Here is a 46,157-nt window from a genome sequence, read left to right on the forward strand (position 1 = left end):
TTGCCAGAGTTTGAGCCACCCATAGAGGGGTTTCCAGCTTTGTTTATGGTTTGTCCATTTGGGAGGGTTACAGATACGCCACCTGTGCCATCTTGATTGACTAGGTTAAACCCCACATCTAGCCTAACCCCTAGCGGATTTGTGAGATTTGAGGTTACATTTGTGATGGTTAGGCTACCAGAGACGGTGCGTAGCAAAGACAAAATAAGTGCCGCGCCATTGCTAGTGCCCCCGTTTCTAGCGATGATAAGATTGCCAATGGTATTGTTGCTACCTTGCGGGAAAGATAGCAAAAGTGAGCAATCCGCGTTTGGCTCTTGTGCGATTGTGAGGGAATCTGCATTCATACTTTGATTTAGCGTTAGCCAGCCTGTGCCCGTGATGATACAATGTCCCGTGTTGTTTGCACCTGTGCAAGTAAGTCTTGGCGTGCCACACGCTGCGCTTGCTAGAGAGAAAAACGCGCTTAAAATTATGCTTGCTAGAAATATATAAAAGATTTTCATTTTATCGCTTTTTTATTGTTATTTTTTGTATGCAAGGGGGATTATCGCTAAATAATCGTGCTAAAAATCATAAAAGTGCGATTATATCTAAAATACTAGATTTCAATGTAATTTTTGCATTTTTGCTTGGATTTGGTTATGTTGCTATCTTTTTATGTGCAAACTAGAATCCAATATTGAATCTTTTTGCCTATTTTATTTTAAGTTTTTATCTTTTATGGCATTACTATCTTTTATCATTATAGATTCTATTTTGGTAACTTATAAGAATCACACGCATTTTTGTTAAAATATTTACTTACTCGTTTTACAATTCGCCACTAAATCTATTTTTTAGGTTACTCCAAATATTAAAAAGGTAAAAAATGCGAAGTAATAAAATGCGATTTTTTTCGCTATTTTTAACAAAAATCAATTTACATAAAATCGCTTTGATTTTGGTATTTTTCGCTGGCATAAGTTTGGGCGTAAGTGCTGTAAATGCCAATACAACAAACACTAACACAAATGTAGATTCTATAAATGCTACTATGAATGTTAATACGGGGGGGGGGAAAAATAATAATATCGATGAATCTAGCAACATACCTCAACCATCTCAAACAACCCAACCCACGCAACCTTCACAATCCCAATATCTAAATCACTTTGATGAAACCCAAGACGAAATCACTTTTGATACCATTGATGTATCTGCCAATAAAATAGCACCCAGCAATAAGCCATTTTTAGAATCTAAGGCTAGTAGCCAAGCATACATAGATAGCACGCAAAGCATAGATTCTGTCGTGCACTCTATGGCAGGGACATATACCAACACTGACCAATCACAAGGCACGGTATCGGTAAATATTCGTGGCACAACAGGATTTGGGCGGGTAAATACAATGATTGATGGCGTCTCTCAAACTTTCTTTGGCACTTCGAGTGATAATGCAAGAGTTCATTATGGAGAGAATGGCACAAGCACAAGTTCATTTGGTGCGCCCATAGATTCTAGTTTTTTGATTAGCGTTGATGTGTCGCGTGGTAGCGTTAGCGGGGCTAGCGGTGGCAATTCACTAATGGGTAGCGCAAATTTTAAAACCATAGGCATAGAAGATGTAGCTGATGAGAAGCACACATATCGCAATATATCCGTTGGTGCGTTAAGCAAAATATCCTATGGTAGCAATGGCGTAGGACCAAGCATAATGATTGCAGGTGGGCTAAAAACCAAAAAACAATCCAATAACTTTGGTTTTTTACTAGGATATAGTTTTAAAAAAATCACGCAGAATTATCGCATCGGTGGCGGAGGCAAGATAGGCGACCAAAATGCAGATACAGATGGTGATGGCGAGATAGATAACCTAACACCATTTAACCCAAGCACTCTTACTCAAATGCCTCAAGGGATTTTGCTAAAATCAAGCTATGAGCCAAACCAAAATCATAAAATCCTATTTTCGTATCGCAAATATCTTAATTCATTAGCAGGTAGAAATATAGATAATGATAGCTACCAGCTAGACTACACATATACGCCACATAGCCCTTATATCAATTTTTCCGCGCTTTTTGCGTATAATTATGGTAGGCAAAAATATAATCCAAATGCAAGTTTTAATTCTTCAAGTGCCATTGCAGGCAAGACTTCTAAAAATAGCGCAATCACACTTCAAGTCCAAAATACTCTAGAATTTGCATTTACCCAAAATCTACATTATCAACTAACACTCGGCATAAATGACTTAATCAATCAATATTCACATAATCTAACCCTAAGCGATTATGTAGGTGCAGAATCTGTCCCCTTTCAGCCTAAGGGCTTGCAAAATCTATTTACCGTGTATGCGGACAATAATCTAAGCTATAAAATCCTTGGAATAGATTTTAACTTAAGTGGGTTAAGGTGGGATTTGATAGGACATAGAGGGGCTTGTGATGAAGTAAATATCACTTGTTTTCCAAAGAATGCTAGCACGATTAAAAAAGGCGGATTCAATTTTAACGCTAGTGGAACGATAAGTGCGAAAATCCACGATTATTTTATGCCATTTATAAGCGTGTCTGCTAGCTCTCGCGCACCAAATGTCCAAGAGATGTTTTTCTCAAATAACGCAGGAAATGCGGTAAATCCGTTCTTAAAACCAGAAAAAGCTATGACTTATCAATATGGCTTTAATGGATTCAAAGAGGGTGTAATTTTTAAAAATCAAAATCTAAAAGATAGCTTAGGATATAAGATTTTAGGTTATTACACGCGGGTAAAAGACTATATTTATAGCGAATCTTTTTTCACAACTGATAATATGATAATGTTTATAAATTCTACGGAATTAGCGACATTTTATGGTTTTGAGCTAGAGGCAAAATATGATAGCAAGTATTTTTTTACGCGTATGAGTTATTCGTGGCAAAAATCTAGCCAGCCTGTTAGCTATACGAGTATGGGGGAATTTCAAGGTTTTGGATATTCGCGTTATTCGGTGTTGCCGATAGATTATGCCACCATTGATTTTGGGGCTAGATTTTTTAATCAAAAATTTGTCATTGGTAGCATTATCAAATACACAGGCAAAGCAAGGCGTGTATTGCCAGATAGCACAAGCCATAGTGATTTAGTCGGGCCAGAGGGCAACCAAACCTACACTCAGCCACCATTACAAGATTTGCCAAAAATCCCTACCATTTGGGATTTATATATGACTTACACGCCTTTTGCATACATAAGCTTAAAATTTGAAGTGCAAAATCTGCTAGATAAAAACTACCTAGACGCGCTAAATGCGTATAATTCAAGCGGACAATACGGATATAATGCAAGTGGCGATACGATTTATTTGTTTAATAATTCTGCGCGAGGTAGGACATTTCTTGCAAGCGTGCAACTTAAATTTTAAGTCAAAAACTAGCCAAATAAGAGCGAACAAAAGCAGGGTAAAAAATGCCAAAACATAAAGCAATTTTAGGAAACTTTATAGGCTTTTTATTATCATCTAGCGCACATATTGGCTTGTTTGCATTATTTTTCTTAAATGAGGCTAGGCAAACTCGCTTGATTGAAAGTGGCACTGATGCGCCATTAGCCCAAAATAACACTTCTATGACAATGCTTTATACACTGCCTATTGGTAGATTTCAAGAAGTATCTATCAATGCGACAAAATCGATAGAATCTAACGACACACAAAAGCAAAAATCCGACAAAAATTTCCTAACAACCACTTATCCAAAAAACCATAAAGAGATGCCAAACAATGATAAAAATAGCAAGGAAAATACGCATAACGACAGCCAAGCAAGTGCGCAATCTATCCTCTCACAAGATTTGACTAACTCTACGCAAAAAGATTCCTATGCTAGCACGCCAAAGGAAGCACAAAATGACACAGTAACCACCACTGCTATGGGGGCTAGTTCTAATGATAAAATAAGCTATCAAGGTTTGCTTGCAGCCCATATCAATCGCTTTAAGCAATATCCTAGTTTAGCCTTTGCAAGAGGGCAAGAGGGCATTATTGTAGTTAGCATACAAGTTGATGAAAATGGCTTTGTGCTAACAAAAGCAATAAAGCAAAAATGTGCTTTTGATTCTCTAAATAGCGAAGTTTTAGCCCTCATAGATAGGGCAAATCCGCTTCCCAAACCTCCAAAAGAAATGCTTAAAGGCAATAAATTGACTTTTTCTCTCCCGCTTGCATATTCGCTTAAAGATTACAAAAAATAGGCATAATACGCGACAAATTATCATAATTAAGGAGTGATGATGGATAGACTATATAAAGCAAGACAAAGCCACCAAAAACTACCAACCCACAAACAAATATCATTTTGCCAACAAATATCAACCTGCCAAAAAATATCAATTTGCCCAAAAATACAACGCTATGTTGTCGCAAGTCTTTTTTGTCTATGTGTCTTATCGCAAGGCTGTCATAAGCCATTTGCCAAAAACGCATCTAACACACAGCGCATAATCTCGCCCTGCAATATAGAATCTAGCGCGGAAAATAATGTCGCACATAGTCAAAATGTCGTATCAAAAATCGCGGAAAGTAGCGCGCAAAGCCACCAAAATACACCACAGATTTTGGCTAGCCAAAACGATTTTGCTAGCTTGCAAGATTTGACAAAAAACATAGAATCAAATTTTGCAAATTTACGCGCTTCTATCATCTCTACGCAAAATCCAAATGAAAATCTCTCATTTGCAGATTTTATAAACGCTATCTCAAAAGCGGATATTCTACTGCTAGGCGAAAAGCACGATGAAAAATCCCACCACAAAGCCCAACTACTAATCATACAAGCATTAGAGGCGCGATTTTTAGGCTCAAGTGATTTGGGGCAAAATCCAAAATGTGCTAAGCGCGTATCTATCGTGCTAGAAATGCTAGGAAGTGATTCTGCCAAACACATAGATGAGGCTAGCGCACACAAAGAAAAAATCCAAAAAGAACATCTAAAAAGCGCGCTTGGCTGGGGGAAGTGGGACTATAAACAATATAAAGATATTTTAGAATATGTGTTTTATTCGCGTAGTTTTGAGATAGTCGCTGGCAATCTATCGCGCGAGGAAATAAGCACGATTTACAAAGGTGCACAAGAGCTAAAAGGACATCTATCCACCACCAAAGACGCAAAAGAAAACATAAGCAAAATCATCTCAAAATCCCACAAAACAAACGATGAAAACCTGCTAAAAAAGCTAACAGAAATCCAACAATATAAAGATAGACGAATGGCAGATAAGCTATTTCACTCGCCATATTTTGCGATTTTACTAGCGGGTAATTATCATATCACAAAGACATTTGGGGTTCCGCTTCATATCGCGGATTTTGAAGCGTCTAATAAGTCGCTAAACCCACAAAATACGCTACGGACAAAAAAGGTAATAAGCGTGGGAATGCAAAAGGAAAGACACCTAAAATCTAAAAAGCATAGGCAAAAGATTTTAAGCCATTATGATTATATTTTGGTGTTTAGGTAGATTTTGGTTTGATGTTTTTTAGATTTTGCTATGTTTGGCATTATACGCGCTATCAAGTGCTATGAGTTTTTCTAGTAGTTCTACTTGTGGCTCGCCATTTTTTTGGGATTTGGCATATAGTTTTTGGGCTATGTTTTGATATGCGTCTTGCAATGAGATTTCGCTTTGCCTCGCTTCGTTTTCTAAATCTTTTGTATATGTATCAAGTAGCTTTTTAGAATCTATATTTGCTTTGTCGCTTTGTGCTTGGCTTTTGTCCGCTTTATTTGATTCATTTAGCTCTTTTAGCTCATTTGCCTTATCTTTTTTGCCAAAGCGCGATTCAAAGCTCTCATATAGCTCGTTAAATTCGGCGTTTTCTAGCTGCAAAAATGCTGCAATATCCAAAATCACATCTTGTTCTTTTTCGTTTAATTCTTTGTCGCTCCACGCTAGCATTAGCGCAAATCCCACAAAATGTAGCCTTTTTTTATACTCGCCATAAGTATTGTCTAAAAACACTTGGGCTAGGTCGGAGATTGGCTTTTCATCTTGGGGGGAATCTATTTGTATAAAATAATCGCCCTCTTTTGAATCGCTAGTAACGATAGTAACGCTAGAATTTTGCGCCTTACTAGAATCTAAATTAGAATCTAAAGAATCTTGCGCTGTATTTGCTGTGCTTTTTGTGCTAGATTCTAGCGTGCTAAAATCTACGCCTTTTAGCATATTTCTTAGCATATTTTCTTGGGAATCTTGCAAATTTAGCTGTTTGATAAAGTTATGGATAAGAATAGTTTGCAAAAGGCTAGGGGATTTTGCACTTGGGTTGATACCTGCTTGCAAAAGAGCATTTAGCATACCGATGCTAGCACCCGCATACGAGTTTGCTAGCTTGTCCTTTGGCGTGGGAAGGGAGTAGGGATTGTCTTTTGGGGGTTCGTATTCTTGCTTTTCTTTTTGCTTTGTTGGGGGGTTGTGGGGATTTTTTAGGTATTCTTCAAAAGTATTGTAGAGGTAGTATATCACCACTCCAGCGATTATCAGTAGCAAAAAACTCATCATTTCTTTTTCCTTTAGTTTTGTTTGTAGTTGTTTGTGTGGTTGTTTTGGGTTTAGATTTTGTTTGTTAGCATTTAGCCCTAGCACATAGTCTAAAATCCTCTGTTGCTTTTGACTCTTTCTTTTAGCTCTTTTTTTTCTTGTTCTTCTCGCTCAAATTTTTCTTTTTTTAGTCGCGCTTTTTCCTCTTGCTGTTTGCGTGCTATGGCTAGCTTTTGTTCTTTTTTCTCGCGGAGTTTTTGGATATATTCCTCTCGTTTTTCAGGGGATTGAAACTTCACAGGATTCATCATCAGCACCGCTAGCACAAAGATAAAAAGCGTAACGGTTACATCGCCAGAATTTGGTGCTATCCAATTCCAACAAGCCGCGATAAATGATGCGATAAAGATTTTGATAAAAAGCTTCATTTTGCACTTTCCTTGACTGCGCTTTTGTGTGTTTTGTGAGTTATGAAAACTTTAGCAAATCACGCTATGTCAAAAGGCGTAAAGCAAGGCTAGGCAAAAACATAGCATTTGTGCTATCTATATCGCGATTGTATGCTTTGGCACTTTGACGCACTTTTGTATCAAATATATAACATTGCTCTACGCTATCTACAAGCAACGCATCAGCACCCAAATCGATTCCAAAAAATCGTATTCTAGCAGATTCTTCTAAATAAGAATGGCACTGCATATCTAGGACATCTAAATGCGAAAAATCCTGCGAGATAATATCTAGCAAATCTATCTTAGTGGCACTTTTTGCATTTAGCGTATTTATGGTGTGCGTTAGCTTTGTCAAATAGCTAGTGTTGCCTAGCCTAGATTCTAGCGTAGAGGTGGCATTTGGCGTGTATGCGACCATATTAAGCGTTTTTGGCAAGCTATTTTTTTTCGCGCTTGTGTCAAAATCTAAGCTATCTAAATGCCCCTCTAGCAAATCCCCGATATATGCGATAGGTTCTTGCTTTAGCCACGCTTGCAATGCGTCTTTTTTTTCGTGCTGATTGATTAGATTTTGCACCTCAAGCAAAGACTTGGCAAGTTTTTGTGCGTCAAGTATTTTTTCGCTTTTTGTGTCGCTAGATTTTGCATTTTTTAGCGCGTATAGTATAAGGTTCATCTCAAGGGCAAATTTTGCCTCACAAAAACTCGCATAATCCCCAAATAAGAGCGTATGTCCTTTTGCCATTGCTTGCAGGACATTGCAGACCGTGCGCTCTATAAACAAATGCAAATCATAAATCCTTGCAAAATGCCCGCCATTATACACAAAAGAAACGCCATCTTTTTTGCTAAGCGGGATAGATAGCCTCTCACATAGCTTTTCACAAGAGGCGATAAGCTGGCTAGATTGCTTTGTATAGCGCGTGTGGTAGCCATCAAAAAGCATATATTTTATCTCTTTTTTATCCACATTTTTAGATTCTAGCAAGACATTAGAATCTAAAAAATCTATAAAATCTTTTTGATGATTTATGTAGTTTTTACTTGTTTTGATTAGATTTTGAAGCATTGGAGCGTAAGATTTCTGCGATAAAAGCGCGCTTATTAGCCATTCTATATCCATATCGATTTGTGGATTTTGCTTGTAGAGTAGATTTTGGATACTTGAGTAGTTAAGCACGCCATTTTCTTTATCGCTGATTGTTTCTAGGATTTTGCCTAAATGCTCTTTATGATTTTTTGCGACATAATGCGTAAAAAGCAAAAATCCATCGCCTATGTATTTATCCCCGCGCTCATTTATCGCATTTAGCGGCAAAAACTCATAGATTTTGTCTTTCTCCTCATCGCTTAAAAAACACCATTTGCTTAAAATCTCATCATAGCAAGATTTCATCGCTTCTACATCAAGTCGCAAGTCTTTTTCCACAAAGCGCGTGCATAATGGCTCTATGCGCCACTCTAGCCCAAATCGCTCCAAAAGCTCGCCTATTTTTTCATCACCTAGCAGGGCTATGCCATTGATTTTTAGGGCGATATTTGGGGAGGTTTTTTTAGAGTCATTTGCTAGATTGTCAAAGATTTTGCCACCTTTTGGCAAGTGTTGATACACAGCGATATTGTGCGCGCTAGAGATAAAATCTAGCATTTCACTTAGATTTTGATTGGTTGATATTTGCCCCACACTTGGCTTTGCTTTTGTGCAAGTAATCTCGCATTTTTTGAAATAAAATTCATAATCCACTCTTGCATCAAAGCAAAAAATCTCTGCCCTCAAAGTGCCTATCGCAAATGTATCTAACGCCTTTGTGCTTTGTATTATGCTCATATTTTATTCCTTTTTCTAGCATTTTTGCCCTCTTAGATTTTAGCTTATAAAATCCCACACCAAAATCTAAGCTAAGATTCTAAAATGCAAAATCTAAATAACGCCTAAAAAAATCATTTTACCAAAAAACACTAAATCGTTGCTATTTTGAAAATATTGCTACTTTTGGGCTAGCCACCTCTAAAACCTCATCTAGGGACTCTAGCACCTTGCTTATATACTGCTTTTCTAGGGTTTGATTTTGGCATAGTGTAGCTAGATTTTGCTCTAAGACAATATAGCTAGCTTTTGTGTAGCTAGCGTTTATGTGTCCCCCCCCCCTAGTAACCAACGATTCATATCTTTTTTGCCATATAAAGCGATAGTAGGAATCCCTACATTTGCGGCTAGATGGGCAGTCCCTGTGCTAGGGCTTATAAGGCAAGTGGCGCGGGATAAAAGCTCTACTATGTTAAAAATATCATCATTATTTGGGAAAATCACTAGATTTTCTAGCATTGTGTGTTTTTCATATTCAGCTTTAGCCTGCAAAAAATCGTGATGGACTTTGGGATAAGTCGCCACTAAGGCTATGGAGTTTTTATATTTATTGCAAATTGAAGCAATAATCTCAAAAAACCCATTTATGCTTAGGCTAGAATCCCCGCTTACACTAAAAGGATTTATCATCACTATGTGCTTTTTATTGTTTTGATTGGCTAGATTTTGCTTTGATAAGATTTGTGGGGTAGATTTTGCTAAAAACTCGTTTATATATTGCTTGTGAGTGGGATTTGTGCGGAGTCTCATAGCAGAGGAGCTAAAATCTAGGCTAGAGATTTTTTCATCATAGATTTTAGGATTTATAAGCCGCACAAACAGGCACAAAATCTCTTCAAATGATTTTGTTTGATAGCTTTTGATAGCATACACAGGCAAAGTCTTGCACTTTAGTGAAAAAAGACTATCAAACTTTAGAGCGCAAAAGATTTTTTTGGCATTTGTGGCTTTTGCTAGCTTGATATTTCGCGCTCTAGGAGAGCCTATGATTAGATAATCTAAGCTATGCTTGTTAAACTCATTTATTAGATTTTGCTCTTGCTTTTTGTATTGTGCTATCTCTTGGGTGGTTTTTTGGTATTTTTTCTCACAAATGTGTGGATTTTTGTCCTCATATTCATTTAGTATGTAGCCTTGTTTGATATTTGGCAAAATGACTATCTCATCGATAAAACTAAAATCTTTGCATAGATTTTGCGCAATTTTTGCGCCAAATAGCACGCATTTTGCACCAAAAATCTCTTTTGCTACAAACAAAGCCTTGCTAGAGATTATCGTATCGCCTATGCCCTCCCCTATGCAGATAAGGCCGACTTTTATGTCTTTGTGTTGCTTTGACATAGCTGTTAGATTTTGCTATTTTTTTAGCGAGGATTTTAGGCTTTTTAGTAGCTCTAGATTTTCATCACTAGAGATAATCGCTTTTAGCGAGTCTAGCTCATCGCTATTTAGCTCTTTTATGTCGGCTAGCTGTTCTTCTGCTTGGAGTTTTTCTTGTGAAAAAACCTGCTTAGCATCAAGCCTCATAAATGCCACGACTTCCATATCTTGCGTGTTGTTTGTGGTGATTTGATAGATTCCGCGAATCTCTACGCTGACTTTGCTTACTACATTATCACTGCCAAATCCCGCCGCAAAATGCACATATCCGTCATTTTGCAACGGGTGCAAACCATCGCTAAAGATTTCCAAACTCTCAAATGTATCATACGCAATAGCAAATTTTACCCCAGAGCCAAAGCCTTTTAGCACTTCCTCGCTCAAAGGCGGCTCAAAGCTAACCCTCTCCATATCACACACGATAGAAAAAAACTGCCCCTTTTGCTTAAAAAACTCTATAAGCCTTGCGCAAAAGGCATTATAGATTCCATTAAATTCCGCAGTAGAATTCATTTTGTGCCTTTTTGCTTGCTAGATTTTGCTTTTTTGGCTGATAGTTTTTGTGTGAATTTGCTTGTTTTGTCTGTTTTTGTTTTGCTAGATTTTGGGATTTTGGTTGATTTTTTGCGGACATTTACTAGCGAATATTCCGCGCTTTTTGGGACTTTTATGCCTTGCTCTTTGCATAGGGTGTAAAACTCCCAAATAAGATTTTGCACTTCTTTTATGCCGATGTCCCAAAACGCGCTAGATTCTATATCAAATCCAAAATCCCCCACTAGCTCACTAGGGCTTTTGCTCCCACCTGCGGACAAAAATCGCGTGTAGATTTCGATGAAATTTTTGCATTTCCCGCTTTTATATAGCCCAAAAAGTGCTAGCACAAGAAGCTGTCCATAAGAGTAAGCATAGCAATAAAATGGCGAGTGGATAAAGTGAGGGATATAGCTCCACCACCGCGCATAATTTTGGCTTAGATTTAGGCTTTTGCCAAACATTTTTGCGTTTTGTTCTTGCCAGATTTTGTCAAAATCCTCCGCTTTTAGCTCGCCATCTTTGGCGTGGATAGCGCGCTCAAAATTTGTCATCACGACTTGACGAAAGAGGGTAGAAAAAATATCCTCTAGCTTGCCTGCGTAGATTTGGAGTAGCTCGGTGTTTGCGTTTTTGTTTTTTAGTTCTTTTTTTAGGTAGTCAAAAAATAGCATTTCGCCAAACACAGAGGCAGTCTCTGCGGTGGTAAGTGGGGTGTCGTGGTTTAGCGTGCCGACATTTTTGCTTAGCTCTTGGTGTATCATATGCCCAAACTCGTGCGCTATGGTAAAGGCATCTCGCCTATTTCCCGTCCAATTTAGCAAGACAAATGGGTGTGCCTTTGGCGTAGCTCCGTGGCTAAACGCCCCGCCTCGTTTGTTTGGCGTGGGGTGGGAGCTAACCCAGCCTTCTTTGATTGCCCTGCGCGTGATTTTGGCAAAATCAGGGCTAAATTTTTCATAGCTTAGTATGACTTGATTTAGGGCTTGCGTGTAAGAGATGGTGCTAGAAACGGCAGGATTTTGGGTTTTTGATTTTGGGGATTTGGTGCTAGATTGTTTTGTGCTAGATTCTGCAAAAATGGGCGCGTATCTATCATAGTCTTTTAAGCCAAAGCCTAAAATGCTAGATTTTAGCGTGTAGTAGCTATGGACAAGATGAAAATTTGCATTTACGCATTTCATCATAGAATCCACGCTTTTTTGGGTGATTTGGTTGCTGATATGGCGGAAACTCTCTTTGTTTGGGTAGTTGCGAAGGCGCGTTTGTATGGCTAAATCTTTGCGAACCATATTTAATATGTAGGTAAGAAGCGGGGTAGATTCTTGCAAACTTTTACTAAAATCTGCTTGGGCTTTTTCGCGCACTTTGCGTTTGGGGCTATGAAGCAGGGCTAGGATTTCTTCTTCGCTTTGTTTTTTTGCGCCGATTTTTAGGCTAGCTAGATGCTCATCAAAAAGCCTGCTAAACGCACTAACCCCCACGCTAGAAGTCGCAATCAATGCTTTTTCCGCGCTTAAATCTAGTTTGTGGGATTTTTTGACTAATAGATTTTGGAGATAAAAGGCGTATTTTTTGGATTTTGCGATAAATTTTTTGATTTTAGCCAAATCTATGTCGCAAAACTCTAGCTCAAAAAATACCAAATGCTCATAAATCTCGCTAGATTCTAGCTCATATTTGGCATAAAAATCCCCCTTGCTCGTATCCTCTGCAAATACCAAAAACGCATAAGTTAGCACGCGCTCGATTCTCTCTATGAGGGATTCATAGCGCGATAATGCACTAGCAAAATCCTCCGAAGATAGCTTATGTAGCCTGCCTTTATGCCTTGACTCAAAATCTAATGCTAGCTTTTTTGTCTGCTTGCTAAAGCTAGCCAAATCCTCTTTATGCGTAAAAAGCGCGGATAGATTCCATTTATGTTTAATATCTTTTTTTAGATTTAGCGTTGGTTTTTTTGTAGAATCTTTTGGGAGTTTTGGTAGCTTTGGAATCTTATAAATTCGCGCTCTTTGCGTGGCTTTGCTAGGTGTGGTTTTTTGGGTGGATTTTGTTTTTGTATTGGCATTTTTTGGGGTTTTGGTGGTTTTGTTTGTTTTGTTTGTTTTATTTGTGGTAGGCATACGAAATCCTTATTTTGTAAGATTTTGCAAGATTTTGATGAAGCATTATTGTAGCAAGCACAAAGCAAATACTTGGTTAAACGACATTATTATACGGTTAAATTTACCGCATCACATTTACCAACTATACGCGACATTTACGCCATATACGCCCTTGCCTGCGATGTCTGTGCTTATTTCGGGCGTGATTAGTAGTTTGCGTGGTTTGTAGCGCGTGGTAAGCCCCCACGCTACGCCCCAGCCTATCGCACTCCCCACAAGCACCTGCCACACAGAATGTTTATGCGCATACACACGCGAAGCATCGGTCAAAATCCCTAGCCCAATAAGTGGCAAAGCAGGCTTCCAACCATAGCGATAAAAAACAAATCCCGCCGCACTAAAAGCACCTCCCGCGTGTCCGCTTGGCATTCCTTTGTAGTCATCACAGCAGGGGCGTTTGGCAAAACCTACGCTATTTCCGTTTTTGTGTGCTAGCTCAAAACTTCGCTTTACCACTTCGATGATGCCCTGCGTGAGTAGAGAGCCAGCGGTTAGTTGCAATGCACCTTCATAGTCTTTTATCCCCACGCTTACGATTAGCACGCCCACAGGAGCTAAAGTCAGCACATCTCCTAGCCTTTCAAAATCGCTTTTTGCGTTTGTGGTAGTGGCACAGAGGGAAAAAGCGATAAAAACAAAGAGTGATTTTATGGATTTTAGGGGATTTAGCGGAGTTGTTAGCTTCATTTCTTGCCTTTTTAGTTTTTTTGCTTTGATTTTTGATTTGTGTATGGCTTGCGAATGATTTGTCCTGCATAAGAATCCAAAATTGTAGCAAAATCTATAAAATCTTTATGATAAAAATATCAAATATGCTAAATGTGCTTTGTGCGTTTTGTGTTTTTGTGCTTTTTGTGCTTTTGTGTGGCTAAAATCTATAAAAAGCAAATTTTGCAAATAAGTTTTACAATTCACATTTATTTTACAAATCTGCTTTATAATGCTTGATTTTTGTAGTTGCAAGGCGATAAAAAAACTGCTAAATATTCTTAAAAGGAGAAAACTCTTATGAGCAAGACTATGGGTAAGACGCACAAACTAAGGATTATAAATTTGCAATTTGTAAGACTTGCAAAGCTTATACGGATTGCAAAAAGCATAAAAAAACTAAAAATTAGCAAAAAATTTTGGATAAAACTGCATTTGTATTTGAGCTTATTTTTTTTACCGCTAGCAATTATTTATGCTTTGACAGGAGTGGGATATATCTATGACATAAGACAAGATGCGGGCGCAAAAATCACCAAAATCCCGCTAGATTCTATGCCAAAAAAGGGCGAGGAACAAGGGCTAATGCTAGCATTACTAAAAGAGCATAATTTAGAGATTCCAAGTGATATTAGTATAAGGATTGCGCGAGGGAATGTGAGTATGGGCAATGTCTATTATGGTGCAACGATTTTAAAAGAGCGCGATGGGGGGGTGGTTATGCAAGTAACGAAGCGAAATCTTTATGGCGTGCTACTTCTTATGCACAAATCAAAAGGTAGCAAGTTTAAAATCGGGGATTTTGCGTTTTCGTGGTTTGATTTTTTGGCGATGGGGTTTGGCGTGTCGTTGTTGCTATTTTATTTATCAGGGCTTATTATGACTTCTTTTTGCAAAAAAGATAGAATCGCTAGCTTTAGCGCGCTAGGTTTTGGGCTTTTTGCTACGATTTTGGCAGTTTATTTTAGTGTGTGATTTAGTGTGTGATTTTATTTATAAATATCCCCGCGAGAATCGGCTTTGTAAGCGTAGATGACTAAAATCTGCCCATCGCGCACTTCATAAAGCACGCGATATTTACCGATGCGTAAGCGATAGTGATTTTTCTGCCCTTGTAGTTTGGCAATGTCGCAAGGATTGTCATAAGGATTTTGCGCGATAATTTCAAGTTTGGCGACAACTTTTGGGGCTACTTCAGGGTGTTTTTCCAAAAATTTTAGCAAATCTTTGCCGTATTCTAACTTATAGTCCATATTTCTTTTTTAGCTCATCGTGGCTTATAGTTTCGCCCCGTTCAAGTTCCTTTAACGCCTTTTTATACGCCTTTTTGTCCTCTTTTGTCATTATGGTATCAGGGTCGATTTCCGTGCTTGGCTCAAAAGGTATTGAGCCTGTTTTTAGCACTTTTTTGGCAAACATTCTAAACGCCGTGCCTAAATCTAGCCCCATATCTTTTAGCATTGCTTCAAGCACATCTTTATCTTCACTATCCATTCTAAACTGCACTAACGCATTCATTTTATATCCTTTTGTATGGTTTTGATAGGTTTTGTAAGATTTTGTATGTGTTATTTTAGCACAATGGGTTTTTAGATTTTGCAAAATCCGTGATAAAAAAGCGATAATGCAAAGCCCAAAAATATCACCGCGCTAACTTTGTCGATGATAAAAAATACCCTATAAGTAATGAATTTTCTACAATAGCTAGACACCACCACCACGCAGACAAAAGCACTCACAAGCGACACATAAAGCACCGCAATGCTAAGGGCTAAATCTTTGTCTATAAATTGCGTAACTACCACGCCAAAAAATAAAATCGCTTTGGGGTTTGATAGATTTACCACAAGCGCATGCCAAAAGCTATCAGGCAAGGCTATTTTAGAATCTATGTTGGGAGTTATTTTTAAATCTATTGATTTTATGTCGGTATCTTTTGCAGAATCTAGGCTAGATTTGATACTAGATTCTAGCGTGGCGTTTGCTTCTTTTTTATCATAGGGTGTGCGAAAAATTTTTAGGCTAATATATGCTAGATATAGCCCTCCTAGCGTGCTTATAGCGAGTTGGGAGTAGGGGTTTGATAGCAGGTGCGTAAATCCAAAATAAATAATACCTAAATAAAAAATCCACCCAAATGCGATTCCGCCTAGCACGATAAACCCACGCCTTACACCAAATAAAATCGTATTTCTAGCCACAAGCAACATATCTGGTCCGGGCGTTATCGCCCCTATAAAACCTATGGCAAAAAGCATTATCATAGCGGTGTTTATAGACATTGTTGTCCTTTTTTAAATGATTTTGGGATTTGGGGATTTGTAAAACACAATTATAAATCAAAAAAAGTATATAAAAAATCATCATAAAATCTGCCAAAAAATGTGCAATTTCGTAAAAATATGTCTAAAAATCGTGCATTTTGACTTGGCATTAAGGATTTTTAGCAACATAAAGTTATATAATGATTTTAACTAATATCAAAGGAGCAACAATGAGTGAGGCAAGAGACATAACAGCGGAATTTAAGATTCTAGGTGAGTTTGCAGGGGGAATCTGGCAAGATGAAATCAATGTGCGCGATTTTATCGTCAAAAATTTCACGCCTTATGAGGGCGATGAGCGTTTTTTAAGCGCGCCTACAAATGCGACAAAACAGCTGTGGGAGCAGGTTTGCGCGCTAATGAAAGTAGAGAGGGAGCGCAAGGGCGTGTATGATGTCAGCACGGATATTATCTCTAGCATTACTTCGCATAATGCAGGCTATATCGATAAACGCCTAGAAGTCATCGTGGGACTACAAACCGATGAGCCGCTAAAGCGCGCGATAATGCCTTTTGGCGGGTATCGTATGGTGCTAAATTCGCTTAAGGCTTATGACAAAAAAGAGGACGCCCAAGTGGCAAATGTGTTTAAATACCGCAAGACACATAATGATGGCGTGTTTGACGCATATAGCGATGAGATGCTTTTAGCGCGAAAGGTGGGAATCATCACAGGACTTCCCGATGCCTATGGCAGGGGGAGAATCATAGGCGATTATCGCCGTGTGGCACTCTATGGCGTAGATAGGCTTATCGAAGAAAAAACCAAAGCAAAGAAAAATCTCACCCCCGATGTGATGAGTGAGGAAGTGATTCGCTTGCGCGAAGAAATCTCAGAGCAGATAAAGGCACTAAATGAGCTAAAAACTATGGCATTAAGCTATGGATTTGATATTTCTGCGCCTGCTAAAGATACAAAAGAGGCGATTCAGTGGCTTTACTTTGGCTACCTTGCCGCGATAAAGGAGCAAAACGGCGCAGCAATGAGCATAGGGAGAATCTCCACATTTTTAGACATTTACGCCGAGCGGGATTTAAGTCTTGGCAAATACACAGAGAGCGAAATCCAAGAGATGATAGACCATTTTGTGATGAAGCTACGAATGGTGCGATTCTTGCGCACGCCAGAATATGATGAGCTTTTCAGCGGGGACCCCACTTGGGTTACGGAATGTATCGGGGGAATGTGCCTTGATGGACGCCCGCTTGTAACCAAAATGAGCTATCGCTTCCTCCATACGCTCTATAATCTAGGACCAGCCCCAGAGCCAAATATGACCGTGCTTTGGAATACGCGCTTGCCACAGAATTTTAAGGATTTTTGTGCGCGGGTGAGTATCGATACCTCTTCGATTCAGTATGAGAGCGATGAGATAATGCTAAAAGAATTTGGCGATGACTACGCCATAGCGTGCTGTGTGAGCCCGATGAAAATCGGCAAGCAAATGCAGTTTTTTGGCGCACGGTGCAACCTCGCAAAAGCGATACTCTACGCTATAAATGGTGGCAAAGATGAAAAACTAGGCGTGCAAGTCGCCCCTATGCTAGCCCCCATCACAAGCGAATATTTGGACTATGATGAGGTCAAAGGGCGGCTAGATATTGTGCTTGATTGGCTAGCGCGACTCTATATCAACACGCTTAATGTCATTCACTATATGCACGATAAATACTGCTATGAACGAATCGAAATGGCACTCCACAACGAAGAAGTGGTGCGCACTATGGCGGGGGGTATCGCAGGGCTTAGCGTGATAGCGGACTCTCTAAGCGCGATAAAATACGCCCGCGTGAAGCCTATCCGCAACGAAGCGGGATTGGCGGTGGATTTTGAGATTGCAGGGGATTATCCAAAGTATGGCAACGATGATGATAGGGTGGATAGTATCGCGGTGGATTTGGTAAAGAGCTTCTCCCAAAAGCTAGCCCTCCACCCCACTTATCGAGAATCCACCCCCACAATGAGCGTGCTAACCATAACCTCAAATGTCGTCTATGGTAAGAAAACAGGCTCTACGCCCGATGGTAGAAAAGCAGGAGAGCCATTTGCCCCAGGGGCAAACCCTATGCACGGGCGCGATACAAACGGCTGTGTGGCGAGCTTTTGCTCTGTGGCAAAACTGCCCTTTAAATACTCAAAAGATGGGATTTCAAATACATTTTCTATCGTGCCAAGTGCGCTAGGGAGTGAGCGTAAAGCGCAAGAGCAAAATCTTGTATCGCTAATGGATGGGTATTTCGCCGATGAGGGCTATCATCTCAATGTCAATGTGCTGCAAAAAGATATGCTAAAAGACGCGATGGAGCACCCCGAGAAATACCCGCAATTAACAATTCGTGTGAGTGGCTATGCGGTGAATTTCATAAAACTCACAAAAGAGCAACAACTCGATGTCATCTCAAGGACATTCCACGAGAAGATGTAGGGCTTTTGTGGGTGAGGGGTTGTCGTTAGTTTCGGTATTGCAAGCGTTGCATTTTAGTGCGACGCGTGGCAATCTATCGCGCTATCATTGCGAGATTTTGGGATTTTGTCAAAAAGGCTAGATTTGTGGCAATCCATCATTTGTCATTGCGAGAAGTCGGCACGACTTCGTGGCATCTAGCTCTTTGTCATATTGAGGCTTTGCAAAAGCCGAAATATCCCTGCAAATAGACTACCGCGCATTGCATTACAATGCTAGCAATGACAAATAGCATTTATTGTCGTATTGAGGTTTCGCAGAAACCGAAATATCTTTTAGAATCTAGAATTTAAATTCTAGATTCTAAGGTTGGTTTGCGCGGTTTTGTATGTTTTGCTCGACTTTGGATTTGGCGGATTCTAGCAAGGATTTTGATTTTGCACGCAGGGCGAAACTTTTTTGGATTTTACAAGCGATTTGCTCTTGCGTGGCGGTGTCTATTTTTGGGATTAGGATATTTAAAATGTCGCTACTTGAAATGTTTGTTTGCACCCCGCCTGTGCCGACTCTCTCAAATTGCAATTTGCAAAAAATAGAATTTAAAAGCAACACAAGCACTTCACCATTAAAATCTTTTATGACAATTTTTAAGATTCGCTGATTTGCCATCGCTTCTATATTTTCTCGAATCACGCACGAAAGCCCTATGCTACCTGACATTGAGATTAAAATATCGCCTTGTTTTACTTTATCTTTTGGGCTTAAATCCTTTGCGCTGTTTTTTAGATAAACGGCGTTGCTCATATCCAAATCCGCGTTTTTAATGTTAGCGATTCTAATAAGTGCCAAATCGCCATTTTCTAGGTAGTCATCGCTTAAAAAGGCAAATCCGCCCGAATAATCCAAAACTAAATCCCGCAATTTGCAATAACCGCCATTATAGCCCTTGATTTTGCACTCTATGGTGTCATATTTGGTTTGGTAATATTCGCTATCAAGGCGTCCGCTTACGCCGTAGCCCTGCGATAGTGGGCGGATAGAGAGATTTAAATGCGGGTATTTGCACACTATGCGCTCTATGTTGTCATTCTGAGCGAGTGAAACGAGCGAAGAATCTCTATCTTTATCATATTGAGCGTTTGGCGAAATATCTCTCTTAAAATTATTTGAGATACTTCGGGCTTCGCCCTCAGTATGACAAGATAAGGTGTCATCGCAAGTCGATTTATCGGCGTGGTAATCTATTTTTTCTTGTGGATTTACCCACCCCCTACCCCCCTCCGCAAGGGAGGGGGGACAAGAGAAAGCCCCTCCCCTTGCGGGAGGGGTTTGGGGTGGGGTATTTATCACAAAGGCGGGGGAATGTGCCGAATCCGTCATTGCGAGATTTTGCGTAGCAAAATCGTGGCAATCCACCGCGCCGTCATTGCGAGAATCTAGGCTTTTGTCAAAAAGACTAGATTCGTGGCAATCTATGTTTTTGTTTTGGATTGCTTGGGCTTTTTCAAAGCCTCGCAATGACGATTTGTCGCAAAGCAAAGATTCAAGCGGATTGTGCGAATCTAACCCCAAAGATTCATATAAAAGCCACTCCGCTTCTTTGTAAAGAGCCTTTGAATCCTCCAACGCCTTATGTGAATCTTGGACTAAATGTTGGATTTCTAATTGAAAATCTTGCGGAAATTGGGGGACTTTGATTTTTGCTACTTGAATATTATTTAGATATTCTTGCGCTGTTTGAGTTGCTAATCTAAAAATTTGATATTGTCCATAATAAGTATCTAAAAATGTAGCCACAAAATATGGATTAAATTTTTCATTTTTAATAGAAACTTTTGCTATGTTTTGATTTATGTTGGCTTCTACAATATTTTCTTTGACAAATCCAATTTTTCCTAATGTTGCGCCAATTATTGCAATTAAAATGTCCTTATATTTCACTTTTGAGCGTGATAAAGTATTATGAAATTCTTGCTTTACATATTGTTTAGGGTCGGTATCTAAAAGGTCAAAATCTTGTGAGCGAAAAAATGGTATTCCTTGATTTTCAAATTCTCCATTTTCTGGCGTTGAACCATTGCATATTTTTTCGGTTATTTGCCCCAAAATTTCGCAATTTAAATTTAAAAGCGTTGCTTCATTTTCCAAATACTCTTTTTTAAAATACTCGCTATCAATGCGATTAGATTCATTGTCCTTTTGCACTTGGGAGAGTGAGAGGACGGATAGCTCCAAATGCGGATATTTCGCTTGTAAGGATTCGTTTAGATTGCGTGTTTGATTTTGCATTATTTTTTGCCTTTTTTAAGTTTATTTTTATGATTTTGTGCTAAAATTCGCTCGTTTTCAAGGCGGCACTTGCCGCCACTCTCTCTTTCATTATACATTTGCATTACACATTTTCCCCATAAGTTATCAGCCTTGTATCAAAACTTGCGATTAAGTCGTTTAGAAAATCTATGATTTTGCTTGGGTGGATTGAAAATATTGCGGATTCGCCGTGCTGATTGTAGATTTTGACGCTTAATCTTGGTCCCTTTTTATTCATTTTATAGAGATTCTCAAAGTGAAAAGCGCGGTTGCGTATTAGGCGAAAAAGTTGCAAAATCGCGCTCACTTTGTGGTGTCGCAATACCCTATTATGCTTCGATTTGAAGGTGCGCTTATTTTTAGCGTAGTATTTTGCGAAGTCAAAGCTATCTAAAAATTCCTCGCCAAAAATCTTATTGTGGATTTTGTAAATTTCAACAAGCCTTACCCAAAATCCTAGACTTTGGGTAGAGATAAATTTATCGCGCTTTTGGGCTTGAAACTCGCCCTTTGATTCTAGTTCGCGTGGTAGGGATAAAAGCCAATCTTGCTTTTGTGCGTTTGTCATAAGGCTATCGATGCGATTTCGTAGCACGATTTCTAAAATGCCTATTTTGTGTGAGATATTGCCGATAAGGGCTAAGTTTGCCTCGTGTTCGTGCGGGTTTGTGTAGTCGTTTAGTCGCGTGGTAGAAAATAGCGTGATAAGCGCGGAATGTGGGATTTGCGTCATTTAAGATTCCTTAATGTTTGTATGACTTTTATTGCAATGACGCATTTTAGCTAAAAATCTTGCAAAGATTGCTACGCGCTCTAAAAATCTCATAATCTATTCTCTCCAAAAGCTCAAATTTTCAGCTCTCGCAAAGTTGATAAACGCTTCGGCGATTCCGTCATTTGTCAGCCCATCGTGGTTAAATAAATCGTGGTCAATGATTTTATGCCCGTGTGAATCAAGCAAAAATCCGCCCTGCGCGTCTTTTAGGTAGATTTTCTCACCTGAATTATCCTTGCTAGGCTTACTCATAGTGGCAAAGAAAATGTTGTAATCCTCGACTTTGGGGCATAGTTCGCCCCCATTTTTACCGCCGTTTTCATCGACTCCGCCCCATTTTTGCAAAAGTAGCACGCTTGTTTTTGTGCCTGTGTGGGGTTTGAAAACATTGCTATGAAGCCCTATCACAGCTAAGATTCTCGCACGCTCTGCGATAAAATCGCGTATATATTTATCGCTAGAATTATTAAACCGCCCTTGTGGCAAGACAATAGCCATTCGTCCACCATCTTTTAGCATATTTAGATTTCGCTCGATAAATAAAATATCCCTCCCCACCTTGCTTTGTGCCTTGCCATTTGCGTTTTTGCCTAGCTCATATCGCGCTAAAATCCTGCTCTCTTTTATATCGCCTGCAAAAGGTGGATTTGCCATCAAAATATCAAAGTTAAAATCTCTATTTGCGTCCTTTTCTGCGCGGAGCTTTTTAAGCCTCCTCCACCCTTCAAAATAAATATCCCCCCATTCCTCGCTTTTAGTCCATTCCTCCCAATGCTCATAATCGATAGAATTTAAATACAGCACATTTGTGTGCCCATCGCCTGCGATTAGGTTTAGCATTTTTGAGACGCGCACGGATTTGTCATCAAAGTCGATTCCAAAGATTTTTTCTTTGACATAGTCGGTGCATTCGGGGATTTTAGCCTCTGCGGTGAAAAGGTGGCTTGGCTCTAAGCCTTTGTCTTTGTAAAGTCGCTCCCACACATAAAAGCAAGTGTGAATAGGGAAGCCACAGCTCCCACTTGCAGGGTCTATCATTGATTCGCTAGGCTTTGGGTTTAGCATTTTTACGCACATATCGATGACATAGCGCGGGGTGAAATACTGCCCTTTTTCGCCTTTGGCGGATTTATTTACTAAGTATTCAAAGGCTTCATCGATGACTTCTAGGTTTGAATTAAAGAGTTTGACATTTTCTAGTGAGCCTACGCATACGCTAAGATGCGATGGGGAGAGCTTGATTTTATCATCTTTGCTAAATACGCCATCCCATTTGTCCTTTGCCTTGCTAAAAATCTTTTCGATTTTGGCTTTTAGCTCAGAATCTGATTCGCCGTAGTTTTTAAATTCTAAATTTCGCGTGGCGTTTCGCGCACTTTCTAGCTCATCATAAAGTTTGATAAAAATGAGCTTAAAAACTTCCTCAAACACATCTACGCCCGCATTTGCTAGCACTTCATCTTCCATATCTAAAATGATATTTTTTAGGCTTGTTTTTTGCGTGCGCAGAATGTCCTTTTCTCTCAAATCGCTAAATCTAAAATCCTCTTGCAAAATATCTTTTAGGCTTTTATCACTTGCGGGGATATTTGGGATTGGCTCAAAATAATTTGGGTCTTTGCGGTGGTAGTAGCTGATAGCAGAGCCATTGCACCATACCGCCATAGTCGCACCTGTGGCGTTGCAATAGCTTTTTAGCTGCTCTTTGCCCTCTTTTAACTTTGGCTTTTTAACCTCGATAATGATATAAGGCGTTGTGATTTGGAGCTTATCCATTATGATAATATCTGCGCGCTTGACTTCACGCCCAAAATGCACGGAGTATTCGACTTGAATGCGCGATTTTGGGTAGCCGTATTCGCTAATTAGCTTATCTAAATAAAGCTGGCGGATAATCTCTTCTGGGGTTAGCTTAATCTCTTTTTGGCGAATTAAGCAAGTGGCATAATAATTTTGCTTATTCCCCCCCCCATTAGTGTTTTTAACGATAATTGTTGCCTCTAAATTTGCGATAGATTCCTCGCTAAAAAGCTCTAATCTATATTCGCTATCTTTGAGAATCTGTGCTAGCTGTGGCGTGTGCATAGTGCGTCCTTTATCTTGCGTGTGTTGTAGTTTTATGGGTTTTAAGAGGGTTATTGTAGCCAAGTTGTGCTAAAATTATGCCACAAAACTATAAAAAATCATTGCCACAAAATATGCCAAATGTCCGTAAAATGCGCTGTTTTGTGGTTATTTAGGAGTCATAATGCTAGAATCTATCCCCTCATACACTCCCAAAAAGCGCGGACTCATCAAAAAAGGGTTTAACGCCCTAAATGAGCGCAGGTATCTTAGCGCGATGAAACTATTTAGCGAAGCACTAAGCCTAGATACTAGCGATTTGGAGGCAAAAGTAGGCGTGCTTATCGCCGATATTGCCACAGATTTTCCCAAAAAAGCAGAAGTGTTTAACGAACTTTATCATATCTTGCTATCCACCGCTCCTAGAGCCAATAGAGCGGATTTGCAAAGGCAGATGCTTGATTTGTTGTCATCTTTTGATGAAGGGCTAAATGAAATCTCACAAACAATGCAAACCGAAGACAACCTAGAATCTGAAAGCCTAGATGGCGTGGCGTATAAAGATTTTCAAAAAATGTGCGAAATAAAGGGCTTTAAAGAAGTGTTTGAAAATCTCATTTTTAGCACAAAAGTGATTTTTACTTCGCGTGAGGATTTTTATACTTTCTTAAAAGATTTGATTGAAAATGGGTTTGAAAATATCGCGCTCTCATACATAGAGGATATGCCTCAAATCACGCGCAACAAAGATATTTTGCAGATTATCCAAAACAAAAATGCTTTAAGCAAAGAGCTATCAAACCAAACTAAAAAGCAAAAAAATTAAGCAAAGATAACCACATAGATTTTGCCCATATTTTAAAAGACATAAAAAATAAAATCCACCACTTCCTATGAAAATCACAATCTCAAAATCTAAAAACCTAGCACTACAAACGCTATACCAAAACAACAAAACTTTGGATTTTATCACTGATGATACAAGAGAGCTAGATGCCCACTCTTTGCTTGTCCGCACCAAAAGCAATGAAAATTTTATCGATGATTTTTTGCAAAAAGATTTTGCAAAAAACACCAAAATCAAAACCCAAGATTTGCTACCAAATATCATTTCCCCCAAAAAGCTAGCTAGCATTTTTGCACCACTGCCTAGTATCATCGGTATCACAGGGACAAATGGCAAGACAACTACGGCGGCGATTGTTTATTCGATGTTGCTTGATTTGGGATTTTCTTGCGCGCTATTTGGCACTCGTGGCGCGTATAAAAATGACACAAAAATCCGCCCAAAAGGGCTTACCACTCCAAGCCTTTTGGAGCTATATGCCCTGCTAGATGAATGCAGGGAGTGTGATTTTGTCGTTATGGAGGTTAGCTCTCACGCGATTTGCCAAGAGAGAATCGCGGGGCTAGATTTTGTCGCTAAAGTGCTTACAAATATCACAAGTGATCATTTGGACTATCATAAGACTTTGGAGGAATATATCCGCGTGAAAAATCATTTTTTGCTAGATGAAGAAACCATAGCAAATGGTGGTAGCGTGATAATAAACGCTGATGAGCCAAATGCGATTTTTAATCAAAACGCGCTTTATTATGGCATAGAAAACGCAAAAATAAACACAAAGCAAGTAAATCTAAAAGCAAACGCATATAGCCTAGATAATGGCATAAGCGCGCATATTAGCTTTGCAAATGAGCTAGAGAGACAGCAGGCTATTATGGAGGCAAATCTCTATGGCAAGCATAATCTCTACAATGCCCTAGCCGCGATTTTGTGCGTAAAAAGCCTGCAAAATCTTACAAACAAAAAATCCCCTACAAACCCTCTAAAATCGCTAGATTCTATTGTGGCTACACTTCAGCATTTTGGCGGGGTAGAGGGGCGAATGGAAGTGGTAAGCCAAAATCCGCTTATTATCGTTGATTTTGCCCATACGCACGATGGTATGGAGCAGATTTTTGCTAGTTTTAAAGGGAGGGAGATTGTCGTTGTGTTTGGCGCAGGTGGCGATAGAGACAAGACAAAGCGACCAAAAATGGGGCTTTGTGCGTATAAATATGCCAAAAAACTCTACATAACAAGCGATAATCCTAGAAGTGAAAATCCACAAGAAATTATCAATGATATTATAAGCGGGATTCCTACAAACGCGCTAGATTTGGGATTAGCCTGCAAAAAAAGCGAGGCAGCACAACAGCGAGAAATCATCTGCGAAGTGGATAGAAAAGTCGCAATCACTAAAGCTATCCAAAATCTAGCAGAAAATGAGATTTTGCTTATTTTAGGCAAGGGCGATGAGACTTATCAGATTTTGGGGGATAAAAGCATTCATTTTGATGATAGGGAGGTAGTCAAAGAGGTGCTAGCTAGCTTAGGGAAAAAGAGCTAAAATGCAAAATCTTATACAAAAATTTACAACAAAATCTGCGACAAAATCCACGCCAAAATCCAAGCAAGATTTTGCTTTGGATTCATCGCAAGATTTGGGGCAAGATTTTGGGGAAAATGTTAAGCAAGATTCACTGCTAGAATCTATGCAAGACTATAATATGGCAGGTGTTTTAAATGATTCTCAAACACCGACAGAGCGGGCAATTCAAACACAAACAATGCAGGATTTTTATAAACGCGGAGTTGTGATAAAAGATTGCACAAATATAAGCCAAGCTTTGCAAAAATGTTGTGAAAATCTAAATAAGCAAAATATCACAGCAAGCACGCCAAACACAAACCATCAGCCAAGCGAAAATGCCTTGCCAAACGCAAAATCACAAGGCACAAAAAATCAAAATCCACCTAGCAAAATTACCCCAAAAGATTTGGATTTTCGTATCCAAAATCCGCGCTTTTTTATCACCAAAAAAAATCCAAACGATATGCCAAAACCACCCATTTTAAGCCAATCTTTAGGCAAAAAACCTAGCTTTAGCGATGTGGTTAGTTTTTTGGATTCTGTATCAAAAAATAAAATAAGTAGCGATTTTTTGCAAACTGATTTTGCGCAATCCGATTTTGCGCAATCTGTTTTTACACAATCTAGCGCGCTAAAATCTAGCGATACAAATCCCACAAAAATAGAAATAAACCAAGCCCAATTAAACGCGCTTTTTGCTTCGCCATTGTATGAAAATCCACATTTTAGTATTACGCAAATATGTGATTTGCGTGTGTTTATGCGGGATTTGGAGGCATTATTTAGGCTAGAAATAGATGATGAAAAAGTGGATATTTGCTTTTGTGAGGCGTTTTGTGTGGTGGAGGATAGGGGGTTTATAGAGGATTTTTATGAGCAAGTAGAGAGTGCGCTTTTTGCGCAAGGCGTGATTTTGCATACAGATGAGGTTCGCTCAAACCTATCGCTAATCCTAGAATCTATCGCAAAAAATCCAGCCAAAAAAAAAGAAATCTTTTGCTTGCTAAAAAGCAAAAACTACACTTCAAGCAAGAAAACAGATTTTGTATTTTTGCCACAAAAAGAGTGGGAGACGCGCAACGGCGCATCTCCGCAAAATGCGGCATTTGGCGTAAAAGAAGGAGCGCAAATCGCAATCCTTTATAAGCCACTTGTAGGCACAGCAGGGCGCAATCTTTTTGGGGATTTTGCGCAGCCAAAATCCATAGAATCTACAAAACTACTCCCCACAAAGCAAGCAGATATTGACTACACTGATACGCCAAAATCTATCATCTACACCGCTAAAAAAGACGGATTTATCCAGCTACAAAATGGCGAGTTTAGGTTTATACAAATCCCGCGCACAGCCTTTAGCACGCGCAATGTCCCACAACTGCTTGCAGGGGAGCATCTAGACATAGAAATCACTTGCTCTGATATGGCAGAAGATGCCATCGGTGCGGGTGTGTGGTGTGAAGTGGGCAATCTAAAAGTGCGTGGCTGTGTAGCAGAAAACACACGCATAAAAGCAAAAACGCTAATCATCGAAGGCTCTACGCACAAAAGTGCGCATATCAAAGCCTATGCCGCACAAATCCGCACGCACAAAGGCAAGCTAGAATGCACGCATTGCGCCATAGAAAACCTTGATAATGGCGAGCTAATCGCCCATAGTGCCAAAATTTTGAGAGCAAATGGCGCAAAAATCGCCACAGACAACGCCACAATCCACGAGCTAAAAAGCAACAATACGATTTTGTTTGCAAAAAGTTGCGCGATTTTGCGAAACAAAGGCGGGCAAAATGAGCTAGTTTTTTGCGCGAGTGCTGGGGGTGGGTTTGCCAAATGGAGCAAAGGTGCAAAAGCGTATTTTTCTACCCAAGACAAAACCCTAAAAACACTGCACAAACTAGCGGATTTTTGGGCAAATAAGCAGGGGAGGGCTAGTGAGTTTTTGGAAAAAATGAAAGGCTTTAGCGAGTATCAAAAGCAAATCGCCCTAAAAGATGAAGCGTATGCCACAAAGTATAGAGAAGCCCTTGCGCAGGCAAATGTAGCCAATATCTTGCAAAGCAAAATCAAAGATTTGCAAAATCAGATTTTAGGCGTGCGCAATCAAGCTATGCTAAGCCTAAAAAATACCCTGCAAAAAGCAAGGCTTAGCATACAAGAAAAATGGGGGTATGATAATTATGCGATTTTGGTAAAACCTAGTATGAGCGTGTTTGAATCTAGTAAGATTTCTAGCGAGGATAGCGGGGGGTTTTTTAGCAGCGAGGGGTTAGAAAAGGATTTTGAAGTAGCGTTTGAGATGCTAAGCGCGGATAATACGCTAGATAAACTAGAGCTACAAGAGGGGCAGAGGGGGGAAAATGATATGCAAAATGGCAGACAAAATGGCGAGCAAATAATGCTAGAAAATTTCAAATTAAAGGTGGTGTAAATGATTTGTGGGATAATCGGCAATGTGATAGAGATTGGCGCGATGAGCGTGGAGATAGAAGCAAATGGCGTGGTATATGAGCTAGCCATTAGCGTGCAAACAAGTGCTAGGCTAAAGCTAGGTGAAAGGGTGCATTTGCGCTCTACGCATATCGTGCGCGAGGACGCGGAGCTACTTTTTGGCTTTTTGGATAAAATCGAGCAAAGCACATTTGAGCGGTTATTAAAGATTAATGGCGTGGGTCCTAAGGTGGCTTTGGCGATTTTAAGCACTTTTAGCCCGCAAAGTTTTGCCGCCCTTGTGCAAAGCAAAGATATAAAGCTACTTCAAAAAGTCCCGGGTGTAGGTGCAAAATCTGCGGGCAAAATCTTGCTTGATTTGGCTGGATTTTGCTCTCAAATCTTGCAAGAGCAAAATGTGGATTTAAAAAATGAAAATATTAGCAGTGAGGATTTTGGCGATATAGCCACCCAAAAAGCTAAAAAAGACGCGATAGCCGCGCTTGAGACACTCGGCTACAAAGCAAGCGAAATCAAAAAAATCCTCCCACAAATAAAATCTAGCGATACCCAAAATATCATCAAAGAGGCGTTGAGGCTTTTGTAAATACACAAACCTAGCGCAAGACACAATCAATCATTTACAATCCGTTTTTTTTTTTTTTTGTAGTATCGTTTTTTGGCATAGACGCTTTTTGGCAAAAAGCATAAAAACTACAAAAAGGAAAAAAATGAAAAATAACCAAATCCAATGCAAAAGCTGCAAAAATCTAAAATCACAAAATGAGTTTTACCTAATCGATGGTGGGCTTGGCATAGAGGGGGTAGAAAATCTACGATTTGAAATATGCAAAGAATGTGTAAGCATATACAATACACAAAACAAATCTACCACACGATTAAAATATCTAAAATGGCAACTTGTAGCCTGTTATTTAGGTGCTAAAGAATACATAACAAGACGCAATGGAATCAATGACAAAGAGATTTTGCGACATATCACTAGCCAAATATCCAACGGATATAAATCCTATAATCAAGGCTCTACCTCGCTTGAAATGGCTATACAAAATTTTATTTATCTATTTGATGGAGTAGATAGGCTTGGGCTAGCTGGTGGGGCTGGCAAAAGCAGGATAGAAGTGTATAAATCGCTTGAGGGAAGTCAAAATATAAATGAGACAATAAACCAAATACTACGCAATGACTATGTTATCTCTCAAAGATACATAAATACTTTGAAAAACATATAACAAGGAGTATGTGATGAAAAAGATAGTGCTAATATGTGGAATCCTAGCAAGTGTGCTAAGCGTAGGAATGGGCGAGATAAGTAGTGAAATGAAAATAATGGGCAATAACTGCTTAGGTGGTGATAAAAATGCGTGTCAAGCAATGATTGATAATGGTTTGGCAAGTGTAGAACAATGCAATAATGAAAAAAGCATAAATAGTTGCACTTTAGTGAGTGAGTTTTATAAAAGAGCGGGGCATTATAAAGAAGCGATTCGTTACGCTGAAAAAGCCATCGCTTTGGGAAATAATAGCGGATACAATTCTTTGGGGAGCGTTTATATAGAGCTAAAAGATTATGTTAATGCAAAGAAATATTATGAAATCGGGTGTAATATAGTCGGCATAGCAGAGTCTTGCCACAACTTAGGAGTAATGTATGATGAAGGACAAGGTGTGCGACAAGACTACGACAAAGCACGCGGACTATGGACAAAAGCCTGTGATATGGACTATGCTAACTCGTGTCATAATCTAGGATACCTATACTTCAAAGGACTAGGTGTCAAGCAAGAACTATTTATCGCTATGGTATTCTACAGCAAAGCGTGTGATTTGGGCTTCCAAAATAGCTGTGTTTTATCTCAGGTACTAAAAATACAACTCGAGCAATAAATTTGCCTCTGTCATAAAATCTAAAAAAATAAACCTACAAAAGAGTAAAAACTAATGGCATTTGTAGCTGATTTGTAGCTGTGGGATTCGCTATTAAGTAAAATCTAGCAAACATAAAAATTAGGCAAAGCTAGTTTTTTGGATTTTGGGTTGTGTATTGTGAAATGTAGCGAAATTTGTGGGTTTTTGGAAAAAGCAAAAATTACAACGCATAAAATCACAATTATCTAAAAAAATTTGACTACTCCGTTTTTGTCTGCCATATCTCTTGTGGGGCGGTGCTAATATCTGGCGTGTTTGACTCTTGGTTGTTTGGCTGATTTGCTTGCTTTGTCTTGGTATCTTGGGTAGATTCTGTATTTTCTTGATTAGTGTCGCTAGAGATTTTTGCTATCGCAGAATCGCTAAGATTTAGCATATTTCCTAGCCCATAGGTTATGCCATTTGCCACAAGAGAGTAGCCAAAAGGGGTTAGATGGACATCTTTTTTGGATAGCCCTTTGGATACCCACGCATCTTTTCCTCCGCTATTTTCGATAAACTCGTGCATATCAAAATATAGCGTTCCCTCTTTTTTTGCGACTTTTTTTACGGATTCTCTCACGGCTACAAAGTATGGTGCTATGCGATAATTTTTTGCTTTTCGTGGCTTTGTGATGACTTTTGGCGGTCCTACAAGCAAAATGCTCGCCCCCTCGTTGCATTTGCGCAAAAGCGCGATAAGCGCGCTATAATTTGCCTCAAAAGTGCGTGTATCAAGTGGCATCACAAGCGCGTCATTTGAGCCATAGACAAGGACGATAAAATCATATTTAAACGCGCAAAGCGTATCATTTAGGGCTTTTTGATTCCATTTTAGCCATATATCGCTTCGCGCACCATTTGCGCCTATGTGGGCGATTAGGTTGTTGGTATTTTTGGGGAGGTTTGTGAGATTTGCATAGGAAAATTTTTGTGTAGCAGGATTTATGTCTTGGGCTTGTTGGATATTTTGGCTAGATTGTGTGCTAGATTTGGCTTCTTCATCGGTATTTTCTAGCGCATTTTGCGTGCTAGATTGTTGCGTGGTTTGCGCTTCATCTGTATCTTGCGTGGCGTTTGGACGCATTTTTTTTAGTTTGTTTAGTTGGGCTTTGCTAGATGGGGAAGTGTCGCTTATGTGTTTAGAATCTTGGTAGATAAAATACCCTCCAAGAGTGGCATTTGGCACAAGAGATTTGATTTCTACGGGGAAGCGCAGGGCAAAATCTTGCGAGATTTCCCATTTGTTGATTTCTTTTGGGGCGATGCGGATACTTTGCCCGCTAGAATCGCTTATGACAAACGCACCTAGCGTATTGCTAGGCGATTTGAAAATGACTTTGAAAAGAAAATCTTGATGCTCTGGTGGGAATTTTAGCGTGATTTTCACGCTTGCGTTTTCTTTTTTTGCTCTTGCTACTACCCCGCCAAATGGATAATCATCATACGCATCAATGCGTGAATTTCGCACTTCATAGTCTTTGGCAATGGTTTTTACTAGCAGATTTTGATGATAAGTAGGAAACACAGGATATATAAACCCCACAGAATCAGGCTTTATAATGCTTTTTCGCCATTCGTGGGTTAGCGTATCGCCTGCGATGTGAGAGTCGCCAAATACAAGGATTTTTAGCTCATTTTTGCCTTCAAATGCTTTTTTTAGCCTCGCTAGATGAGGGGCGTTTGGCTCTCCGTAGTTTATGACTTTTGCCTTGCTTGCTATGTCTTGTAGTTCTTTTTGGCTTATTAGCGTTCTGGGGGTAGATTTTGGCGTGGAGCGGGCTTTGGTGGGTTTGGTATTTTTGGTAGATTTTGTGGATTTGGCACTAGATTTTGCTTTTTGGGGTGCTTTTTGGGGAGTTTTGGTGGTGGATTTTTGGGCTGGTTTTTGTGGGGATTTTGGGCTGGCGGTGGTTTTTGCGGGTTGCTTTGGAGGTTGCTTTGGAGGTTGCTTTGCTGGCTGTTTTGCAGGCTGTTTTGTGGTTTGATTTGTAGATTTGTTTGCAGGTTTATTTGTGGATTGGTTTGTGGGGGATTTTTGGGTTTGTTTTGGGGTGGTGGTGGATTTTTGATTTTGGTTTGCGCAAAGTTGGCTTAGCAAAAAGGCACACAAAAGGGGGATAAATACGATTTTTTGCATTATGCACCTCTTTTTGTTATATCGCTAGATTCTAGTTTTTGTTTTGGCTGTGTATTTTGTGGAGTTGTGCTATTTGTGGGTTTTGTAGTGTCTTTTTGGTGTTGCTCTTTATGTGGATTTTGCTCGTTTTTATGCTCTTGTGGATTTTTTTTGGAAGTATCCTCAAATAGCTCATTCCATTTGCGTTTTTGCGTCTTGTCTTTTTTTTGTTTTTTGTCCTTTATTGGTGTAGAATCCTTGTTTGCTTCACTTGCCTCACTTGCTTTATTTGCCAAATCCACCTCGTTAGATTCGTTAAAATTTTGCTTATCTAGTGCTTTTGGTTTTTTGGGTGGATTTTGGTTATTTGCCCTATTTTTTTCCCTATTTTTTACTCGTTGCAATGTATGCTCTAGCGACTCTGCTTCATCGTTTGCTATCCCATCTTTTGTTTGTTTGGTTTGTGTGCTAGGTTTTGTGTGTGATTCTTGCTTGGCAGTATTTGTGTCAAAATCTATTGGATTTTGGGGCAGGTTTTGAGGTGGATTTTGTGGCGGATTTGGCAATGGATTTTGAGTCGGTTTTGGCTGTTTTGGCGGATTTTGCAGGCTTTGATTGCTTTGCAGATTTTGCGGATTTGGCAAAGTTGGTAGAGTGGTTTTTTGCAAATCCTGCTGTAATGATTGTGGATTGCTTTGGGGCAAGTTTTGTGGCTGATTTTGGAGGGGGTTTTGTGATAGGTTTTCTAGCTCGTTGGCTGTTTGATTTTGGGTTATGTTTCGTGGTGTAGTTGTCGTTTTTTTGCTTTGGGGTTTGGCTATGGCGGGGTTTTCTAGCTCGTTATGTTCTTTATCTATGATTTCTAGCCTATCTAGCAATAGTTTGCTTAACGCCCTAGAGCCATCTCCGCTAAAATGAATCCCATCTTCTCCACGCACGCGAATGCTTTTGCCTTTGTCATTTTTGATATATGAAGTGTAGATTCCATCTGGGGCTAGGGCAGAATTTGCATCTAAAAGTAGTTGGCTAGCCTTTTTTATTTGCTCTCCATAAAGGCTATTTAGAAATATAAGCCGTGAGTTTAGCGGCTCTTTTCGCACAAAAGGTGCGCTATACCACACCACCACCGCGCCATTTTCTAGCGAAGTATCAATGATTTGTTTGATACGACTTGAGTAAGTCTCTACCCACTCTTCGCTCCCATATTTCATCTTTGGCATAGCATAGGGGTCATTTGCCCCTACCATCATCACTACGACATTGATATGTGGGTTTTTCACAAATGCTTCGCTTAGTGCCTTGCCCCAATCAAAAAAATGCGTATAAGTAAGTCCCGTGCTTTGTTTGGCGATATTTATCACGCTAAATCCGCGCTTTTTTAGCTCGCTAGCTAGCGTCATACCCACGCCCTGCATCATCGAATCCCCGATAAAAATAAATGTAGAATCCTGCTTTAATACCAAATTCCCTTCATCGCTGATTATGGGATAGCGCACCTCTTTTTCTTGCAAATCCTCTGCATTATCTATGCCCATTAGCCTTTGCCACAATGACTTTTGGCTATCATCTTGGCTTAGCTCGCTAGATTTTTCTTTGCTTCCTTTTTCTTTTGCCTCTTCTAATGACTGCAAAAGGGCTAAATCCTCCACACTTGGCAATAGCGCATTTCTAGCATTATCAAGCCATATTTTTGGTCTGCCTATTAGCTCTAAAAATCCATCATTTGTATCAAAAAGCTCGATATGATATTTTTGCTCGACATAAGAGTAAATGCTCGCATTCATAACCAAAGCCACAAGGATAAAGCTAGCGATAATAGTGAGGATAAAATCATAGATTCTCATTTCTTGCTCCGCTATGGCTTAAAAATTTGCATAAATAAAGTTTGGAATCCCATCAGGCATAAAGCTAAACGCCACAAGCCAAATCAACGCTAGCAAAAATGGCTTTACAAGAGGGGGGATTTTATACAGCGCGTAGATACAGCTTCGTTTTAGATTTTGCATTTTTGGATACAGGGCAAACAATGCTAGCCCCAAAAGCGCGATACAAATCTCAAAAAGCGAAATGGGTTTGGAGAGATTTTCCCAAAACGCGCTTAAAAATCCAAGTGATTCATCTAGCTCCCTAAATCGAAAAAACACCCACGCAAAAGTTACAAAACTAAATGTGCAAAATGAGCTAAGAAAAATCCCAAACTTACTAGAGCCAAAAAATCCGCCAAGACGCCCATTATGCGTGGAATCTTTGTTTGTAGATTTTGATTTAGCAAAATCTTTTTTGGTGGAATTGATAGAATCTTTTTTGTGTGCGTCATTATCGTTTTTGGCAGTGGTGGTTTTGGTGAGGGTTTTGGTGGGGGTTTTGCTAGATTTTGCGCTTTGCGAAGTTAGCAGGGGAGGGCGAAAAATGCGAAGTGTATTTAGCCACACTAGCCCTGCTCCGTGCAAAAGCCCCCAAATCATAAAATTTATCGTGCTTCCGTGCCAAATGCCAGATAGCCCAAATGCGATAAGCACGGCGATTTGCGTGCGCAAAAATCCATTTTTAGAGCCACCTAGCGGGATATAAATAAAATCTCGTATAAAAGTCGATAGGCTAATATGCCACCTAGCCCAAAAATCTTTTAGATTTTTTGCCATATAGGGCATATTAAAATTTGGCGGGAGCACAAACCCTAGCATCAATGCCACTGCGCATACCAAATCCACATATCCGCTAAAATCACAATAAATCTCCACGCTATACCCACACATCGCTAAGGCTAGCTCTAATGAGTTGTGGTTTAGCGGATTTTGCAAAATGGGCGAAGAATAGCTAGAAGCATAAGTCGCAAAAAAGACTTTTTTGATAATCCCAAAGCAAAGCAGGACAATGATAAGGTGGGAATTTTTTGCCCTCCAAAATCTACTCTCGCAAAGCTGGGAGAAAAAGAAATCACTTCGGACGATGGGTCCTGCGATGATGGTGGGGAAAAATGAGAGATAAATCGCAAGATTTGGAAGGGATTGTAGTTTGGGATTTGTCTCTATGACATAGTCGGCTACTCCGCTAGGGCTTGTGGATATGATAGAGGTGGTGGGGTTTATGTTTGAGGCGTCATTTGTGTTGGTTTCATTTGTGTTATTTTCATAGGCTATGGTGGATTTTGCGCTTTTGGCTTCATATACAGCGCGCAAATAAGTGATAGATGCAAATGTATAAAAGCTAAGCCCTAAGGGCATCAAAATATCGATGCTTGCTATATCTAGGTGAAAAAACATTAGCAATGATTCAAAGCCGTCTTTAAAATTTGCGTAGTATTTAAAAAAGCTAAGATTGCAAATGCTAAGGGCTACAAATGCCAAAAACACTGCTTTTGACTCGCTTTTGGCGATAGCTTGACTAGCCGCATAGATAAACAGCGTGTAGCAGGCAAGCACTAAGGCTACAAAGACATTGCCAAGCAGAAGTAAAATCGCATAATTGCCGATAAGCAAGATAAGATTTTGGATTTTTGTGTGCGCAAAAGCCCAATAAATAATAAAAAATGCTAAAAATACTAGTCCAAATTCTATGCTAAATAACATTATTGATTGTTCCTTTTGTAGATTTTAGGTTTTGGCATTTGCTGTCTTTTTGCTGTCTTTACAAAGTGGCGTCTTGTCGGTATTTATGGTTTTTTTGCTTTTATAGATTTTGGTGGCAAATGTGATAAATGATGATTTTGGCATAAATGCACTTTTTGATGATTTTTTATGTTGGTTTTTTAAGATTTTAGATTCTATATTTTTGCTAACTCTCGCTAAAAGCACCATATCGCATTATCTTGTCGTATCGTTTTTGCAAAAACTGCCTATCTTTTAGGATTGCTTCCACACTTTTTAGATAGTAGGATTTGATTAGCTCGGCTGCGCCTTGCACATCGCGGTGCGCGCCTTTTTGAGGTTCTGGGATAATATCATCGATTAGCCCTGCTTTTTTTAGCTCATCAGGCGTGATTTTCATCGCTTTTGTGGCAGACTCGATTTTGCTAGGGTCATTCCACAATATCGCAGCACAGCCCTCAGGCGAAATCACACTAAAAATCGAATACTGCATCATCGCTAGCCTATCAGCCACCGCAATAGCTAGCGCACCGCCACTCCCGCCCTCGCCTATGACGATAGAAATCGTAGGGACTTTGAGCGTGGCAAACTCTTGTAGATTTTTAGCGATAGCCTCGCTTTGCCCCCGCTCTTCTGCGCCAATCCCCGGATAAGCCCCGCTAGTATCCACAAGCATAAGGATTGGGATATTAAATTTTTCGGCTAGTTTTGCTGCTTTTAGGGCTTTGCGATAGCCCTCTGGGTTTGGCATACCAAAATTTCTAGTGATTTTGTTTTTTGTCCCCCTGCCTTTTTCCTCGCCGATAACCATCGTGGGCTGTTCATCGATTTTGCCAAGCATACACACGATAGCTTTGTCATCACGGAAATGCCTATCGCCACAGATTTCATACGCATCTTTTAGTAGTAGCTCCATATAATCAAGCGCGTAAGGTCTATCAGGGTGGCGGGCTAATTGCAATTTTTGATAATCACTCATATTGCCAAAGACTTTTTTTAGCTCTTTTTGGTAGTCTTTTTCTAGGATTGCTTTTGCGGCGTTATCACCACGCATAGAAGCCATATCAATGTCATCTTGGATACTTTTTAGCTGTTTTTCAAAATCTAAACAAGTCGCCATTTTTTCTCCTCATTTTTTGCGATTTTTGGTGTGTGGCATTGTGGATTTTTGTATGTTGGTTGCTTTGGATAATGCCAAAAAAAGTTTCATTTTTGCCTCATTTTGTTTTGATTTTTGTTTCAAAATGTTGGTAGAAAATTGAGAGATTTTAGGGATTTATAAGGCGTAGATTATAGCATTTTTTGGGATATTTTTATTGTTTTTGTGGCGTTTTTAAGAGTGGCATTACAAAAATATTTTTAAACGCAAAAAGCTACAAACTAGATTTTGCAAGCGTTTAAACACTAATTTAAGATTTAAGGCAAACTCCAATCAAATGGCTTTTTGCCCATTTTTTTTAACGCCTCATCTGCTCTAATAAAAATCCCGCTTCCTACAAAGCCTCGTGCTAGTGGGCTAGGGTGAGGGGCTTGCAAGATAGTATGCTTGCTAGAATCAATTAGGCTAGCTTTGCGCCTCGCATAGTTGCCCCATAGCATAAAAATAATCCCTTTTTGCCTGCTAGATAGCGCGTGTATCACGCTATCGCTAAACATCTCCCACCCAAAATGTTTATGAGAGCCTGCGATGCCTTTTTGCACGGAAAAAATCGCATTTAGCAAAAGCACGCCTTTTTGCGCCCACGCGCTCAAATCTCCGTGTGGTGGCGGGATAAAATCTGTGCTATTTTGCAATTCTTTGTAGATATTTTTTAGACTCGGTGGGATAGGCACGCCTCTAGGCACGCTAAAGCTTAGCCCCATCGCTTGGGGGATTTGGATTTTGCTAGATTTGCCCTGCGCGTCTTTATGCTCCACAAAAGCACTTCCGTGATATGGGTCCTGCCCTAAAATCACGATTTTGACTTCATTTGGCGGGGTTAGATTAAATGCGTTAAAGATTAAATGTCGCGAGGGGAAAATCTCTTGATTAGATTTTAGGGCATTTTTATAATGCGTGATGATTTCTGCAAAATAGGGCTTAGAAAACTCATCGCCCAAAAAATCTATCCATTCTTCTCGCAAAGTTTTTGGCAAAACGCTTTGTAGGGTTTCAGTGCTAGGGGGATTGTTATGGGATTGTTTCATTGCCAAATCTTAAAAAATCTAAATCCAAATTTTTATCATCAATGATTTTGAATAATTTTGAATGATTTTGCATTACTAGGTAGCAAAAAAACCGCATATAAACAAAATCTAAAATCACAAAATCTAAGCCAAAGCACCACCGCTAAGATAATTCATCAAATGGATTTTTTGCACAAGCTGTGCGATGAGCCCGCGCATCTCACGGCTAAGATTGTCATTTTTTATCATCGCATCAAAATCTTTTAGGGAAATATTTGGCGATTTTTCGCTTAAAAAATCCACCGCTATCATCTCATCTGCGCTTAGCACGCCGTCATTATGGAGTCTTTGAGCCATAGATTTGAAGCTATCGGCATCAATAAGCGCGTTTTGGAAATATGATTTTGCCCTCATTGCTGCGCTTAGCTCATTTGATGGGGTAAATGTATCTTCAAGCCTGCTTAGTGATTGGATACTTTGGGGGGATTGGCTAGTTTGAGTGGCTTCGATTTGATTTGGCTCTATTTGGCTGATTTTGTTGAGTTGGCTTACTAGCTCTAGGGCTTGATTTTGCTGATAGTCTGTGTCTTGTCGCGTGCTTGAAGTAAAATCTTTTAGCGTAGGCAATATATCTTTTTCCGCACTATTGTATGGGATTTTGCTATCTTGTGGATTTTGGGTAGATTTTGTATCTAGTCCAAATGCGACATTTTGGGTATTTTGTGTGGCTTGTGCGGGCGTAGTCGCGCCACTTTTATCTAGGTGATTTTGTGCTTGGCTAATGTCTTTTGAGATAGCTTGGGCAGGGGGCTTAGGCAGGGTGTCTAGCTGTGCTTGTGGGGCATAGCGACTAGCAAAAAGCTCTGCTAAAGCAGAAGTATCGGTCCTGCTGGTGCTAGAAATACTGCTAATAGGGCTCATAGAAAAATCCTTTTTGGAGATAAATTTAAGGATTTTTAAGCAAAATATATTCCTTTTATCTTGCTTTTCTTGCTTTATATTTTGCTTTGCGTAGCGTGATAGTTTATCACAAAAAGCCACAAAAATCGAAATTTTCAATAGTTTGGGATATATTTGCGTTTGAGAAATGTTTGAGAGTGCAAGATGAGAGTGTAAAAAAATGCTTTAAGGCATATAAAGTAAGGTTTTGCAAGAAAAATGCAAAAATGACAACACAAGGCTAGATAGATTCTAGCCTTGTGGATAAATCTCGCGACTAAATTTGCGCTTGTATCGCTATTTGCGCGAGATTTTAGGATTTATGCAAAGCTACCTTTGATAGAATCTACCCACGATGAGATTCTAGATTCTGTCTTGTCATCTTGATTGTCCTCATCGATGATAAGCCCTACAAACTTGCCATCTACCACCGCTTGAGAGTCGCTAAACTCATAGCCATCAGTAGAAGTTTGCCCGATGATTTTGCCTGCTTTTGCTTTTGCGTAGATATGAGAGATACCATCGGCAAAAGTATCGCTATAAGTGTCTTGGTCGCCAAGTCCTACAAGCCCGATAGTCTTGCCCGCAAAATCGCCATCTCCTAGCGTGCCCAAAAAATCGTCCCAATCGCTTTGCAAATCGCCACTGCCATAAGTAGGCGTTACAAGCACGAGGTTTTTAAACTCTGCTAGTTTGTCTTTGCTAGCGTTTGCCACATCGATTAGCTCGGTGTTTCCTAGTGCGCTAGCTACTTTTTCTGCCACGCCTTTAGCGTTGCCGCCATCGCTTCCATAAAAGATTCCAATCTTTTCCATTGTATGTCCTTTCAAAGTAAAATTTAGAAACGCTAAATATGCCAAATTTTCTTAAATAATGCAATAAATCCGTATGTTTTTAATGCAATTTACCACAAAATCACAAAATCTTAAAACAAACTTAGCTGTCTGGGCGCATTTGCCTTTTCGCATTCACTTCTTTGCCCTAGTAGTAATCGCATATTATCAAACTGCTTTTCTGTCAGCACGAGCGCGCGGATATGCCCTTTGCGTGGCAAGTAGAGATAGAGTTTATCGATATGGTTATTTGCGCTTGCTACGCCTTTGCAGATTCTCATATATACGCTAAATTGGAGCATCATAAACCCCTCTTTTATCAAGTCCTTGCGAAACTTCGCACTAGCCCTTCTATCCTCTTTGCTAGAGGTTGGCATATCAAACATCACTAGCACCCTCATAAATTTCTCTTCCATTTGAAATATCCTCCACAAACGCAGGCAAAGACAATGTCAGCCTATCTAGCCTGCCATTTGCTTCTATAGCATTTACCACGCTTTGCACGCACACCACTACGGCGCGCATCAGCGGGTAGAGCTTACCTTTATTGCTTGCTTTGTCTGCGTTTGCTTTTGTGTGTGTTTTGACACAGATTTTGGCAGATAGGATTTGTGCTAGATGGAGGCGATTTTGCAGAGTCAAGCTTGCATTATTTGCGCCATTTGTATCATTTGTATCGCTAGATTTTCCAAACTCGCCTTTTTCTAGCATTTCTATCACTAGAGAATCCACAAATGCCCTAAATGGCTCGATAATGTCATCTGCTAAATTAAATGGATTAAAGCTATTGGCGTGAAAAAGTCCTAGCGCAGGGCTTAGCCCACTGCTAGCGATACTCCGCACGATAGCCCCACGCACGATAGCATAGCCATAATTTAGCGCGGCATTTATCATAGAGTGTATCTCATTTGTGGATATTTCTCCCTCTTTTTTACGGGCAAAATCTATTCCAAATAATGCCTTAAAATACACCGCCGCAGCTTGTGCTTCGTTGTTGGTAGAATCGCCTAGATTCACGGATTGTGCGAGATTTTCTAGTGTCGCTATTGTCTTATTTTGATTTGGCTTTGCTAGCTTTAAAACCGCGCTTTGATTGTAGATTTTGCTTTTTATGATTTGTTGCCACAAAATCGCTTTGGTTTGGTTTTTTAGCGTTATTTGGGATTGCAGGACGGACAAAGAGCGATAATGCCCCAAAAACGGCATAAAAATCCCACTAGGCAGATGCGAACTATCGCAAGAAAATACCGCGACTTTGTGCGTGGAGAGCGCATCTAGCAGGGCAGAAGTGAGGGTGATTTGGGGGGATTCTAAGATTATGCAGGCAATATCGCTTAGGGGGATTGCCACTTTATCGTGTTTGTCGCTTTTGTAGGGCGTGTATTGTGTATTTTTCTCATCTATCGTTGCGGTGTGCGTGTGCGTGGTGTGATTGTCGTCATTGCGAGCAAAATCGCTAGATTTTGCGTGGCAATCTATATTTTTGTCATATTGAGGCTTTTTTTCATTGTCATATTGAGGCTTCGCAGAAACCGAAATATCCCTATCTTCGTTTTGGGACTTAGATATTTCGCTTCGCGCAGTATGACAAATGGTATCATCATTGTGAGAATTTGCCACGATTGCTTTCAATGATTTTGGATAATCTTTTAGCTCGATGATTAGCCGTCTTGATTCTAGTCGCAGATGTGCGGGGCGGCTCAAAAATAGCGTGCGAAAATGAGAATCAAACATTTGCCTACCTTTTTATGCCTTATTTGTGCGTATATTTTTGGGCTTAGTTTTGTTTTGCATTGTTAAAATCTTTTGGGTGTGGATTTAAGAGATATGTTTTGTCTAATCTCTGGTTTTTCCGCACTTGCCTTAAAATCAGTCTTGCCAAGCGGGGATACTTGCCATTTTTCAAAGACTTTTAGATTTTGGATTCCTATGCTTAATCCTTTGACTTCTTGTGGTGTGGCATTTGTAAAAAGCAATTTTTGATTTTCGCTAAGTGAGCCAAAATGATTATCGTGTTTTTCGACACTAATTGAAGCAGTTGCAATTCCAAAACTCACAAAATAACACAACTCCGCTTTGCTCATCTCTTTCTTTTTCACCAAAATCAAATCATCTTTAAAAAGGCTAAAGCAAAATTTATAACTTGAATCCATTTCTAGCCAATCCTTAATCACACCCGATTTGTCCTTGCCACCCACCACAGCTTTGTTTGGTAGCACGCCAAGTGCGAAATCCATCGTATAGATAGGCACACCATAAAATTTACCACTAAGTTTATGGCGAAAAATATCTACCCGCACCATTGTGCCATTATCAGCGACCTTGCTACCGATTTGGCGGATTTTGCCTAGCTTTATGGCAAGATTTACACCCTCTTTGCCACCATACATTTTAAGCAGTTTTTCATCATTTACACTTTTGAAAGTTTCTTCGTGCAGCGCACCTCTTGCGCGTTTGCGCGGTGGTTTGGAGACAAAGATTTTGTTTATTTTTTCCTCTACCACTTTATGAAAATCCTCATAGGGCAGGCAAAATTTTTCTTTAATCCACTTATTGTTGAGTTCCTTTTCTTTGTTATACGCTTTTGTAGTTTCCTCATCTTGCTTGTCATACTCATCTTGGCTTATTTCGTTATTGTGCAGTTGCCATTTGAGTTTATCGCGCTTTTTGTGGTGTGTGATTTTTAGCTCGTTTTTGCGTTTATAGTATTCGCTAAACCGCTTCACCATTGAAGCGTTTATATGAGCGATGATTATCGCATCTAGAGCGTGATGCAAGTGATTGTCTCTGCTTTTGTTTTCAAATTCCCAAATACGCCTTAGATTTGTCGTAAGTGTCCCGCTCACTGCCTCGCAGTGAATCTTACTACCTTTTTCGCCACTTATCGTGCATTCATTCTCGCTAAGTTTTTCAAAACTCAAATTATCTTTGGTGTAGTTTAGCGCAAGTCTTGCCATATATTTTGTGTCATTTAGATTTCTATCTTTAAATTCATTTTCCTTGTCTGCGAAGTTTTCATTCACAACACGCTTGTATTTTTTATGTGGCAAGAAATTTTTGGCAAAAGATTTTATCATTTCCCATTTTTGCTTATCTTTGCCAAACGCTTCAAAAGGCGTTTGATTGCGTTTATGCTGATTTTCTTTGGCAAAAACCAAGACTTTATTGTTATAGCTATCATCAAAACTACGCGAATACGGATAAATATGGTCGATTTCTAGTGCCTTTGGGTCGCACAAATGTTCCCGCGTGATTTTTGCCTTGCTATACGCACAATACTCGCCCTGCTCGATAAAAAGCCTTGCTTTTAGGACATTTTGCGCATTTATAGGAATCTCATATTGTTTTAGCCTCTCTTTTGCTTCGTTGATTTTTTTGAGATTTTCATCTTGCTCTTTTTCGTATTGTTTGCGTGTGAGGTAGCTTTTGCCCACTTCGCGTGATAATTCAATATGGATTTTATGCACCTTGCCATATTTATCGTTTTCATTTTCTTTTGTTCCATACTTTTCTAGCAAAGCATTGCACACTTTGCGATATTCGCTTAAAGCCCTTGCGACTACGGGATTTGCCAAATACGGCTCATAATCTTTTAGCGATGGCAAGGAATTATGTTTTTCTTTTTCTTTTGGTTTTGGCAAAGGATTTTGCACCTCGCTTTGTGCTAATTCTACCGCTTTATCATAGAGCATTCCCTCACGCATATAGGGCAAAATCTTATCTAATGCCTTAAAACTTAAATTGATATATTTAGAGAAATTTAGCTCGCTTAGATTTTCTATTTGTGCGTTATTTAGGTTTGGATATTCTTTTAGTTTGGTTGTTATGCCATCTTTGCTTTTGATTTGCGCAATATCAGTGGCGATTTTATCTAACTCATCTCTATGATTTTGCGCTAGTGTGGCAAACACTCCATTGCTAGATTCTGTGTCATCATTTTCTTCTAAATCTTCGCCATCATCGATAGATTCATTTGTTTTATCATTTTTCTTTTTTGGCTCAAAAGCATTTCTAAATTTCACAAGATTTTCAAAGTTTAGAAACGCACTAGATTCAGGGTCTTTTTCTTTTATCTCCCTAATGGTTTCCTCGATATTTTCTTTTGCATAATCAAGTCCTTTGCCCTTGCCAAGTAGCGTATTATCAAACTTGATATTTGTGCTAAGATTTAGAATCTGGCGTAATTTTGCATAGCTTATCCCGCCATTTTCACGCACTATATCATAGATTTGCATTTCTTGGTCTTTGGTGTAGATACAATTCTTTTCTTTTGGGCTAACTTTTTTAGATATTTTGTAAAGAAAACTTTTGATTTGCGTGGATATATTGCCCTTTGTATAGTCCAAATTTTTGCCCTTTGGGAAATAGATATTACTTGGCAGGGCTAAAATTTTGCGTAATCTTGCATACGAGATTTTGCCACTTGTTAGCACGATTTGCAAAATCTCATTGATTTTTTCTTTGCCATAGACTTCGCCATATTCTTTTTTTAAACTTTCTTTTTCAAGGTAGCGCAAAGTGTTGATAATCTGCCCTAGCGCGACAAATTCCATAGCACTTAGGCTATCCTTTGGCGCGCGGGGTTCATCTGCAAAAAATGTGCATTTGCCGACTTTGTCCGCAAAAGATTTTAATGGTCGTTGCAAAAACGCCGTTTGCAAAATCGCAGATTCAAAATCTAGCTCTTTTATGTCGCGATTTTCGTCATAGATTTTGTATTTTGTTTCACTAAAATCAAAGCCAAATTCGCGTTGCTTTGTGAAAATAATCTCTAATTCCTCTTTTAGCCAATCTTGTTTTAAGCACCGCTCGTAATTTTTAAACTTATTGCGAACATTATTTTGTTGATTTGGACTTTGTTTTTCTAATTTATTTTTGTCCCATTTTTCTGGCTTTATTTTCTCTTTCTTATAATCCGCCTTTAAAGCCTCTATTTTTGCTTGAATCTGCTCTGCACTTCTTGCTTTGCCATAAAATTCATTATAAAGATACGCACCTATGGTTTCGTAGTTTTCTTTATAACCTTTATTTTTGGCTATGCCACCTTTTATGCCATCTTGCTCACTTTTCTTTTTCTTGTCTTTTTCATCGCTTGATTCTTTTGCGTGTTTGTTGCCATAGCCTCTGTGCTTGGCTATGTGTAAAATCACACGGGCAAATTCATCGGGTGTGAGTTTGTCCTCCAAAGCCTTTGTGCGAAGTCTATAAGGATTAACATCAAGTTTTTCAAGTTTCTCTCTGCCTTCTTTTGTTTTACGCATTTGCTTGCGCTCGTCTTTTGGAATTTGGCACTTTTGAATGTGATATTTTTCTGGCAACTCCCCTGCGGGTGAGAGAAAATCATTTAGATTTAGCCCAAACTCTTTGCAGACTAAATCTTTTAGCGCGTATAGCCTAGCTTTGCGCCGTGCTAGTCGCCTACGCGCTCCCCGCGCCTCTCTGCGTGGCAGGGCAAGCGAACTGCCATCTTTTGGATTTTCTGCTTTGGTGAAAATCCTAACTCCGCAGTCTTTTAGCTCCCCACCCTCGACATAAGCCCAGCCGATACTTGCTATACCTATGTCAAAGCCTAGCACTTTTAAGTTATTTTGCGTGGATTGCGCGCTACTTGATTTTGCGTTAGAATCGCTGAAAGATTGGATTTGCAACATTTTTTCCCTTTTTTTGCATTATTTTTTGGCATATCAAAAACTATTCCACCAAGCACGCATAATACAAAAAAACCACCATAAAACAAGACTAGAATCTATGATTTTGCGTTGTTTTTTTGGTTGATTTTTTGTCATTGCGAGCGGATTTGACAAAATCCGCGTGGCAATCCACAATCAAAAAACGAAAAAAGCGTTATTTTGAAAGACTAGATTTATGGATTGCCACGCGTTGCGTTGCAACGGTCGCAATGACGGAATCCTAAACCACCCGATTTTTGTTTGGGCTTAGGGTTTTTAGTCCAAAAATTCTAAAAAGCACTTTTTACAAAAAAACAATAAACAAAAGAAGTAAAATCACAAGAAAAAAGAATGAAAAAATAAAAAAGAAGTAAAAAAAATCTAGGTTTTTGTTAGGGATGGTAATCCTGCGGAAGAACCTAGAAAACTCCCTTATTTTAGTCGCTTGCTAATCTCTCCTATGCTATAAATATCGCATTTATGGATATTTAGATATGTCAAATCCTCTACAATCCCCTTAAACTCGATATTTTCTCGTAGGCTATTTTAGCATAAGAGAATTTAACAAGCGACTAAAACA

The 46,157-nt window shown here is 39.4% G+C and carries 35 protein-coding genes and 2 pseudogenes; 12 read left to right on the top strand and 25 right to left on the bottom strand.

Going from position 1 to position 46,157, the window contains the following annotated elements; translation table 11 throughout:
* The coding region (locus tag ACWIUO_RS10005) for a hypothetical protein (RefSeq protein ID WP_454177758.1) at nucleotides 1-506 on the bottom strand (506 nt) is incomplete at its 3' end.
* Between the two features lie 365 nt (nucleotides 507-871).
* Between ACWIUO_RS10005 and ACWIUO_RS10010 the strand changes: the two genes are divergently transcribed.
* The 3 genes from ACWIUO_RS10010 to ACWIUO_RS10020 are packed head-to-tail and all read left to right on the top strand — an operon-like array spanning nucleotide 872 to nucleotide 5,484.
* Nucleotides 872-3,391, top strand: a complete 2,520-nt coding sequence (locus ACWIUO_RS10010; protein WP_454177759.1) for a TonB-dependent receptor domain-containing protein — start codon at nucleotides 872-874, stop codon at nucleotides 3,389-3,391.
* Nucleotides 3,392-3,435: 44 nt separating this feature from the next.
* A complete protein-coding gene (locus ACWIUO_RS10015) occupies nucleotides 3,436-4,218 on the top strand; it encodes an energy transducer TonB family protein (RefSeq protein WP_454177760.1) in 783 nt (260 codons plus the stop codon).
* 39 nt (nucleotides 4,219-4,257) lie between these two features.
* Nucleotides 4,258-5,484, top strand: coding sequence for a ChaN family lipoprotein (locus ACWIUO_RS10020; protein ID WP_454177761.1), 1,227 nt, complete (start codon nucleotides 4,258-4,260; stop codon nucleotides 5,482-5,484).
* Nucleotides 5,485-5,502: 18 nt separating this feature from the next.
* Here the strand turns inward: ACWIUO_RS10020 and ACWIUO_RS10025 are convergent, their stop codons facing one another.
* The 8 genes and pseudogenes from ACWIUO_RS10025 to ACWIUO_RS10060 all read right to left on the bottom strand — a co-directional run bounded on the left by ACWIUO_RS10025 (nucleotide 5,503) and on the right by ACWIUO_RS10060 (nucleotide 13,595).
* A complete protein-coding gene (locus ACWIUO_RS10025) occupies nucleotides 5,503-6,528 on the bottom strand; it encodes a hypothetical protein (protein ID WP_454177762.1) in 1,026 nt (341 codons plus the stop codon).
* An 89-nt stretch (nucleotides 6,529-6,617) separates the two neighbouring features.
* Nucleotides 6,618-6,935 (bottom strand): hypothetical protein, encoded by a 318-nt coding sequence (locus ACWIUO_RS10030; RefSeq protein ID WP_454172191.1) that lies wholly within the window; start codon nucleotides 6,933-6,935, stop codon nucleotides 6,618-6,620.
* 64 nt (nucleotides 6,936-6,999) lie between these two features.
* Entirely contained in the window at nucleotides 7,000-8,787 is a 1,788-nt protein-coding gene (locus ACWIUO_RS10035; RefSeq protein ID WP_454177763.1) for a DUF5644 domain-containing protein, read from the bottom strand.
* 142 nt (nucleotides 8,788-8,929) lie between these two features.
* Entirely contained in the window at nucleotides 8,930-9,118 is a 189-nt protein-coding gene (locus ACWIUO_RS10040) for a hypothetical protein (RefSeq protein WP_454177764.1), read from the bottom strand.
* Nucleotides 9,091-10,167 (bottom strand): glycosyltransferase family 9 protein, encoded by a 1,077-nt coding sequence (locus ACWIUO_RS10045; RefSeq protein ID WP_454177765.1) that lies wholly within the window; start codon nucleotides 10,165-10,167, stop codon nucleotides 9,091-9,093. Before ACWIUO_RS10045 ends, ACWIUO_RS10040 begins: the two co-directional genes overlap by 28 nt.
* 15 nt (nucleotides 10,168-10,182) lie before the next feature.
* Nucleotides 10,183-10,719: a hypothetical protein gene (locus ACWIUO_RS10050; RefSeq protein WP_454172197.1), complete on the bottom strand. Its 537-nt coding sequence runs from the start codon at nucleotides 10,717-10,719 to the stop codon at nucleotides 10,183-10,185.
* Between the two features lie 161 nt (nucleotides 10,720-10,880).
* Nucleotides 10,881-12,866: pseudogene (locus ACWIUO_RS10055) on the bottom strand (M3 family oligoendopeptidase); the annotation flags it as partial.
* 117 nt (nucleotides 12,867-12,983) lie between these two features.
* Nucleotides 12,984-13,595 (bottom strand): phosphatase PAP2 family protein, encoded by a 612-nt coding sequence (locus tag ACWIUO_RS10060; protein ID WP_454177766.1) that lies wholly within the window; start codon nucleotides 13,593-13,595, stop codon nucleotides 12,984-12,986.
* 321 nt (nucleotides 13,596-13,916) lie between these two features.
* On the opposite strand from ACWIUO_RS10060, the gene ACWIUO_RS10065 reads away from it, so the two are divergent.
* The gene (locus ACWIUO_RS10065) at nucleotides 13,917-14,591 is read left to right on the top strand and encodes a hypothetical protein (RefSeq protein WP_454177767.1); all 675 of its coding nucleotides are present in this window, start codon (nucleotides 13,917-13,919) and stop codon (nucleotides 14,589-14,591) included.
* A 14-nt stretch (nucleotides 14,592-14,605) separates the two neighbouring features.
* Here ACWIUO_RS10065 and ACWIUO_RS10070 read toward each other — a convergent pair whose 3' ends face one another.
* From ACWIUO_RS10070 to ACWIUO_RS10080, 3 genes are all read right to left on the bottom strand, one after another.
* Nucleotides 14,606-14,869, bottom strand: coding sequence for a type II toxin-antitoxin system RelE family toxin (locus tag ACWIUO_RS10070; RefSeq protein ID WP_454177768.1), 264 nt, complete (start codon nucleotides 14,867-14,869; stop codon nucleotides 14,606-14,608).
* Nucleotides 14,859-15,134, bottom strand: a complete 276-nt coding sequence (locus tag ACWIUO_RS10075; RefSeq protein ID WP_454177769.1) for a type II toxin-antitoxin system RelB/DinJ family antitoxin — start codon at nucleotides 15,132-15,134, stop codon at nucleotides 14,859-14,861. Before ACWIUO_RS10075 ends, ACWIUO_RS10070 begins: the two co-directional genes overlap by 11 nt.
* A 71-nt stretch (nucleotides 15,135-15,205) precedes the next feature.
* Entirely contained in the window at nucleotides 15,206-15,898 is a 693-nt protein-coding gene (locus tag ACWIUO_RS10080; RefSeq protein ID WP_454177770.1) for a LysE family translocator, read from the bottom strand.
* Between the two features lie 212 nt (nucleotides 15,899-16,110).
* On the opposite strand from ACWIUO_RS10080, the gene pflB reads away from it, so the two are divergent.
* On the top strand, nucleotides 16,111-18,366 hold the full coding sequence (gene pflB, locus ACWIUO_RS10085) for a formate C-acetyltransferase (RefSeq protein ID WP_454177771.1): 2,256 nt from the start codon (nucleotides 16,111-16,113) through the stop codon (nucleotides 18,364-18,366).
* A 65-nt stretch (nucleotides 18,367-18,431) separates the two neighbouring features.
* The gene (locus ACWIUO_RS10090; protein ID WP_454177772.1) at nucleotides 18,432-18,596 is read left to right on the top strand and encodes a hypothetical protein; all 165 of its coding nucleotides are present in this window, start codon (nucleotides 18,432-18,434) and stop codon (nucleotides 18,594-18,596) included.
* Between the two features lie 112 nt (nucleotides 18,597-18,708).
* Here ACWIUO_RS10090 and ACWIUO_RS10095 read toward each other — a convergent pair whose 3' ends face one another.
* The 3 genes from ACWIUO_RS10095 to ACWIUO_RS10105 form a co-directional block, all read right to left on the bottom strand.
* On the bottom strand, nucleotides 18,709-20,634 hold the full coding sequence (locus ACWIUO_RS10095) for a restriction endonuclease subunit S (protein ID WP_454177773.1): 1,926 nt from the start codon (nucleotides 20,632-20,634) through the stop codon (nucleotides 18,709-18,711).
* 103 nt (nucleotides 20,635-20,737) lie between these two features.
* Nucleotides 20,738-21,388, bottom strand: a complete 651-nt coding sequence (locus ACWIUO_RS10100; protein ID WP_454177774.1) for a hypothetical protein — start codon at nucleotides 21,386-21,388, stop codon at nucleotides 20,738-20,740.
* Between the two features lie 96 nt (nucleotides 21,389-21,484).
* A complete protein-coding gene (locus ACWIUO_RS10105) occupies nucleotides 21,485-23,515 on the bottom strand; it encodes an N-6 DNA methylase (RefSeq protein ID WP_454177775.1) in 2,031 nt (676 codons plus the stop codon).
* 163 nt (nucleotides 23,516-23,678) lie between these two features.
* Here ACWIUO_RS10105 and ACWIUO_RS10110 point away from each other — a divergent pair, with 163 nt between their 5' ends.
* The 6 genes from ACWIUO_RS10110 to ACWIUO_RS10135 all read left to right on the top strand — a co-directional run bounded on the left by ACWIUO_RS10110 (nucleotide 23,679) and on the right by ACWIUO_RS10135 (nucleotide 30,243).
* Nucleotides 23,679-24,320, top strand: coding sequence for a histidine kinase (locus ACWIUO_RS10110; RefSeq protein ID WP_454177776.1), 642 nt, complete (start codon nucleotides 23,679-23,681; stop codon nucleotides 24,318-24,320).
* Between the two features lie 67 nt (nucleotides 24,321-24,387).
* Nucleotides 24,388-25,887 carry a UDP-N-acetylmuramoyl-L-alanyl-D-glutamate--2,6-diaminopimelate ligase gene (locus ACWIUO_RS10115; RefSeq protein WP_454177777.1) on the top strand — a complete coding sequence of 500 codons (1,500 nt, stop codon included), beginning with the start codon at nucleotides 24,388-24,390 and terminating at the stop codon, nucleotides 25,885-25,887.
* Between the two features lies 1 nt (nucleotide 25,888).
* A complete protein-coding gene (locus ACWIUO_RS10120; protein ID WP_454177778.1) occupies nucleotides 25,889-28,336 on the top strand; it encodes a flagellar assembly protein A in 2,448 nt (815 codons plus the stop codon).
* Entirely contained in the window at nucleotides 28,337-28,942 is a 606-nt protein-coding gene (gene ruvA, locus ACWIUO_RS10125; RefSeq protein ID WP_454177779.1) for a Holliday junction branch migration protein RuvA, read from the top strand.
* Nucleotides 28,943-29,066: 124 nt separating this feature from the next.
* A complete protein-coding gene (locus ACWIUO_RS10130; protein ID WP_454177780.1) occupies nucleotides 29,067-29,588 on the top strand; it encodes a hypothetical protein in 522 nt (173 codons plus the stop codon).
* A 13-nt stretch (nucleotides 29,589-29,601) separates the two neighbouring features.
* Nucleotides 29,602-30,243, top strand: a complete 642-nt coding sequence (locus ACWIUO_RS10135) for a tetratricopeptide repeat protein (RefSeq protein ID WP_454177781.1) — start codon at nucleotides 29,602-29,604, stop codon at nucleotides 30,241-30,243.
* Nucleotides 30,244-30,484: 241 nt separating this feature from the next.
* Here the strand turns inward: ACWIUO_RS10135 and ACWIUO_RS10140 are convergent, their stop codons facing one another.
* The 10 genes and pseudogenes from ACWIUO_RS10140 to cas9 form a co-directional block, all read right to left on the bottom strand.
* A complete protein-coding gene (locus tag ACWIUO_RS10140; RefSeq protein WP_454177782.1) occupies nucleotides 30,485-32,404 on the bottom strand; it encodes a GDSL-type esterase/lipase family protein in 1,920 nt (639 codons plus the stop codon).
* The gene (locus ACWIUO_RS10145; RefSeq protein ID WP_454177783.1) at nucleotides 32,404-34,227 is read right to left on the bottom strand and encodes an SGNH/GDSL hydrolase family protein; all 1,824 of its coding nucleotides are present in this window, start codon (nucleotides 34,225-34,227) and stop codon (nucleotides 32,404-32,406) included. Before ACWIUO_RS10145 ends, ACWIUO_RS10140 begins: the two co-directional genes overlap by 1 nt.
* A gap of 564 nt (nucleotides 34,228-34,791) precedes the next feature.
* Nucleotides 34,792-35,952, bottom strand: a pseudogene (locus tag ACWIUO_RS10150) (MBOAT family O-acyltransferase); the annotation flags it as partial.
* 205 nt (nucleotides 35,953-36,157) lie between these two features.
* Nucleotides 36,158-37,090, bottom strand: coding sequence for an acetyl-CoA carboxylase carboxyl transferase subunit alpha (gene accA, locus ACWIUO_RS10155; protein WP_454173743.1), 933 nt, complete (start codon nucleotides 37,088-37,090; stop codon nucleotides 36,158-36,160).
* Nucleotides 37,091-37,386: 296 nt separating this feature from the next.
* Entirely contained in the window at nucleotides 37,387-38,157 is a 771-nt protein-coding gene (gene ung, locus ACWIUO_RS10160) for a uracil-DNA glycosylase (protein ID WP_454177784.1), read from the bottom strand.
* 123 nt (nucleotides 38,158-38,280) lie between these two features.
* Nucleotides 38,281-39,057, bottom strand: a complete 777-nt coding sequence (locus ACWIUO_RS10165; RefSeq protein WP_454177785.1) for a hypothetical protein — start codon at nucleotides 39,055-39,057, stop codon at nucleotides 38,281-38,283.
* 338 nt (nucleotides 39,058-39,395) lie between these two features.
* Nucleotides 39,396-39,890, bottom strand: a complete 495-nt coding sequence (locus ACWIUO_RS10170) for a flavodoxin (RefSeq protein ID WP_454177786.1) — start codon at nucleotides 39,888-39,890, stop codon at nucleotides 39,396-39,398.
* 110 nt (nucleotides 39,891-40,000) lie between these two features.
* Complete coding sequence (cas2, locus tag ACWIUO_RS10175; protein ID WP_454173739.1) at nucleotides 40,001-40,324, bottom strand: CRISPR-associated endonuclease Cas2; 324 nt, start codon at nucleotides 40,322-40,324, stop codon at nucleotides 40,001-40,003.
* Nucleotides 40,287-41,642, bottom strand: a complete 1,356-nt coding sequence (gene cas1 / locus ACWIUO_RS10180) for a type II CRISPR-associated endonuclease Cas1 (RefSeq protein ID WP_454177787.1) — start codon at nucleotides 41,640-41,642, stop codon at nucleotides 40,287-40,289. Before cas1 ends, cas2 begins: the two co-directional genes overlap by 38 nt.
* Nucleotides 41,643-41,704: 62 nt before the next feature.
* Nucleotides 41,705-45,559, bottom strand: coding sequence for a type II CRISPR RNA-guided endonuclease Cas9 (gene cas9, locus ACWIUO_RS10185; protein WP_454177788.1), 3,855 nt, complete (start codon nucleotides 45,557-45,559; stop codon nucleotides 41,705-41,707).
* Nucleotides 45,560-46,157 lie beyond the last annotated feature (598 nt).

This window comes from Helicobacter sp. T3_23-1056, assembly GCF_053654535.1.

Coding starts and splice junctions, on each gene's coding strand:
- ACWIUO_RS10060 (WP_454177766.1), bottom strand. CDS start 13,595: ATGAAGCTAACAACTCCGCTAAATCCCCTAAAATCCATAAAATCACTC.
- ACWIUO_RS10010 (WP_454177759.1), top strand. CDS start 872: ATGCGAAGTAATAAAATGCGATTTTTTTCGCTATTTTTAACAAAAATC.
- ACWIUO_RS10065 (WP_454177767.1), top strand. CDS start 13,917: ATGAGCAAGACTATGGGTAAGACGCACAAACTAAGGATTATAAATTTG.
- ACWIUO_RS10050 (WP_454172197.1), bottom strand. CDS start 10,719: ATGAATTCTACTGCGGAATTTAATGGAATCTATAATGCCTTTTGCGCA.
- ACWIUO_RS10120 (WP_454177778.1), top strand. CDS start 25,889: ATGCAAAATCTTATACAAAAATTTACAACAAAATCTGCGACAAAATCC.
- ACWIUO_RS10145 (WP_454177783.1), bottom strand. CDS start 34,227: ATGAGAATCTATGATTTTATCCTCACTATTATCGCTAGCTTTATCCTT.
- ACWIUO_RS10115 (WP_454177777.1), top strand. CDS start 24,388: ATGAAAATCACAATCTCAAAATCTAAAAACCTAGCACTACAAACGCTA.
- ACWIUO_RS10135 (WP_454177781.1), top strand. CDS start 29,602: ATGAAAAAGATAGTGCTAATATGTGGAATCCTAGCAAGTGTGCTAAGC.
- ACWIUO_RS10105 (WP_454177775.1), bottom strand. CDS start 23,515: ATGCACACGCCACAGCTAGCACAGATTCTCAAAGATAGCGAATATAGA.
- ACWIUO_RS10015 (WP_454177760.1), top strand. CDS start 3,436: ATGCCAAAACATAAAGCAATTTTAGGAAACTTTATAGGCTTTTTATTA.
- pflB (WP_454177771.1), top strand. CDS start 16,111: ATGAGTGAGGCAAGAGACATAACAGCGGAATTTAAGATTCTAGGTGAG.
- ACWIUO_RS10045 (WP_454177765.1), bottom strand. CDS start 10,167: ATGTCAAAGCAACACAAAGACATAAAAGTCGGCCTTATCTGCATAGGG.
- ACWIUO_RS10035 (WP_454177763.1), bottom strand. CDS start 8,787: ATGAGCATAATACAAAGCACAAAGGCGTTAGATACATTTGCGATAGGC.
- cas1 (WP_454177787.1), bottom strand. CDS start 41,642: ATGTTTGATTCTCATTTTCGCACGCTATTTTTGAGCCGCCCCGCACAT.
- ACWIUO_RS10165 (WP_454177785.1), bottom strand. CDS start 39,057: ATGAGCCCTATTAGCAGTATTTCTAGCACCAGCAGGACCGATACTTCT.
- ACWIUO_RS10110 (WP_454177776.1), top strand. CDS start 23,679: ATGCTAGAATCTATCCCCTCATACACTCCCAAAAAGCGCGGACTCATC.
- ACWIUO_RS10070 (WP_454177768.1), bottom strand. CDS start 14,869: ATGGACTATAAGTTAGAATACGGCAAAGATTTGCTAAAATTTTTGGAA.
- ACWIUO_RS10080 (WP_454177770.1), bottom strand. CDS start 15,898: ATGTCTATAAACACCGCTATGATAATGCTTTTTGCCATAGGTTTTATA.
- ACWIUO_RS10100 (WP_454177774.1), bottom strand. CDS start 21,388: ATGACGCAAATCCCACATTCCGCGCTTATCACGCTATTTTCTACCACG.
- ruvA (WP_454177779.1), top strand. CDS start 28,337: ATGATTTGTGGGATAATCGGCAATGTGATAGAGATTGGCGCGATGAGC.
- accA (WP_454173743.1), bottom strand. CDS start 37,090: ATGGCGACTTGTTTAGATTTTGAAAAACAGCTAAAAAGTATCCAAGAT.
- ACWIUO_RS10025 (WP_454177762.1), bottom strand. CDS start 6,528: ATGATGAGTTTTTTGCTACTGATAATCGCTGGAGTGGTGATATACTAC.
- ACWIUO_RS10075 (WP_454177769.1), bottom strand. CDS start 15,134: ATGAATGCGTTAGTGCAGTTTAGAATGGATAGTGAAGATAAAGATGTG.
- ACWIUO_RS10095 (WP_454177773.1), bottom strand. CDS start 20,634: ATGCAAAATCAAACACGCAATCTAAACGAATCCTTACAAGCGAAATAT.
- cas2 (WP_454173739.1), bottom strand. CDS start 40,324: ATGGAAGAGAAATTTATGAGGGTGCTAGTGATGTTTGATATGCCAACC.
- ACWIUO_RS10170 (WP_454177786.1), bottom strand. CDS start 39,890: ATGGAAAAGATTGGAATCTTTTATGGAAGCGATGGCGGCAACGCTAAA.
- ACWIUO_RS10140 (WP_454177782.1), bottom strand. CDS start 32,404: ATGCAAAAAATCGTATTTATCCCCCTTTTGTGTGCCTTTTTGCTAAGC.
- ACWIUO_RS10020 (WP_454177761.1), top strand. CDS start 4,258: ATGGATAGACTATATAAAGCAAGACAAAGCCACCAAAAACTACCAACC.
- ung (WP_454177784.1), bottom strand. CDS start 38,157: ATGAAACAATCCCATAACAATCCCCCTAGCACTGAAACCCTACAAAGC.
- ACWIUO_RS10030 (WP_454172191.1), bottom strand. CDS start 6,935: ATGAAGCTTTTTATCAAAATCTTTATCGCATCATTTATCGCGGCTTGT.
- cas9 (WP_454177788.1), bottom strand. CDS start 45,559: ATGTTGCAAATCCAATCTTTCAGCGATTCTAACGCAAAATCAAGTAGC.
- ACWIUO_RS10130 (WP_454177780.1), top strand. CDS start 29,067: ATGAAAAATAACCAAATCCAATGCAAAAGCTGCAAAAATCTAAAATCA.